This window comes from Collinsella sp. AM16-21, from assembly GCF_003471905.1.
Classification (GTDB): Bacteria; Actinomycetota; Coriobacteriia; order Coriobacteriales; family Coriobacteriaceae; genus Collinsella.
Genome location: NZ_QRKJ01000009.1, coordinates 394 through 57,236, shown reverse-complemented (window position 1 = coordinate 57,236; position 56,843 = coordinate 394). Strand labels below are relative to the sequence as shown.

56 protein-coding genes (1 of these 56 running past the window's edge) are annotated in these 56,843 nt (G+C 59.0%); 35 read left to right on the top strand and 21 right to left on the bottom strand.

Going from position 1 to position 56,843, the window contains the following annotated elements; genetic code table 11:
* Both DW180_RS06355 and DW180_RS06350 read right to left on the bottom strand, forming a co-directional pair.
* A protein-coding gene (locus DW180_RS06355) for a TIGR00730 family Rossman fold protein (protein WP_117758274.1) crosses the window boundary here: on the bottom strand, window positions 1–450 show its 5' portion. Its footprint begins 84 nt before the window's first position; only the first 450 of its 534 coding nucleotides appear in the window; its start codon is at window positions 448–450; the stop codon falls past the left edge of the window.
* A 36-nt stretch (window positions 451–486) separates the two neighbouring features.
* Window positions 487–912 carry a potassium channel family protein gene (locus DW180_RS06350; RefSeq protein WP_055252221.1) on the bottom strand — a complete coding sequence of 142 codons (426 nt, stop codon included), beginning with the start codon at window positions 910–912 and terminating at the stop codon, window positions 487–489.
* A gap of 213 nt (window positions 913–1,125) precedes the next feature.
* On the opposite strand from DW180_RS06350, the gene DW180_RS06345 reads away from it, so the two are divergent.
* Window positions 1,126–3,930, top strand: coding sequence for a transporter substrate-binding domain-containing protein (locus tag DW180_RS06345; RefSeq protein WP_117758275.1), 2,805 nt, complete (start codon window positions 1,126–1,128; stop codon window positions 3,928–3,930).
* A gap of 41 nt (window positions 3,931–3,971) precedes the next feature.
* Window positions 3,972–4,451 (top strand): pyridoxamine 5'-phosphate oxidase family protein, encoded by a 480-nt coding sequence (locus DW180_RS06340; RefSeq protein WP_118238021.1) that lies wholly within the window; start codon window positions 3,972–3,974, stop codon window positions 4,449–4,451.
* A gap of 96 nt (window positions 4,452–4,547) precedes the next feature.
* Here DW180_RS06340 and DW180_RS06335 read toward each other — a convergent pair whose 3' ends face one another.
* Together DW180_RS06335 and DW180_RS06330 are read right to left on the bottom strand one after the other, a co-directional pair.
* Window positions 4,548–5,759 (bottom strand): MalY/PatB family protein, encoded by a 1,212-nt coding sequence (locus tag DW180_RS06335; protein ID WP_118238020.1) that lies wholly within the window; start codon window positions 5,757–5,759, stop codon window positions 4,548–4,550.
* Window positions 5,760–5,871: 112 nt separating this feature from the next.
* Window positions 5,872–6,663: a tRNA (N6-threonylcarbamoyladenosine(37)-N6)-methyltransferase TrmO gene (locus tag DW180_RS06330; RefSeq protein ID WP_233545205.1), complete on the bottom strand. Its 792-nt coding sequence runs from the start codon at window positions 6,661–6,663 to the stop codon at window positions 5,872–5,874.
* An 86-nt stretch (window positions 6,664–6,749) separates the two neighbouring features.
* Here DW180_RS06330 and DW180_RS06325 point away from each other — a divergent pair, with 86 nt between their 5' ends.
* Window positions 6,750–7,577 carry a TipAS antibiotic-recognition domain-containing protein gene (locus DW180_RS06325; protein ID WP_118238016.1) on the top strand — a complete coding sequence of 276 codons (828 nt, stop codon included), beginning with the start codon at window positions 6,750–6,752 and terminating at the stop codon, window positions 7,575–7,577.
* Between the two features lie 51 nt (window positions 7,578–7,628).
* Window positions 7,629–7,874, top strand: coding sequence for a glutaredoxin (locus DW180_RS06320; RefSeq protein ID WP_118238014.1), 246 nt, complete (start codon window positions 7,629–7,631; stop codon window positions 7,872–7,874).
* Window positions 7,875–8,048: 174 nt separating this feature from the next.
* Here the strand turns inward: DW180_RS06320 and DW180_RS06315 are convergent, their stop codons facing one another.
* Entirely contained in the window at window positions 8,049–9,005 is a 957-nt protein-coding gene (locus DW180_RS06315) for a tRNA-dihydrouridine synthase (RefSeq protein ID WP_117773961.1), read from the bottom strand.
* A gap of 541 nt (window positions 9,006–9,546) precedes the next feature.
* Between DW180_RS06315 and DW180_RS06305 the strand changes: the two genes are divergently transcribed.
* Window positions 9,547–10,074, top strand: coding sequence for a DUF3592 domain-containing protein (locus DW180_RS06305; protein WP_118238012.1), 528 nt, complete (start codon window positions 9,547–9,549; stop codon window positions 10,072–10,074).
* A 63-nt stretch (window positions 10,075–10,137) separates the two neighbouring features.
* Complete coding sequence (locus DW180_RS06300) at window positions 10,138–11,271, top strand: hypothetical protein (protein WP_118238010.1); 1,134 nt, start codon at window positions 10,138–10,140, stop codon at window positions 11,269–11,271.
* Between the two features lie 37 nt (window positions 11,272–11,308).
* Here the strand turns inward: DW180_RS06300 and DW180_RS06295 are convergent, their stop codons facing one another.
* The 5 genes from DW180_RS06295 to DW180_RS06275 all read right to left on the bottom strand — a co-directional run bounded on the left by DW180_RS06295 (window position 11,309) and on the right by DW180_RS06275 (window position 18,751).
* Window positions 11,309–14,563, bottom strand: coding sequence for an ABC transporter ATP-binding protein/permease (locus tag DW180_RS06295; RefSeq protein ID WP_118238008.1), 3,255 nt, complete (start codon window positions 14,561–14,563; stop codon window positions 11,309–11,311).
* A 221-nt stretch (window positions 14,564–14,784) separates the two neighbouring features.
* Window positions 14,785–16,476: an FAD-dependent oxidoreductase gene (locus tag DW180_RS06290; RefSeq protein ID WP_117583290.1), complete on the bottom strand. Its 1,692-nt coding sequence runs from the start codon at window positions 16,474–16,476 to the stop codon at window positions 14,785–14,787.
* Between the two features lie 226 nt (window positions 16,477–16,702).
* Window positions 16,703–17,665 (bottom strand): redoxin domain-containing protein, encoded by a 963-nt coding sequence (locus DW180_RS06285; RefSeq protein WP_118238006.1) that lies wholly within the window; start codon window positions 17,663–17,665, stop codon window positions 16,703–16,705.
* A 35-nt stretch (window positions 17,666–17,700) separates the two neighbouring features.
* Window positions 17,701–18,660, bottom strand: coding sequence for a 4Fe-4S binding protein (locus DW180_RS06280; RefSeq protein WP_199407861.1), 960 nt, complete (start codon window positions 18,658–18,660; stop codon window positions 17,701–17,703).
* Entirely contained in the window at window positions 18,605–18,751 is a 147-nt protein-coding gene (locus DW180_RS06275; protein WP_197032826.1) for a CD1871A family CXXC motif-containing protein, read from the bottom strand. Before DW180_RS06275 ends, DW180_RS06280 begins: the two co-directional genes overlap by 56 nt.
* Window positions 18,752–18,840: 89 nt before the next feature.
* On the opposite strand from DW180_RS06275, the gene DW180_RS06270 reads away from it, so the two are divergent.
* The gene (locus DW180_RS06270; protein ID WP_117645853.1) at window positions 18,841–19,515 is read left to right on the top strand and encodes a response regulator transcription factor; all 675 of its coding nucleotides are present in this window, start codon (window positions 18,841–18,843) and stop codon (window positions 19,513–19,515) included.
* Complete coding sequence (locus DW180_RS06265; protein ID WP_117645855.1) at window positions 19,512–20,660, top strand: cell wall metabolism sensor histidine kinase WalK; 1,149 nt, start codon at window positions 19,512–19,514, stop codon at window positions 20,658–20,660. The genes DW180_RS06270 and DW180_RS06265 overlap by 4 nt, the downstream gene beginning before the upstream one ends.
* Before the next feature lie 116 nt (window positions 20,661–20,776).
* Here DW180_RS06265 and guaA read toward each other — a convergent pair whose 3' ends face one another.
* Entirely contained in the window at window positions 20,777–21,757 is a 981-nt protein-coding gene (gene guaA, locus DW180_RS06260) for a glutamine-hydrolyzing GMP synthase (RefSeq protein ID WP_118065690.1), read from the bottom strand.
* Between the two features lie 297 nt (window positions 21,758–22,054).
* Here guaA and DW180_RS10385 point away from each other — a divergent pair, with 297 nt between their 5' ends.
* Window positions 22,055–23,059, top strand: a complete 1,005-nt coding sequence (locus tag DW180_RS10385) for a helix-turn-helix transcriptional regulator (RefSeq protein ID WP_199569914.1) — start codon at window positions 22,055–22,057, stop codon at window positions 23,057–23,059.
* A 155-nt stretch (window positions 23,060–23,214) separates the two neighbouring features.
* A complete protein-coding gene (locus DW180_RS06250) occupies window positions 23,215–27,582 on the top strand; it encodes a hypothetical protein (RefSeq protein WP_118238004.1) in 4,368 nt (1,455 codons plus the stop codon).
* 90 nt (window positions 27,583–27,672) lie between these two features.
* Here the strand turns inward: DW180_RS06250 and DW180_RS06245 are convergent, their stop codons facing one another.
* The 3 genes from DW180_RS06245 to DW180_RS06235 form a co-directional block, all read right to left on the bottom strand.
* Complete coding sequence (locus tag DW180_RS06245; RefSeq protein WP_118238003.1) at window positions 27,673–28,257, bottom strand: hypothetical protein; 585 nt, start codon at window positions 28,255–28,257, stop codon at window positions 27,673–27,675.
* Between the two features lie 9 nt (window positions 28,258–28,266).
* Window positions 28,267–28,497 carry a helix-turn-helix transcriptional regulator gene (locus tag DW180_RS06240; RefSeq protein WP_118238001.1) on the bottom strand — a complete coding sequence of 77 codons (231 nt, stop codon included), beginning with the start codon at window positions 28,495–28,497 and terminating at the stop codon, window positions 28,267–28,269.
* Between the two features lie 237 nt (window positions 28,498–28,734).
* Window positions 28,735–29,751 (bottom strand): hypothetical protein, encoded by a 1,017-nt coding sequence (locus DW180_RS06235; protein ID WP_118237999.1) that lies wholly within the window; start codon window positions 29,749–29,751, stop codon window positions 28,735–28,737.
* Window positions 29,752–30,182: 431 nt separating this feature from the next.
* Between DW180_RS06235 and DW180_RS06230 the strand changes: the two genes are divergently transcribed.
* Both DW180_RS06230 and DW180_RS06225 read left to right on the top strand, forming a co-directional pair.
* Window positions 30,183–32,180 (top strand): type IIA DNA topoisomerase subunit B, encoded by a 1,998-nt coding sequence (locus DW180_RS06230; protein ID WP_118237997.1) that lies wholly within the window; start codon window positions 30,183–30,185, stop codon window positions 32,178–32,180.
* Between the two features lie 45 nt (window positions 32,181–32,225).
* Window positions 32,226–34,466 carry a DNA gyrase subunit A gene (locus tag DW180_RS06225; RefSeq protein ID WP_118237995.1) on the top strand — a complete coding sequence of 747 codons (2,241 nt, stop codon included), beginning with the start codon at window positions 32,226–32,228 and terminating at the stop codon, window positions 34,464–34,466.
* 99 nt (window positions 34,467–34,565) lie between these two features.
* Here DW180_RS06225 and DW180_RS06220 read toward each other — a convergent pair whose 3' ends face one another.
* The 3 genes from DW180_RS06220 to DW180_RS06210 all read right to left on the bottom strand — a co-directional run bounded on the left by DW180_RS06220 (window position 34,566) and on the right by DW180_RS06210 (window position 37,325).
* Window positions 34,566–35,855 (bottom strand): ATP-binding protein, encoded by a 1,290-nt coding sequence (locus tag DW180_RS06220; RefSeq protein ID WP_118237993.1) that lies wholly within the window; start codon window positions 35,853–35,855, stop codon window positions 34,566–34,568.
* A gap of 180 nt (window positions 35,856–36,035) precedes the next feature.
* Entirely contained in the window at window positions 36,036–36,566 is a 531-nt protein-coding gene (locus DW180_RS06215; RefSeq protein WP_118237991.1) for a flavodoxin family protein, read from the bottom strand.
* A 198-nt stretch (window positions 36,567–36,764) separates the two neighbouring features.
* Window positions 36,765–37,325 carry a TetR/AcrR family transcriptional regulator gene (locus DW180_RS06210; RefSeq protein WP_118237989.1) on the bottom strand — a complete coding sequence of 187 codons (561 nt, stop codon included), beginning with the start codon at window positions 37,323–37,325 and terminating at the stop codon, window positions 36,765–36,767.
* A gap of 143 nt (window positions 37,326–37,468) precedes the next feature.
* Here DW180_RS06210 and DW180_RS06205 point away from each other — a divergent pair, with 143 nt between their 5' ends.
* Genes DW180_RS06205 through DW180_RS06195 form a run of 3 tightly spaced genes read left to right on the top strand, consistent with a single transcriptional unit; the run spans window position 37,469 to window position 39,972 of the window.
* A complete protein-coding gene (locus tag DW180_RS06205; protein WP_199569913.1) occupies window positions 37,469–38,434 on the top strand; it encodes a hypothetical protein in 966 nt (321 codons plus the stop codon).
* Window positions 38,435–38,437: 3 nt separating this feature from the next.
* Window positions 38,438–39,136 carry a hypothetical protein gene (locus tag DW180_RS10500; protein ID WP_118237988.1) on the top strand — a complete coding sequence of 233 codons (699 nt, stop codon included), beginning with the start codon at window positions 38,438–38,440 and terminating at the stop codon, window positions 39,134–39,136.
* A complete protein-coding gene (locus DW180_RS06195) occupies window positions 39,124–39,972 on the top strand; it encodes an NAD-dependent protein deacetylase, SIR2 family (protein ID WP_118237986.1) in 849 nt (282 codons plus the stop codon). Before DW180_RS10500 ends, DW180_RS06195 begins: the two co-directional genes overlap by 13 nt.
* A gap of 83 nt (window positions 39,973–40,055) precedes the next feature.
* Here DW180_RS06195 and DW180_RS06190 read toward each other — a convergent pair whose 3' ends face one another.
* A complete protein-coding gene (locus DW180_RS06190) occupies window positions 40,056–40,616 on the bottom strand; it encodes a TetR/AcrR family transcriptional regulator (protein WP_117636933.1) in 561 nt (186 codons plus the stop codon).
* Window positions 40,617–40,759: 143 nt separating this feature from the next.
* Here DW180_RS06190 and DW180_RS06185 point away from each other — a divergent pair, with 143 nt between their 5' ends.
* From DW180_RS06185 to DW180_RS06160, 5 genes are all read left to right on the top strand, one after another.
* On the top strand, window positions 40,760–40,960 hold the full coding sequence (locus tag DW180_RS06185) for a hypothetical protein (protein ID WP_117775997.1): 201 nt from the start codon (window positions 40,760–40,762) through the stop codon (window positions 40,958–40,960).
* Window positions 40,957–41,646, top strand: a complete 690-nt coding sequence (locus DW180_RS06180) for a radical SAM mobile pair protein A (RefSeq protein WP_055252677.1) — start codon at window positions 40,957–40,959, stop codon at window positions 41,644–41,646. Before DW180_RS06185 ends, DW180_RS06180 begins: the two co-directional genes overlap by 4 nt.
* Window positions 41,634–42,542, top strand: a complete 909-nt coding sequence (locus tag DW180_RS06175; RefSeq protein ID WP_118237984.1) for a radical SAM mobile pair protein B — start codon at window positions 41,634–41,636, stop codon at window positions 42,540–42,542. The genes DW180_RS06180 and DW180_RS06175 overlap by 13 nt, the downstream gene beginning before the upstream one ends.
* 245 nt (window positions 42,543–42,787) lie before the next feature.
* A complete protein-coding gene (locus DW180_RS06170) occupies window positions 42,788–43,036 on the top strand; it encodes a hypothetical protein (protein ID WP_147357382.1) in 249 nt (82 codons plus the stop codon).
* A gap of 381 nt (window positions 43,037–43,417) precedes the next feature.
* A complete protein-coding gene (locus tag DW180_RS06160; RefSeq protein WP_118237980.1) occupies window positions 43,418–43,837 on the top strand; it encodes a YjdF family protein in 420 nt (139 codons plus the stop codon).
* Between the two features lie 217 nt (window positions 43,838–44,054).
* On the opposite strand, the gene DW180_RS06155 is transcribed toward DW180_RS06160, so the two are convergent.
* Window positions 44,055–44,504 (bottom strand): hypothetical protein, encoded by a 450-nt coding sequence (locus DW180_RS06155; RefSeq protein WP_118226672.1) that lies wholly within the window; start codon window positions 44,502–44,504, stop codon window positions 44,055–44,057.
* Between the two features lie 564 nt (window positions 44,505–45,068).
* On the opposite strand from DW180_RS06155, the gene DW180_RS06150 reads away from it, so the two are divergent.
* The 5 genes from DW180_RS06150 (at window position 45,069) to DW180_RS06130 (ending at window position 49,723) form a co-directional block, all read left to right on the top strand.
* Window positions 45,069–45,698, top strand: coding sequence for a class I SAM-dependent methyltransferase (locus tag DW180_RS06150; protein ID WP_117635928.1), 630 nt, complete (start codon window positions 45,069–45,071; stop codon window positions 45,696–45,698).
* Window positions 45,685–46,290 carry a class I SAM-dependent methyltransferase gene (locus tag DW180_RS06145; RefSeq protein ID WP_117635924.1) on the top strand — a complete coding sequence of 202 codons (606 nt, stop codon included), beginning with the start codon at window positions 45,685–45,687 and terminating at the stop codon, window positions 46,288–46,290. Before DW180_RS06150 ends, DW180_RS06145 begins: the two co-directional genes overlap by 14 nt.
* Before the next feature lie 114 nt (window positions 46,291–46,404).
* A complete protein-coding gene (locus DW180_RS06140; protein WP_117583316.1) occupies window positions 46,405–47,235 on the top strand; it encodes a class I SAM-dependent methyltransferase in 831 nt (276 codons plus the stop codon).
* Between the two features lie 624 nt (window positions 47,236–47,859).
* Window positions 47,860–48,822, top strand: a complete 963-nt coding sequence (locus tag DW180_RS06135; protein WP_118237978.1) for an Abi family protein — start codon at window positions 47,860–47,862, stop codon at window positions 48,820–48,822.
* A 229-nt stretch (window positions 48,823–49,051) separates the two neighbouring features.
* On the top strand, window positions 49,052–49,723 hold the full coding sequence (locus tag DW180_RS06130; RefSeq protein ID WP_118237976.1) for a DUF3800 domain-containing protein: 672 nt from the start codon (window positions 49,052–49,054) through the stop codon (window positions 49,721–49,723).
* Window positions 49,724–50,039: 316 nt separating this feature from the next.
* Here DW180_RS06130 and DW180_RS10260 read toward each other — a convergent pair whose 3' ends face one another.
* Both DW180_RS10260 and DW180_RS06120 read right to left on the bottom strand, forming a co-directional pair.
* Entirely contained in the window at window positions 50,040–50,579 is a 540-nt protein-coding gene (locus DW180_RS10260; RefSeq protein WP_158570950.1) for a zinc ribbon domain-containing protein, read from the bottom strand.
* Between the two features lie 11 nt (window positions 50,580–50,590).
* Window positions 50,591–51,082, bottom strand: coding sequence for a DUF1294 domain-containing protein (locus tag DW180_RS06120; RefSeq protein WP_199569910.1), 492 nt, complete (start codon window positions 51,080–51,082; stop codon window positions 50,591–50,593).
* 261 nt (window positions 51,083–51,343) lie between these two features.
* On the opposite strand from DW180_RS06120, the gene DW180_RS06115 reads away from it, so the two are divergent.
* From DW180_RS06115 to DW180_RS10255, 10 genes are all read left to right on the top strand, one after another.
* A complete protein-coding gene (locus DW180_RS06115) occupies window positions 51,344–51,934 on the top strand; it encodes a TetR/AcrR family transcriptional regulator (RefSeq protein ID WP_118237972.1) in 591 nt (196 codons plus the stop codon).
* Window positions 51,935–52,007: 73 nt separating this feature from the next.
* Entirely contained in the window at window positions 52,008–52,646 is a 639-nt protein-coding gene (locus DW180_RS06110; RefSeq protein WP_118237970.1) for a class I SAM-dependent methyltransferase, read from the top strand.
* Between the two features lie 6 nt (window positions 52,647–52,652).
* Window positions 52,653–52,919 (top strand): metal-dependent transcriptional regulator, encoded by a 267-nt coding sequence (locus DW180_RS10670; protein ID WP_369831525.1) that lies wholly within the window; start codon window positions 52,653–52,655, stop codon window positions 52,917–52,919.
* Complete coding sequence (locus tag DW180_RS10665; RefSeq protein ID WP_199569907.1) at window positions 52,877–53,155, top strand: iron dependent repressor, metal binding and dimerization domain protein; 279 nt, start codon at window positions 52,877–52,879, stop codon at window positions 53,153–53,155. The genes DW180_RS10670 and DW180_RS10665 overlap by 43 nt, the downstream gene beginning before the upstream one ends.
* Before the next feature lie 826 nt (window positions 53,156–53,981).
* Complete coding sequence (locus DW180_RS06100) at window positions 53,982–54,200, top strand: helix-turn-helix domain-containing protein (protein WP_118237968.1); 219 nt, start codon at window positions 53,982–53,984, stop codon at window positions 54,198–54,200.
* Window positions 54,201–54,278: 78 nt separating this feature from the next.
* Window positions 54,279–54,527 (top strand): AlpA family transcriptional regulator, encoded by a 249-nt coding sequence (locus tag DW180_RS06090; protein WP_118237966.1) that lies wholly within the window; start codon window positions 54,279–54,281, stop codon window positions 54,525–54,527.
* Between the two features lie 5 nt (window positions 54,528–54,532).
* A complete protein-coding gene (locus tag DW180_RS06085) occupies window positions 54,533–55,048 on the top strand; it encodes a hypothetical protein (RefSeq protein ID WP_118237964.1) in 516 nt (171 codons plus the stop codon).
* 14 nt (window positions 55,049–55,062) lie between these two features.
* Complete coding sequence (locus DW180_RS06080; protein WP_158570949.1) at window positions 55,063–55,851, top strand: ATP-binding protein; 789 nt, start codon at window positions 55,063–55,065, stop codon at window positions 55,849–55,851.
* 201 nt (window positions 55,852–56,052) lie between these two features.
* Window positions 56,053–56,586: a peptide ABC transporter substrate-binding protein gene (locus DW180_RS06075; protein ID WP_118237960.1), complete on the top strand. Its 534-nt coding sequence runs from the start codon at window positions 56,053–56,055 to the stop codon at window positions 56,584–56,586.
* Between the two features lie 57 nt (window positions 56,587–56,643).
* The coding region (locus tag DW180_RS10255; protein ID WP_199569905.1) for a hypothetical protein at window positions 56,644–56,843 on the top strand (200 nt) is incomplete at its 3' end.

Here is a 56,843-nt window from a genome sequence, read left to right as displayed (position 1 = left end):
GTCGATCATGCGCCCGAGCAGCGACTTAAGATCGTTGTAGTAGCCCCCGAGGTTGTACAGGATGCACGGTGCATCGAGATGCCCCAACGACACGGCGGACATGACCTCGGCAATCTCCTCGAGCGTGCCCGTACCGCCCGGGAAGGCGATGAACGCGTCGCCGAGCTCGATCATCTTGGCCTTACGCTCGGCCATGTCACTCGTCACGATGAGATCGTCAATACCGTCGTGTTGAAACTCTGCCTCGATAAAAAAGCTCGGCTCAACGCCCGTCACATGCCCGCCAGCATTGAGCACGCTATCGGCAAGCGCGCCCATCAGGCCCGACTTGGAGCCGCCGTATACCAGCGCGTGGCCGTTGGAGCCAATCCACGTGCCGAGCTCTCGCACTGCAGGCAGAAACGCCGGGTCGTTGCCGACGCTCGCGCCCAGGTATACCGTGATATTCATATTCAGTCCCCCTCGTCGTGACGCGCGTCGCCCGTTCTAGCGTTGGCGTCGGCGATATTCGCGCACACGGCGCGACAGGTCGGCGAGCTCGTCACGATCGAGCTCTTCCAAATGCTCGAGATCGTCCATAAAGCGCGCCATGGTGTCCTTTTGACGCATCTTGATGAGCGTGTTGCAGTAGTTCACCGCCACGCCCGTGAGCATGGCGATGTAGAAGATGCTGATGACGCTCAAAACGACGGTGATAGCGCGGGCAACCGGCGTCTCGGCCGGGATATCACCGAAGCCGATCGTCGATACGGTCTCAAAGCTAAACCAGAGGCCGTCGCCAAACGTGAGGGTCGTGGGCTCGGACAGCCAGACGGCCGTCGAGCACAGCAGATAGAAGACGAGAAACAGGCCCGTGATGCGCGCAAAGCCAGCCTGGCGCAACACGTCAGCAAGCGTCCTCAACTTGTTCATCGCGACCTCTTTTCCCAGACGCCCAATCACATTCGCTCGGTATTGTCCCACGCCTCCCCCGCAAACGGAACTAGTCATTGGGGACGTTCTTAAATGACTAGTCAAACAAGAACGTCCCCAATGACTACCTGACCGTTTAGCGGTGCGGTGGCTGAGTGGGCAGGTTGAGCTGGTATCCTTATGTGATACTGTCTCGACTCGATAGGTTTACATGTGAAACCTTCCGCCATCCTTCGTTTGGCTCTATATCGCACCCTAGCCGTCGCGGTTGCCGTACTCACCGTACTGAGCGCCGTCATGCCTGCCCCCGCCTTTGCCGCCGACTCCGACCACCAGGTCAAGACGGTCCGCGTTGGCTGGCTCGTCAACAACAAAGGCTTCCAGGAAGGCACGCCGGGCGAGCGCCTCTCGGGATGGGGCTACGAGTACCTCCAGACCCTCTCGTATTACACAAAGGGCTGGCAATACGAATACGTTAGCGGCACCTTCTCCGAGCTTATGGACATGCTCGAGGCAGGCGAAATCGACCTCATGCCCAACATCTCGTATTCGGCAGAACGCGAGCAGAAGCTGCTCTTTTCCTCAAATCCCGAGGGCACCGAGCGCTACTATATCTACGCCAGGCCCGACCGCGACGATCTAGCCAAGGGTGACCCTCAGGCGCTCCAAGGCCTCACCATCGGCTGCAACTCTGGCGTTATGCAAACTATCGTCGGCCAGCAGTGGCTCGCCAACGAAGACGTTACCTGCACCTATAAAGAAATCGACACCGGCAGCGCCCTCTTTGAGGCGCTTGCAGACGGCGAGGTCGACGCCGTCATCATGAACGACACCATTTCGTCGCCCGATGCGTCACCCATGTTCTACGTAGGCTCGAGCGACTACTATTTTGCCGTTCCCAAAAGCCGCCCTGACCTGATGAACGACATCAACGCCGCCATGACGACCATCGCCCGCGATAACCCGCGCTATAACGAGGAAGTCAAAACGAGTTACTCGACCCAAAACAGTGGCTCGTCATCGCTCACCGGCACCGAGACCACCTGGCTCAAAGAAAACGGCAATACCATCACGCTCGGCTACCTTAAAAACCAACTTCCCTACTGTACGCAAAATGACGACGGCGAGATGGAAGGGTCGCTCGCCTCGCTTGCAACGACGTTGCACGACAAGTTTGACATTACGGTCAAAACAATCGCACTCTCGAACAACAAGCAAATGATCAAAGCCCTTTCCAACGGGACCATCGATGTCGCCCTGCCGTTGTTTCGCGACTACTGGCTCGCCGAACAGACAGGGGTCATCCAGTCAAACTCGATGGGAACGGTTTCGCTGACCGCCATTCACAGTGGCAAAAACCTGAACAGCGACCTTAAGAACATCGCTTGTACAAAGAGCACAATCGTTAACCGTTTTGAGCTCGAAAGTCTCTTTCCGAACGCAACGGTAACCGAGTATTCGAATGACGGCGAGGTGCTCAAAGCCCTCGATGAGGGGAAGGCACGTTGCATCATTGTCCCCAGCACGCGCCTGGAAACTCTCCGCGACATCTACGACATCGAGGATTTCGAAACACAGGAACTCACCAACACGGCACAACTATCGTGTTTAATTTCGCGCGGCAAGCCCGAGCTGCTGGGAATCATCAATAAGGGCATCGTCAATGCAGGTGAATCGCTCTCTGCAAACAGCTATTTCCCCACATCGTACTCGGCGCAAGAATCGGATGCGTTCCGACTTCTCTACCGCAACCGCATCGTCATTGCGGCAGTCGTCATTTGCATTTTGCTCACCGGCATCGTCATCCTTGTCTGGTCGCTTTACCGCGCACAGGAGGAACGGCAGAAAGCCGATGCCGCCAACGCCGCCAAAACCGCTTTCCTCACGCGCATGAGCCACGACATCCGCACGCCGCTCAACGGCATCCTGGGCCTTATCGAAATTGAGGAATTGAGAGAAGGCGACATGCAGGTCGCCCGCGAAAGCCGCGCCAAGGCGCGCGTTGCCGCCAATCACCTGCTGTCACTGATTAACGACATCCTCGAGATGGGCAGGATCGAGGAGCGCAAAGTGACGCTCGAGCACGAATCATTCAACCTTAAAGAGCTGTGCGACAATGCGCTCGTACTGTGCAAGCTCCGTGCATCGGACCGCGGCATAACCATGCTCGACACCAGCGAGCCCTACGCTGTCGACCAATATATGATCGGCAGCCCCACCCATATTCGGCAGATCCTTGTCAACCTGCTCGACAACAGCATCAAGTACAACAAGCACGGAGGCACCGTCACGTTCTCATCGACCATCAAACCGGTCGACGACGAGCACGCCGTGTTTTGCTTTAGCGTCTCGGATACCGGCATTGGTATGACATCCGAGTTTTTGGCACACATTTACGAGCCGTTTGCCCAGGAAGGCGACGATGCGCGCAGCAAGTTCCAAGGAACCGGCATTGGCATGTCTATCGTCAAATCGCTCATCGATATGATGGGCGGCACGATTGAGATTTCGAGTGAGGTTGGCGTGGGGAGTACGTTTGACGTCCGGATTCCGCTCGATATCGACAAGAACCCTCAGATAAAAGAATGTGCAGACACGCAGGTAAGCAGCTGCTCACTCGCCGGCATGAACGTCCTTTTGGCAGAAGATAACGAACTCAATGCCGAGATTGCCCAAGCTCTGCTCGAAAGCGAAGGCATCGTCGTGACTCGCGCCGCCGACGGCAACGAAACGGTCGATCTATATGTTGGTCGTCCCACCGGCAGCTTCGATGCAATCCTGATGGACATCATGATGCCGGGCATGGACGGCTACGAGGCAACCCGGGCGATCCGCCTGAGCGAAAAGGCCGATGCGGCCGACATCCCCATCATCGCGCTCACCGCCAACGCCTTTGCCGAAGACGCCAAGGCGGCACACGACGCCGGCATGAACGCCCATCTGCCCAAACCGCTCGACTTTAGCAAGCTCAAAAACATACTCGCCTGTATCAAGAAAAATGGGGCTGTTTCGCTATAGTTTGTGCTCAACCACCATGCGCAGTAGAAAGGAAGCCAACGATGTTTAGGCCCTTACGTCGAAAGAAACGCGCCATCACCGACGAGAAAGCGCGCGAACTGCTCGCTACCTGCAAGCGCGGCGTCTTTGCCGTCAACGGCGATGATGGCTACCCCTATGCCATTCCCGTCAACTACTTCTTTGACGCCGAGCACGACAAGATTTATTTCCATGGCGCCAAGGCTGGCCACAAGGTCGATTCACTCAAGCATGATGATAAAGTCTGCTTTACCGTTTACGGCAACGAGTGGTACAAGGACGGCGACTGGGCTCCCTACGTTATGAGTACCGTTGTCTTTGGTCGTTGTCGCCTGGTAGATGAAGCGCCCGCGTTTATCGAGGACAAAGTCCGTCAGCTCGCGCTTAAGTACTACCCTTCTGCCGAAGAAGTCGAGGAGGAGATCGCCAAAGACATAAAGGGCGTCCAACTCTACGAGATTTCGATTGAGTATCTTTGCGGCAAGCAGATTCAGGAAAAGTAGCGAATGCGGAAAACGCGCTCGCTACCCTCTGCGCCCCATGCGCCCACGCATTTTGACGGCGTGGGCGCATGGGGCAGCACTCGAATCGAGCGCCCCCTATACCCCAAAAACGTAGCGGTCCAGGCGGTCGCACGCCTCCCTTACGCGCGAAAGCGGCAGCGCCAGATTCACGCGAATGTGGCAGGGCCCGTGGAACGGGCGGCCGTCCTGATACCCCACGCCCACGCGCGCCCCCTCGTCGAGCAGCCACTGAATATCGCGGCCATGCTCGCGGCACCATTCGGTGCAGTCCAGAAACACCATGTACGTGCCTTGCGGACGCGAATAGGACACGCCCGCAAAATGCTCGTCAACGTAATCGCAGAAGCACTCGATATTACCGGCAAGCACCTGGTTGAGCTCGTCCACCCACTCATAGCCCTGAGGCTGATAGGCACCGATAAGCGCATGCATGGAGAGGACGTTCATCTCGTTGTAGTGAGTCTTGTCGGACACGGCGCACACGCGGTCGCGCAGCGTCTCGTTATAGACGATGTGGTAGCTGCCGACCAGGCCCGCCAGGTTAAACGTCTTGCTGGGCGCATAAAGGGCAACCGTGCGCATGCGGGCATCCTCGCTCACCGACTGCGTCGGGATATGCTTGTGACCCGGCAGGATGATATCGGACCAAATCTCATCCGAGATCACCACGCAATCGTGCTGGCGATAGATGTCCATGGCACGTTCGATCTCGTCGCGCTCCCATACGCGGCCGCAGGGATTGTGCGGCGAGCAGAACACCGCGGCGTGGATGTGGTTTTGGACGAGCTTGTGCTCCATGTCCTCAAAGTCCATGCGCCACACGCCCTGGTCGTCGAGCTTAAGCGGGCTGTGGACAATGCGATAGCCCGCGGCTTCGATGGACTTGGTAAAGCCGATGTAGGTAGGGCTGTGGACCAGCACCGCATCGCCCGGCTGGACATACGCCCGCAGGGTCGACACGACACCGCCCAGCACGCCGTTTTCGTAGCCGATATGCTCCGGGAGCAGACCCTCGACGCCATTACGTCGGCTCTGCCATTCGATGATGCGGTCGAAGTACTCGTCGCGCGGATCGAAATAGCCAAACATGGGATGCTGGGCGCGCTGAATGATGTGCTCCTGGACCGTGGGCACCGTGGCAAAGTTCATGTCCGCCACCCACATGGGGATGCGGTCGAAGCCCTCGTCGGGCGCGTTCGGAGCCATGCCAGGGATCTCGCCCCAGGAGTCAACGGCGATGGCGTCCATGCCGTGGCGGTCGATAAGCGAAGTAAAGTCGTATTTCATGCTGAGCTCCCGTGCAAAGCGGATTGTTTTGATAGGCGTTATTGTCCACCAGCGTGGGCGATTTTGGCACGGGGTTTGGCGTTGAATTTGGCGAGCGCCGTCGAATGGCCAGCTAGTCCCGTGCGTCGTTGACGGCGGTTACCGTCAAGCTGGTTCCATCAACCGTAAACGATATGTCGAGCCCGGCGTAAGCCAAGTGGTACACGCGGTTTGGCTCGTGCTTGCTGCCCGCGCGGCGCGGATCTTGGCGAAGGACCTCTATCAAGCCGGAGAGCTTTGCGGGCGGGACCATATCCTGCAGCGCATGCGGAAACTCAACGTCGAGATCTTGCCACGGCGCATCCTCAATCCAGCCGCCTGTCGCATCCGGGTGACAGTCCGCAAACGGAATGTAGGGCTTAATGTCGTAGATGGGCGTGCCGTCGCGCAGATCGGCCCCTAGCACATGGATGATGGGGGCGTCGTCGTTAAGCTCCACGCGGTCGAGCTTGACGCAGGTAAGACCGATGGGATTGGGGCGAAACGGGCTGCGTGTGGCAAATACGCCCACGCGCTCGGCTCCACCCAAGCGCGGCGGTCGCACGGTCTTCGACCACTTGGCGTTGGTGCCAGACCTGTCCTGCGTCTTGGCATCGGCGGCGATGTCTTCCGCCGTGCCGCCGGGCGTTCCGTTTTCAAAGCGCCAGAGCAGCCACAGGTGCGAGAAGGAGTCCAAGCCCTCAACCGCCGCGTTGGAAGCATATTCCGGCTCAAAGACAATGCGCCCCTCAAGATGGGGCGCCAAAAAGCTGTTGCGCGGGATGCCGAACTTCTGCGGCAGGTCGGTATGTATGTGTGCAATAGGTTCCATGCCGGTCATTGTACGGCACAGGCGCGCGGGGCGCAGGCTGCGATTCTCTCTCATCGTCATCTGCATGCAACCAACGGTTGCTTGGAAGGACATCGGCTGCCGCGTATGCTTAAGCCAACAAGCAGCAGAAAGGAGCCATTATGGCCTTTGCAGAAAAGCTCATCGCCATCCGCCGCGACAACAACCTTACCCAAGAGCAGCTCGCCGCCAAGCTCTTCGTCACACGCCAAGCCGTCAGCCGTTGGGAGCGTGGCGAAGTCACCCCGGGCATTGACATGATGAAGCTCATTGCCGCCGTAACCGGAGAGCCGCTGCCCCACCTGCTCGAAATGCCCGAGCACTATTGCCAGAGCTGCGGCATGATACTCACGCCCGACGACTACGGCACCGACGCCACGGGCGCCACGACCGATCATTACTGCAAGTGGTGCTACGACCACGGCAAGTACACCTATGACACCACCATGGAGGCGATGATTGAGGATTGTGCCCCGCGTCTGGCACAAAACACCGGCATGTCGCTCGATGAAGCCGTCTCGCTCATGGGCGCCGTGCTGCCGCAACTGGAGCGCTGGCGCTCCGTGCACGAAAACGAGGAGCGCTACGGTGCCGAGGCGCGAGCGCGCTATGGCGACGAGGCGATCGACGCCGCAAACGAAGCACTGCTGGATATGGATCCCGAGACATGGAACGACATGAAGGAACTTGAACGCGCTATTCTGGGCCAGCTCTCGATTGCCATGGGCGACGGCGATCCAAAGAGTAACGAAGCCCGCAAGCTTGTCGCAATGCACCGCCGATGGATTGGCCTTAACTGGGGACACGAGCCCCAGGACGAAGCATACCTGGGCCTCGCCAATGGTTATCTTGCCGACCAGCGCTTTGTTGACTACTACGACAACCCCTGCGGCACCGGAGCCACAGCGTTTCTGGTACAGGCAATCGAGTCGTCGTTGACGCGTGCATAGACCGCGGCGGCTTTGGGTATTTCAATCGAAACCTCAACCGATTGGAGACCTATGGCTACTGATCACGAGCTCGCGCTCTACGTTATGACCGGCTGCCCGTATTGCATAAAGGTCAAGCGTTTCCTGGCCGATAACGGCGTGACCATCCCCGAGCGCAACATCTCGACCGATACCGAAGCCGAGCAGGCACTCATCGCCATCGGCGGAAAACGCCAGGTTCCCTGCCTGTTCATCGACGGCAAACCACTCTACGAATCGAGCGACATCATCGCGTGGGTGCAGAAGAACCTGCTCTAGCACGCGCACTGCGGCCAGTTCGCGCCAACCGAGCCGAACCCATACGAACCAAACATGTACGCCAGCATCCAAAGTCGACATTTTCCGACATCTTTGGATGCTGACGTACAGCTTTTCAATCTAGTCATTGGGGACGTTCTTGAATGACTAGTCGTTAAAGAACGTCCCCAACGACTAGTAGCCACAAAAGCGGGCAACAGGCGCAAGCGGCTGCTCGCGAAAGACGCGCTCGACAGCAGCGCGGTATTCATCGACCTTTTTGGTCTTGCGAACGAGCTTGTGAACGGTCGCGGGATCGGCGAAGGCGCATTTGGCGTAGAACCACCACTCCTTCATGCGAAAGACCGCGTTGTCCCCAATCTCGTCCGCATAGGCCGCAAACAGCATGTCGTGGAAGCGCTGCAGCTCAGCGGCCGTGGCAGCAGGGCCGCCCTTAACCATGCGAGCCAGCGCGGGGTTCGCGAGCAAGCCGCGCCCCAACATTACGTGGCGTGTTCCGGGATAGGCCCCCACCAGCGCATCCATGTCCTCAAGATCAAAGATGTCGCCGTTATAGGCCACGGGAAACGGCGCCCGCTCCAACGTCTCGCCGTAAAACTCTTTACGCGGCGAGCCCGTATAACGGTCCTTTTGCACGCGCGGATGCACGATCAGCTCTGCCAGCGGCATGCGGCAATAGAGGTCGAGCACGCGTTCGTACTCGTCATCGCTTTCCAACCCCAGCCTGGTCTTGACCGACACCGGCAAGGGTGAGCGTTCGCACACGTCGCTCAAGAACACCTCGAGCTCATCCAGGTTGCGCAGAAAGCCCGAACCCTTGCCTTTGGCAACAACCGTACCCGAGGGGCAGCCAAGGTTGAGATTGACCTCGCGGTACCCCATCTCGGCGAGCACCTGCGCCGCCCACACAAACTCGTCCGCATTCTTGGACATCAGCTGAGGTACTACGTTAAGCCCCTGGTTATTGGCAGGATCGACCTCTTTAAACGCCTTGCCACCAAAGCGGTTGCCCACCCGCGGCGGCGGCAAAAACGGCGTGTAATAACAATCGAGTGCGCCAAAGCACTCCGCATGCACGCGACGGAACACATGCCCGGTAATCCCCTCCATAGGGGCCAGCGATAAATTCATCAACATCCACTCTCAAATCAATGTGACAAAGGGACTGTCCCTTTGTCACATCCCATTCAAGCGGTTCAGGAACTCTTCGCAGGCGCGAGAACGCAGGCGATATTTTTTCCACACCAGATACGATGCAATGGTGAAGGGGCAAAAGGGCAGTCCCTTTGCCCCAAGTGCCGGCTACCGGACGCAAGCTAGTTGCCGTTCGCGAACGCCGCCCATATTTCGAGGTCTAATACTTTTCCCGAGAAGTGAACGGCTGTATTTGGACCCCCGAAGCATTGACATTTTTAGGCGTCAAAACCGCAGGATTTGACTGGCAAAACCGCAGGAAATTGCACGCCAAAAGTGTCGATGCTTCGGGAGTCCGTTTTCACTCGTTCACTTCTCGGGAAAAGTATTAGACCTCGATTCCGCAGTCCCCGATGTGACAAAGGAGCAGTCCATTTGTCACATTCAGAATTGACCCCCCCCCCCCGCAATAGCTCATCGAGGGCGGGGTACTCTATACTGAGTCACATATGACGGTATCGCGCCAAAGGAGAACGCCATGACCACGTCGCAGATATCCCTGCTCGCGCTCATCTTGGTTGGGGGCATCGGTATCCTGCTTATCGGAGTGAGCGCGCTCATGAAAGCCGCCGCTCGCAGGAAAGCCAAGGCCTGCACCGCTGCAACCATGGGGACGGTCATCGACCATCGCTTTATGGGTGAAGGCAGAATGTATCCCGTTTTGGAATACACCGTTGACGGCACGCAATACCGCGCGACAAAACAATTCCGCGGCATAAAGACCAAAAGCTTGTCGGGACTCCCCATCCGCACACAAGCCGCCGCCTACGAAGACCCCAAGGGCTGGCTGCACGTACAGACGGGGCCCATCGCCCGCCTAGACACCCTTGCAGAGCAGCTTTGGCCCCTCGGCAGTCAAATGACCGTACACTACAACCCCAGCAACCCAGACAAAAGCTATGTCGAACGCCCCATCGTGGGCAACTTTGCCACACTGATGTTTAACATCGCAGGCTTCTTGCTCATCGCGATGAGCATCTTGCTCTATGTTCTTATCCAGCGCTAGCTCAAACTGATGCACCCCGCGCCCCATGCGCCGCAACGACCGTTACGACACCAAGGATCAGCCATGGCAACACTTTCCGAACAAGAACGTAAGCGCATCCAGCGATACTGCATCTATCCCAAGGTTGCCGGTGCGGCGCTTGCCATGGCATTCGTGCTGCCATTTTTGATCATTCCCTTCGAAATGATTGACGACATCGTCTTCCATCACGAAGGCTTCCAAGAAACGGGCATGATAGCCGCCCTGGTGCTCACCGCCGTCGAGCTCGTCATCTTCTGCTATTGCGCGCTCGCGCCGCGCTTTGGCATGCGCGGCAAGCAGTGGAAAGAAATGCAGCGCCGACTCGCCGTCGAGCAGTCCGAGAAAGACCGCTCGGCACAAATCGCGGGCGTTATTGGCACGCAGGCCGCCGCGCACCTGCTCAAGAACAGCGACAACGAGACCGCGCGCAACCTGGGTGGCGCGGCAGAAGTCGCCGCTGCCGTAGGCGCCGTCGCCACCGCAGCGGATGTGCTTACCGAGAGCTTCGCTAACGCAAAGGCCATGGCGGAGGCCTGTGGTGTGCCCATCCCCCGTACAAAAAAGTGGATCGTCGCACTTGTGGCGCTGCCCATCGCAATCGTGTGCGGTGCCTATATCCCGCAGCTGGCGCAGGGAAACATCGAGATGCAGGAGAACGCCGCGGCCGCGGCCGAGCAAATTGCCATCGCCCGCAAGACGCTAGGACCCGCATGCGAGTACGTGTCCGCCGATGACCCTTACGAGCGATATCAAGATTACGGCTATCACGTCCGCGGCTACCTTCACGACGGCGACTCCGATACCCAGAAGACCTATACGTACCTGGATTTCGACAACAAGGGAACGCTCAAGGAAGTGAGTTACATAGCAGAGATCGACCCCGACGCGAGCCTTGAGGACAACCTCGCCCGCATCGAGCTCGACTTGGACGAACTTTCCTCTGTCGTCCAAACCGTAGACGTCAAGACCGTGAGTCCCGAGCTCCTAGCACCGCAAAAGCTCCCCGAAGAGTTTAGGCAGGCTTTTTTGAACGGTTCGCTCTACGAGAGAATCTCCATCAGGACGAGTGACAACCCCATCAAAACGTACTATTCGTTTGACACGGATCCCGAGGATGAATTTGACGAGTACACCCATCCAAGCATCCGTATCACATTGATGGGCAAAACGAGCTAGCCACCCAATGTGACAAAGGGACTGTCCCTTTGTCACATTATTCGGAGCGTAGGGCTTCCACAGGGTCTTTCTTGGATGCGCTGCGAGCCGGCAGCAGGCCGGCAACGACCGTCAGCAGCACCGAAATTACAATGAGCATCAGCGCGTCTTGAACGGGCAGGCTCATCAGGTTGGGCACCTGCTTGGCCGCAAGCGCCCAGGCATTAACCGGAAAGCTCACGGCCACCACGACGACAATGGCAAAGACGCCGGCAATGAGGCCTTCGATAAAGGTCTCGGCATTAAATACGTTGGCCACGTTGCGCTTTGACGCGCCGATCGCGCGCAGGATGCCAATCTCCTTTTTGCGCTCCAGCACGCTGATGTAGGTGATGATGCCGATCATGATGGAGCTCACCACCAAACTGATACTCACGAATGCGATGAGCACCAAGCTGATAGTATTCACGATGTCGGTCACCGAGCCCATGATGATGCCCATGTAGTCGGTATACGAGATTGCCTGCTCATCGTGGCCAGCAGCTTTGACCTGCTTGTTGTACGCATCGATGTAATCGAGCACGCGCTCCTTGGCCTCAAAGTCGCGCGGGAAAATCTTGACCGAAATGGGGTCCGCCTCGTCCGCATAGCCCAACGTGGTCAGATTGTTGTCGTAGGTGAGCTTCGACGCCTTGGCATAGCTCATCATGAGCGAGCTCAGGTCCTCGGCGTCCATGTTGAAGTGGATGGCACGAGCAAAGGCGCCCGCATCCACGCGCATGGCGCTCGCCAGGTTGGCAAAACTCGAAGACATCTGCGTCGCCATTTGGTCCATGAACCCTGCCGCACCCGCCTTGAGCTGGGTTGATACCGTCGTCGCAATCTGCTCGCTGACCGCCTTCATCACCTGATCCATAGACTGCTGCAAATACGGAGCCAGCTGCTTTTGCACATAGTCGCCCATCACCTGCTGCAGACGCTCGGCCAAGGCATCGCCGCCCAACGCCTTGAGCTGAGCCAGGCATTGCTGGGCTGCGGCATCATTCTCAAGATACGCCGAGAATGCGGCAGCAAGCTTTGACGCGTCCTTAAGATCTTCGGGCGACAGCGCCTTAAACTGATCAGACTGCAGAAAGCCCTCAAACAGCTGGTTGGCAAGCGTTCCTACCTGCTGCATCTGCTCGGGCGTGAGTTCCAGACCGTCAAAGATGCCCGAGAAATCTGGGGCCGGCGCTTTGGCCATGATGTCGCTGAAGTCGATGTCCTTCCCAACGCCCGAAAGGTCAAGGTCCAGCCCGGACAAGTCGATACCAGAAAGGTCTATACCGCCGGCCGCACCCGAGAGCGCCGACGTATCGAACGAGAACGCACTCTTCAGCGCCGCTTCGTCCACACCGAATATGCTGCCCAAATCCACGCCCTGTTTGGCCTCGCCTTGCAGTTCATCGAAAGACTTGCCCGTAAAGACATCCGTCTCGGGGTGGGCAAGCTGCTCCTGCACGATTTGCGAATCGGCAGCACGCTCCATAAGCTGGCGAGTCAGCGCATGCGTATAGGCAATGCCCGGGGACAATGCGCTCGCGTTTGCCGCCTCGTTGGGTCGCACCACGCCCACAATGCGCACGTCAATACCGTCGGCAACCTTGGCTTTCATAAAGTCGGCGTCGCCAGACATGTCAGTCCACATGCCGGTCTCTTCGTTTTTGCGATAGGCATCGGCCGGCGACAACACCTTAAACGTCGTGGACAGTGCATCGTCGTAGGTAAAGTCGCTGCCGGTCTTGGGCGTCTTGACCTTGCCGTCGGCCGTCATGGCACTGTTAACCAGGTCGTTGAGCTCATCGATATCCAGCGCGCCGATGCTGTAGAGCGTGTAGTCGCCCACCGTTCCGCGGCTCGAAAGCACCATCACGGCCTCGTTGGCGGACGTAGGCCAATGGCCGGCAACGACATCGTACTGGCTGTCGAGCAGGCTCTGGTCGTCAATCATCTCGTTAAAGACCGACGTTCCCATGGAATCCATGCTCACCGTTGCCGCCGAGCTCGCGCCTCCGCTCATGGCCTCGGTCATAGCGTTGGGAACAAGGCGAACGGGCTTCTCGTCGCCCTTACTCGAACGATAGACAACCGGCGTCACGCCGTAACCATACTGAATAGCGTTGACCTCTTTGTCGATACCGTTGCCGCCGTCGTCAAGCCATGCCTTAAAGCTCGTCATATCGTTAGATTTAACACTTGCGAACATGTCCTTTACGGCCGTGACCACAGGGATCTTATCGGTCCCCTGAGCCTTGCCGCCGGTAGCGCCATCGGACGAGTCCTCGCCCTTGGACGCCTCCTCATCCGTGCCCCCCTGTCCGCCCATCATAGACGACAGGTCGTAATCTTGTTTGGAAATCGTAAGCGGGTAGCTTGAGAGCGTGTCCTCCTCGACCTTTTTGATGTAGCCGTTTACGCCGTTGGAGAGCGCCAGAATCGCCGCGATGCCAATAATGCCAATCGAACCTGCAAAGGCAGTCATGGCCGTACGGCCCTTCTTGGTCATGAGGTTTCGGGCAGAAAGCCCCAGCGCCGTCATAAAGCTCATCGAGGTTTTGCGCGTGGGTTTTGCCTCGCGATGTGCGACCGTGGCCACATCAAAGGGGTCGGAATCGTCGGTGACCTTGCCGTCCGCCAGGCTGACGATGCGCGTGGCGTACTGGTACGCCAGCTCGGGATTGTGCGTGACCATGATGACCAGACGATCGCGCGCAACGTCCTTGAGCAAATCCATAACCTGCACGGACGTCGTTGAATCCAAGGCGCCGGTCGGCTCGTCAGCCAGCACAATCTCGGGGTCGTTGATCAAGGCGCGGGCAATGGCCACGCGCTGCATCTGCCCGCCCGAAAGCTGGTTCGGGCGTTTGTCAACGTGCTCGCCCAGACCAACCGTCTCGAGCGCCTTACGCGCACGCTGGCGGCGCTCGGCATGTCCCACGCCCGTGAGCGTAAGCGCCAGCTCCACGTTTTCCAAAATGCTCTGGTGCGGAATGAGGTTGTAGCTCTGAAACACAAAGCCAATGCGATTGTTTCTGTAGGCATCCCAATCGCGGTCGCTGAAATCCTTGGTCGAGATGCCATCGATCAGCAGGTCGCCGGAATCGAAATGGTCGAGTCCACCAATGACGTTGAGCATCGTAGTTTTACCCGAACCCGAGGGACCCAGGATGGCTACAAACTCGTTATCGCGAAAAGACAGGCTTACGCTGTCGAGCGCTACCTGCGTAAACGACTGCGTAACGTACCTTTTGCAAATAACTCTGAGATCCAGCATGGACGGCAACCTCTCTCGCGCGGGCGCGCTCGCCCGCTCCCCCGCCGTTCACGTTCGGCGCGTTTGTCCTACTCTATCCTCATTTTTGGCCGATACCAGTGAGGAATGTAACGAACCGCGCCAAAAAACGAACGGGACAGCACGCCGCATGGCGCACCATCCCGCATATAACATCCCCGATGCGACAAAGAGGCTGTCACTTTGTCACATTCCAATGCGCGCTACTTTTCGAGCCCGCACGGCATAACGTTAGCGCTGCCGCGGCGAGCCTCAGTCACGGCTGCAAAGAAGCGATAGCCGCCCGAGAAGTTAAAGCATTCAAAGCCATGCTGCGCCAAAATGCGGCAAGCAATGTAGCTGCGAATGCCGCTCTGGCAAATCACGTAGACCGGCTTGGCCCGGTCGAGCTCGCTCAGGCGATTGCGCAGATCATCGACGGGAATGTTTACGAAACCATCGATATGCCCGCGCTCATACTCCCCTTCCGTACGAACATCGAGCAGCTGCACGCTGCCATCGCGTGGCAAGTTGGGCTCATCCTCCCAATGCCACTGCGCCAGTATGCCGCGATTGAGGTTCTCGATCATAAAGCCCGCCATATTGACGGGATCCTTCGCCGATGAATACGGCGGCGCGTATGCTAGGTCCAAATCCTTAAGCCTATCGCCGCGCATGCCTGCCTGGATGGCAGTCGCCAGAACGTCGATACGCTTGTCCACACCATCGATGCCCACGATTTGCGCACCCAGCAGGCGCAATCCCTGCTTCTCGAAGACAACCTTCATGGTCATGGGCGTTGCACCCGGATAATAACCCGCATGCGAACCGGGCGACAGGACCACGCTGTCGCAGTCAATTCCCGCCGCGTGTGCCGCCTTTTCGGATAGTCCCGTGCTTGCCGCCGTCAAGTCGAATACCTTGATAACCGATGAGCCCAACGATCCGAGGTAGCAGCTGTCCATGCCGGCTATGACATCGGCGACGACACGCCCCTGCTTGTTGGCGGGGCCGGCGAGCGAAATGACCGCGTCCTCGCCGGTCACCTGATGCGTGACCTGCACGGCATCGCCCACGGCATACACGTCGGCAGCAGAGGTCTCCATGCGGTCGTTGACCACAATAGCCCCCTTGATGCCCAGTTCGAGCCCCGCCTCTTGCGCCAGATGGCTCTCAGGTGCCACGCCAATGGCAAGCAGCACCATATCGGCTCCGATAGGGTCATCGCCCGCAACATGGGTGACAACGCGGCCATCAACTTCCTCAAAACCTGTCACATCGGCCTTGAGGCGCAGATCGATACCGTGCTCACGCACCTCGGTATGCAAAAGGGTCGCCATGTCGTAATCCAGGTTGTTCATAAGCTGGACGGGACGCTGCAGAAGGGTCACCTGGAGCCCCAGCTCACACAGATTCTCCGCCGTCTCGACGCCAATGAAGCCGCCGCCGATCACGACGGCACTGCTCGGTCGCCGCTCTCGAACATAGCTGTGAATACGCAGCGTGTCCTCAACGGTGCGTAGGCTAAAGATTTTATCCGAGTCGATGCCCGGCAACGCAGGGCGAATCGGCTTTGCACCCGGCGACAGGATGAGCTTGTCATACGTCTCGACAAATTCCTCGCCCGTCAGCATATTGCGAACCTCGACCGTATGCGAATCGGGATGGATGGCAAACACCTCGTGACTCGTCTTGACCGCAATGCGAAAGCGATCCCAAAAGCCCTTGGGAGACTGCAGCGTCAATGCGCTCTCTTCTTCTATCACGCCGCCAATGTAGTACGGAAGCCCACAGTTGGCATACGATACAAAACCCGTGCGCTCAAAGATGACAATTTGGGCCTGTTCGTCGAGTCTGCGCAAACGTGCCGCCGCCGATGCGCCGCCCGCGACGCCTCCAACGATAACCACCTTCATAGCTAACGCACCACCTTTCCCGTGTAGCCGCTTATGCCGCCGATATTCTTGACACTGCCATACCCAGAACGCTTAAGAAAACTCACAGCTTGGTTGCTTCGCGCACCGCTCAGGCAATGCACGAAAAGCTGCGTGCCCTTTCGACGTATACCCATGATGCTACCCCGAAGCAGAAAAAAGAGTCGCTGTTTCCAGCGACTCCCCTTCAGTTGTCTGTCCCACGGACTTACTGTTCGCTCTTCGCGAGTGCCTGATCGATCAGTTTGTTGAGCGCCTCGCGCTGCTCAGCGGAGTTGATGCCGCCCATGATCGGCTCTCCCACAATGTTACCGTTCTGGTCGATCACGTAGGTGGTCGGGAACGAGTACAGGTTGGAGGTGAACTTTCCGGCCTCGCTGTCCGACTTAAACCAGATGTTCTTATACGTCACGCCCTTCTTGGAAAGCACGTCCTTGGCATCGGCCACCTCGTCTTTGTTGCCATCGAGCGTAAAGGAATTAACGCCCACGACCTGGCCGCCCTTCTCGGCAAGCTCCTTGTTGAGCTTCTCCAGATCGCCCAGCTCTCCCACGCACGGCTTGCAGGTGGTAAACCAGAAGTTCATGACGGTGACCTTGTTCTTGGAGAACAGCTCGTCGCTGTTTACATCGTTGCCGTCCAAGTCCTTGCCCTTAAAGCTGGGGAACTTCGTCTCCCCGCTCTCGCCGTTGGTCACGCCCGCGGTCGAGGCATCAACACTCTCCCCCTCGCCGGGCGTGCTGCCACATCCGGGGAACTCCTTCTCCAGCGCCATGAGCTTGTCCTCGATCTCCTTGACCTGCTGCGCGCCGGCCTTAAGCGTCTTAAGCTCGTCAGCCGCAAACTGATCCTTGGCGCCCTCGATGGTATCGAGCAAGAAGTCACCGTAGTTCTTGCCGTCCTCAATCATGGGAGTGTCTTTGTTGGCCGCAAGGAACACCTTTTCCCATAGGGCGTTATCGCTCGCAAAGATCTCGTTTTCCTTTTGCAGCAGCTGCTGGTACAGCTTGGCCGCCTCCTCGGCGCTCGACGGCTTTTGCGCTATGAGCTCGGCAATCTGCGCATCGCCGCTCGTAGCATCCTTCGCGTCGCCCTTGGGGGCAGAGCACGCCGCGAGAGTCAGCGCCAGCACGGGCAGCATCAACAGAGCCGCAATTTTTGACAGTTTCATGGTTCCTCCGTTTATATCGAAACTTATATAGGTACCTATTTGTTTTCGCAGGCTTGCGTGGACTGCGCGGGTTTGTCGCCCGTCACACCCAGCCCATAGCGAAAGCTAATAGCATCGACGGGGCACGCGCCCACGCATTTGCCGCAACGAATGCATTCGGCATGGTTGGGCGTACGCGTAACGTCCACGTCCATTTGACACACCTTGGCGCACTTGCCGCACGAGACGCATTTGCACTGGTCAACCTGGATCCCCAGTAAAGACACCTTGTTCATGAGCGCATAAAACGCACCGAGGGGGCAAATCCATTTGCAGAAGGGGCGGTAGAACAGCACGCTCAGCACCGCAACCGCAATGAGGATCGCGAGCTTCCAGGTAAAGAGCTTTCCCAGCGCGGAGCGGATTCCCACGTTCATGATGGACAGCGGAATCGCGCCCTCGAGCACACCCTGCGGGCAGATGTACTTGCAAAAGAACGGGTCGCCCATACCCACATCGTTAACCACCAAGACGGGCAGCAGCACCACGGCAAACAGTAGCACGGCATACTTGATGTACGTGAGCGGCTTGAGCTTTTTCGTGGAGAGCTTTTTGCTGGGAATCTTATGCAGAAGCTCTTGCAGCCATCCAAACGGACACAAAAAGCCGCATACAAAACGTCCCAGTAGCACGCCGATCAGAATGAGCGTTCCGGTGACGTAATACGAAAAGCTGAACTTAGACGATCCCACCACCGACTGAAACGACCCGATGGGGCACGCACCCGAGGCCGCTGGACACGAGTAGCAGTTAAGCCCCGGCACGCAGACGGCTTTGCCGGCTCCCTGGTAGATACCGCCCTTGGCAAAGTTAGGCAGGTGAATATTGGTCGCAAGCGTCGCCGCCGCCTGAATCAATCCACGAAATCGCGCTAAAAGATGCGATGCAGTGTTTTTTCTTTTATCCAATTCCGATACACTCCAAGCACAGCCTGATTGCCTTGGCCAGCACGGCATCTGCCTCGCCGCGCATAATTCCAAAGCCAACCATGGCTACCCCAACGATCAGCAAAGCCACCTGCGCCACAGGCTTAATCGCTTTGAACAATCTGACCACTCCTTTCGTTTCGCGACCCATTGGACCATACCGACTATAAAATCCGTGTTAAGCGTGAATGACTATGCAAGGAGAACGTTATGCGCATCTTGGTCGTCGAGGACGAGCGGGCGCTGTGCGATGCGATCGCACGCAGCCTGCGCAACTTGGCCTATAGCGTCGACTGCTGCTACGACGGGCAGCAGGCCCTCGATCTACTCGATGTCGAGACCTTTGATCTTGTCGTGCTCGACCTCAATCTCCCCCATGTCGACGGCATGACCGTGCTCAGGCAACTCAGGACAACTGATTGTGAGACCAAGGTGCTTGTGCTCTCGGCACGTGGCGAGGTCTCCGACAAGGTAGCGGGGCTCGATGCGGGCGCCAACGACTACCTCACCAAGCCGTTCCATCTTGACGAGCTGGCGGCACGCATACGCAGTCTCACGCTCAGGCGCTTTACGCAAAACGACGTTGTTCTAACCTGTGGATTGTTGAGCTTTGACACCAAGGCGCGCCTCGCCTCCGTGGGCGGCGAGACCCTATCCCTCACGCGCAAGGAGACCGGCATCTTGGAATACCTGATGCTTAACCAGGGGCGGCCGGTGAGCCAGGAAGAGCTTATCGAGCATGTATGGGACAGCAGCGTCAACAGCTTTAGCAACGCGACCCGCGTGCATATCTCGTCGCTGCGAAAAAAGCTGCGCGGTGCGTTGGGGCACGACCCCATCCGCAACCGAATCGGCGAAGGCTACGTTATGGAGGACGGCAAATGAAGCGGCTGTCGCTGCAGTGGCGCATCACGTTGATGACGGCACTGCTGATATGTTCAACCTGCGTACTTATGAATTGCCTGGTTGGCTACTCCGGCATGCGCTACATGGACTCGATCGGCAATGAACTATCGGCGCACAGCAAGGTGGAGGCGGCCTCGCCCAGCTCATTTGACCCGACAAACAAAGAGCTCGACGACGCGCTGACCATCGTCGTGAACGACGCCCAAGAATCGTTTGGCGCGACGAGCTGGTATATAACTGCGGCGGTGACGCTGCTCGGCGGCGTGCTGGCCTACTTTGTAAGCGGGCGCGCACTGCGACCGCTGCGCTTCTTTGCGACGCAAGTCGAGAGCGTGCGGCCCGACAACCTCGCTGACACAAAAATCAGCGAGGACGTGCCCTCTGAACTCAGGCGCTGCAGCGCGTCGTTTAACGACATGATTGCCCGCCTTGACGAGGGATTTTCCGCACAAAGACAGTTTACGGGCAATGCGGCGCACGAGCTGCGCACGCCACTTGCGCTCATGCAGGCCCAGGTTGAGCTTTTTTGCGCCGAGCACCCCGACGCCGACGCCGATACAGCGAGCCTGCTCGGGCTGCTGCAGGAGCAGACCGAGCGGATGACGCACATGACAAAGACCCTGCTCGAGATGAGCGAGCTGCGCAGTGTCCCTTGCAACGATGCGATTGACCTGGCGCCGATGATCGAAGAAGTACTCACGGACCTGGCGCCCCTTGCCGAGCAAAAGGGCATCGCGCTCGCAAGTGAGGGCGACGCGCAAACGATCGGCAGCGATACGCTAATCTATCGGCTGCTGTTCAACTTGGCCGAAAACGCCATACGTTACAGCGCGCCCAACTCGACCGTGCAAATCAACGCCTGCGCCGAAGGCGACCGTGTGCTGCTACGCGTGCGCGACCAGGGGCCGGGCATTCCCGAGCAATACCAGACGAGCATCTTTCAGCCCTTCTTTCGCGTCGACAAATCGCGCAGCAGGGCATACGGCGGCGTGGGGCTGGGACTTGCGCTGGTCTGGGAGATTGCCGCGCTCCACGGCGGCTCCATCGAGGTCGAAGAGAGCTCGGAGCGCGGAACGACCATGCTCGTGACTCTTCCCACTCGCGCACTCGGCTCATTAAAATAACGAACGGGATGGCACGCCGCGTGGCGTACCATCCCGCACATAATATCGAGGATGTGACAAAGGGACTGTCCCTTTGTCACATCTGCTAGTTCTCATCGCCTACCAGCTGAGTTAGCTTACTCCCACTCGACCGTGCCAACGGGCTTCGGCGTGAGGTCGTAGCAAACGCGGCAAATACCGGGGACCTCGGCGGTCACGCGAGCGGTAATGCGCTTGAGCAGCGCCCAGTCGAGCTCAGGCACCTCGGCGGTCATGACGTCGACGGTGTTGATGCAGCGAATAATGCAGGGCCAGTCGTAGGCGCGCTTGCCCTCGCGCACACCGGTAGCGCGGAAATCGGGCACTACGGCAAAGTACTGCCAGATGGTCAGGCCGGCCTTGTCGATCTCTTCGCGCACGATGGCATCGGCCTCGCGCAGCGCCTCGAGACGGTCACGGGTGATGGCGCCAAGGCAGCGGACGCCCAGGCCAGGACCGGGGAACGGCTGACGCTCAACCATGTTCTCGGGCAGGCCGAGCTCGCGGCCCACGACGCGCACCTCGTCCTTGTACAGCAGCTTAACGGGCTCGCAGAGCTCAAATTGCAGATCCTCGGGCAGGCCGCCCACGTTGTGGTGAGCCTTCACGCCATCCTGGGACTCCAGGATGTCGGGATAGATGGTGCCCTGGGCGAGGAAGCTGACCTCGTCGCCCACCTTTCGGGCCTCTTCCTCGAACACGCGGATAAACTCGGCGCCGATAATCTTGCGCTTGGTCTCGGGCTCGTCGACGTCGACGAGCTTATCCAGGAAGCGATCAGTAGCGTCGACATAGACCAGGTTCGCATCCATCTGGTTCTTGAAGACGTCGACGACCTGTTCGCTCTCGCCCTTGCGCATCAGGCCGTGGTTCACGTGCACGCAGATGAGCTGCTTGCCGATAGCTTTGATGAGCAGGGCCGCAACTACAGAACTGTCGACGCCGCCGGAAAGAGCCAGCAGGACCTTCTTGTCGCCAATCTGCTCGCGGATTGCAGCAACCTGCTCATCGATGAACACCTGGGCAAGTTCGGGAGTGGTGATACGCACCATGTCGTCGGGGCGCTTGTTGGGATCCATGCAAAGCTCCTTTTCGGTTCGATGGGAATGCGCTACACGTATGCAAACGCACCGTCATATGACCTCATTATATGCAGAGCGAGGTTCGTTTCCCATCGCTGCGACGGAGCTTTTTGTAGGGGTGGCAATTTTTCCTAATGTCGAGGTCAGCTAGGCTTCGGTAGTCACCTTGGGAGCATCGCCAATAGACTCTTCCTTTATACGTTCGGCATAATCGTAGGCGATAACCACAAATTCCAGTCCCGATCAACAGGGGTAAAATGGCTGCTAATGTTGCCAGCTGTTGGGAGATGGAAGATGGACTGCGATGGCTACCCGCGCATTCCCATGCCGTTGATGTGCACTGCCTTTGTGCCGGGGCAGATTGACGCTGCGGTTGCAGGCATTTCCGACCCCGATTCACGCACCATCGCCACGGCAGAAGCGCTGTACTTTCGCGGACAGGCCACACTCGCCGCCGAGACAGCACGCCCCTATCTTGACGTCACCGATCCCGCGCTGCGCTATTCCGCATGCTTTATCTGCGGATACGCCAGTCTGTCGCTCAACCGTATCGCCGACGCCCGCCGGTGCCTTGCGGGCATCCTCGATACGCCGGCCGACGAGGAATCGCCCGCCGTCCACGCCACGCATATCCTGTTCGCCTCGGCCGCGAGCGTCCTGCTGCACTTGCCTTCCCCGTATTCTGCCGAAGAGTTTTATCCACTTGCGGCGCACCTACCCGAAGGCCTGCGACTGTTCGCCAGCTACGTGATGGCGCACGCCTTGTATCTGCGCGGCGAATACGGCCGCAGCCTGGGCATGGCGGAAAACGCCCTAATTATGAAACAGGGAAGCTATCCCATCTCGGAACTGTTCCTGCACCTGGCAGCTTCCATGGCATGCATGAGCCTCAAGGACATCGACGCCGCAAAAGCGCATTTTGGAGCCGCTTGGGACATTGCGCGCCCCGACGGCCTTATCGAGCTCATTGGCGAGCACCACGGCCTTTTGCAGGGGCTCATCGAGGCATGCCTAAAAACGCAATACCCTGACGACTTCGCACGCATCATCGAGATCACGTACCGCTTCAGCTACGGCTGGCGGCGCATCCACAACCCCGATTCGGGCGAGGACGTTGCCGACGATTTAACGACCACGGAGTTCACCATGGCCATGCTCGCCTGCCGCGGATGGACCAACGCTGAAATCGCACGCCATATGGGAGTATCGCCGGGCACCGTCAAAAACCGCCTATCCGGCGTATACGCAAAGCTTGGCATCGGCACACGCGCCGAGCTGGTCGCGCACATGTTGCGTTAGCGACCGGGCTGCCAAGCGCATCGAACGCGTTCCGGAACCCGGCGCTTCGCTCGATCAATTTGGACATTTTGACCCTTGAACGGCACTACCGCCACGAAGCGTCTTCTCGCAAAATTGGATTATTTCCACCGATATTTGCGGGATGGGAGCCCAAAATGCTTGATCGCCGTTCGTTACTTGTTGCTGGAGCGTCCTCGCTGGCGAGCATTATGTTGCCTCGCGTGCCGGGATGCGAAAATGCCTTCCTGCTGCCGTTCGCGCCCACCGCGGCCTATGCCGACGAAGAAAACCCCTTCAAGGTCCTGGTGCTCTCGCGCACCATGTTCGGCGTGGTGGTGGTCGACGTCGCCAACAAGAATACGCCTATCGCAGGCGCCAAGGTCACGCTCACGTCGCGCTACGCCGCAGGCAAGCAGCTCACCGTCACGACCGATGACGAAGGCACGGCCATCTTTGAGGTCGCGCCGCTTTCGGAAGACTACGTGGACGAGGCAACGCTTCTCGACGCATACGACTTTAACGGCGGCATCTCCATTAGCATGGCGGGCTTCCGCGATGTCGAGATTCCCCTTGCGCGTATCCAGGGCGGCACCGCCATAACCGCACCCACACGTCCGCTCTCCGATGGCGAGCCGTACTTTCGACAGCTCACGTTCGACGAATGGGACATCCAGTACGCCGACGCCACGTTTATGGCAATGCCAGCGGACGAAGCAGCAAACGACCAGCCCGACACGCACGCTTTTACCGTGCAGGCTCATCTGCCGCAGGGCGGGCAGGCAACATTGCATATCAATAAAGTGATGCCCGCTGCGGGCAGCTCAACCGAAACCGTCACGCAGATCGGCCAGATCAAGGCCAGCGCATCAGGCGCGGATAATCTGGCGACGTTCACGCTCGAAGACAAGTTCCTCGATGCAGCGTCGAGCCTTCTGGAAGAAGGATGCAAGTTGCGCTTTGTCCTCGACTACCAGGGCAAGACCTATACACTCTCCTCCCCCATGGCCGTTGTCACTGCGCCGGCCGCAAAGGCGGAATCGGGCTCGACCACTATCGTCCCCACTACCATGGACCAAGAGATCACTCCGTTTGATTTCCCCGCGGCGTTTCCCGGCATCGGTGGTAATAAGTTCACGTGTTGGATGCCCGCATTTCCGATCCTCTTCGATTTCTCGTTTGCTGGATACGTGCTGTTTGGCGGAGGATACAAACCAGCCAGCTATATGAACGATTCGGGCAATCCGGATCCGGAGTACTGGAAGAAATCGCCGCGCGAGTCGGGCGCCAAGCAGGCAAACCGCTATCTCGACGAGATGGAGGGGAAGTGGAATCAGCACAAGAGCATGAGCGCCGGTTCGGGCACCGATCCAAGGAACACCAAGCTCCTTCGCCACCATTGCACGCTGCTGTTCACGATGGATATCGCCACGCAGCTGTACGGCTCGCTCGCCTACGATTGGGTGGGCAAAACCTGGGGCAACAACAACGACCCCGCATACGGCAATATTAAGGCCCTCTTCCAGGTAAGAACCGACCTCAATTGGACCGAGCAGTTTACCCTGGGACCGGTGCCGTTTTTCCTAAACGTCAACCCCTGGGTGCTAGCAAAACTGGCGCTCGCTGTGGGCGCCCACACGCACGGTAGCGGCGCGGCGTTTTTCAAAAACATTTCGCTCGACTATTCCAACACGTCGGGCTCGTTCACCATCCAGATCGGGCTTGCCGTTACCTTTGGCGCCGGCGTTGCGGGCGTCGCCTCGTCTGCCGTGCGCGGCGCCGCATCCCTCACGCTGTTCATCGGGTACGAGAAGGCAGATGGACACCAGCTTCCGCGACTGCGCGTAGGTGCAGACGTCGATGTCGACGTGATACTCCAGTTCGTAATGTTCAAGTGGACCACCAAGGCTTGGTCGGGATCGTGGCCCACACTCGCCGATTCGTGGGATATGTCAGTGAACAATGGCGATCAGTATGTGCTCCAGCGCTCTGAGCTGGCCTTGAGTGGAGATACGCCCTACACGCTGGATGCCCGCTTCGACTCAGCCGGCAACGCCGAGGCAGGTGGTGTGCCGCAATTTATCGCATCGGCCACCATCGTCACTAACGCCGAGCTGCTCGCACGCGCCGAGGTTGCAGCCACCGCGATAAACGTCGCGCCTGTCGTGCGCGATTGGGATCAAGCGGTCACGCGTATTGAGCTCGAGGCGGATGCAGAAAGCGACGACACGGGACAGATCGAGCATTTCGTCCATACGCTGATAGAGAACGACGAAAATGCCGCGCCGATGTATGGGTACGCCTATATCGGCCAAGCGAGGAACGCCGTTGCGGACCCCAACGCCAATTCTGCCGGTGTATCGGAGGACGAGCGTGGCGGCATCAAGCCCTCGAGTGACAACGTGCTGTTTACTGGCGTGCTCAGCGAAGCTCACATGAAGCCGGCAATGATTGCCGGCGCAGAATGCCTATTCCGTATCGCCTCGGTGCGCTACGGCGAGAATGGCCGCTCGCGCCTAGTGGTGCACACAAAGGCAAACGGCACGTGGTCCGCTCCCACGCCCGTGGACTTTCCCCTTGGGTTTGGCGAGGGCGACGTGGAGCGCGACGGCATATACGATTACGACTTCGACGTAGTGGAATATACGGACGGAAGAGGAAACCAAGACGCCTACGTGTTGCTGGTCTCGGGCGAGCGCCGCGACGGCGACAACACCCTTTTCGATGCGGCGAGCACATCCGGCATACTGTCCGTTGTGCGCCTGCGCATAAGCAACGGCGGAATTCGCGTGGTGTCGCATACGTCATGGCGCAGCATCTCGCGCGGCCGCCTGCAAGAGGATGGCTACCATTGCCTGCAGTGCCCGCGTATCACGGTGGGCAAGACGCTGGTCGACGGACGCCTGTCGGGTGCCTACCTCCACCGCCGCGGAACCACCGCAGAAAAGGCGCTCGGCAGCGAGGCTGAGGTTGCGCTGGAGTGCTTCACCCTGTGGTCGGACGTTTCGGGCGACAGCCTGACGTTCCGCCAAGTTCTCCGCTTTCCGCAAGCACCGTCAAGCATCGAGCTGGGCGTACCCGAAAATATCAACGGCAAAATGGTGGTGCCCGTTGCGTACGAGACCGCAGACGGTTGCGGCTGCGCATCGTACGCCGTGATCGGCCAGTCCATTGCGGGCTGGGGCGTTATGCCACCAGACGCCACGGTACCCCATGCGGCGCCGTGGCCACAACATTCGGGCTTTTTGGCCACCATCAACGGGCAGCTGCAGCATATTACTTGGACGCGAGGCGCATCGGCATTTGCAACGCAGCCCGTGGGTGCCGCAGGCTGTGGCCCGGCGTCGTTTAGCGTAAGCAACAACGGCAGGTGCGCGCTCTATGTAGAGAACACCGATGGCAAGGTGGGACAAACCTACGACGAAGAAGGCAACCCGGTAGCAGTGATGGGCAAGCACTTCCGCATCTTCGCCAGCACCTTGGCAGGCGATCTGTTCACGGAGCCGTTCGTGATGTGCGAGCTGAACCATCCCGTCGATCAGATAACGACATTTTTGACGTCGGGAGGCATGCTCTCCGCGCTCGCCACGCACATTGTGAGCGCGGAGAAGAGCGAGGCAGAGCTGCACGGCATCGAAGTGCCCTTGGTGGCGTGTGCCACTCCGACGGGCGCGGTCGCTACCTCGGGCGCGGTGGTGCCCGGAGCAGCAGGCGAATCCTTCATGGTCACGGTGCGAAACGACGGCAACACTTTGCTGACCGCCGGTACGATCGATCTGTACCGAGAGGGCTCCGGCCAGCCGTTCTCCAGCGCATCCATCGGGTTCGGAGCGAACGCACGCATGGCTTCGATCTACGATCCAGAGCTTGCCGAGGATGCTTCGGCCAACGATATGGCACGCGTGAAATACGCGCTCGAGACGCTGGGCGCGCGTTTTGCAACGCACCCGCTGGTAGCCGACAACGGCAACGCCGTGCTGGCACCGGGTTGCACGGCACAGTTCCGCATGAGCTTCGCCATCCCCGAGAGTTGGAGCGACGAAGTGGGCAAACGCGTAACGCTCTACGCAAAGGCGCGCGACCTGGTGGCGCTCGACCCCGTGACGCTCGAGGAAATCCGACCGGGTGCAAACTCGGCGCTGGGTGCCGTGCTGCACGAGCTTCACGTGTCCGATGCAGCATGCGAACGCTCGGAAGTGCAGGTCGGCGTATGCGACAGCGCGGATACGACAGGACTTCACGACGCCCCGATGACGGCGGACGGCGATGGTGGCTCGAGTGGCGGCGGTACTGACAAGGGCGGCGGCTCCGGCGGAAGCAGCTCCGGTGGCGGCAAGGACCACGGCAATAACAAGCGCTCCGGAAAAGCGGGCGCGCTTGCGGGCACGGGCGACAGCAACGTCCCCCTAACCGCAGCCGCAGCAGCACTCGCCGCAGCTGGTGCCGGCCTCGTCGCCTACAGCGCCCGCCGCACGGCGCTCGAAACCGACACCGCCAATGAGGTCAATTCGGATAAGCCTCGCTAGCTCCTAGTTACTTTTGTGAGAGACGCCGACTCGGCTCATCGAACGTCAAAATGGGCTGGTTCTGGATACCCAGAGCCAGCCCATTACGCATTAGATGTCGTCAGAGGAGTCGAGTTCTGCCTCGAGCTTGGCACGGCGTCTTTTCGCCGTGAAAAACGTTGCGCACAGGGCAGCAAACGTGGCCGCGAAAATCGTCGCACCGCAGAACACACCCGTGGCCAGGTTCGCCAACCAAAAGACGCTTTCGAGCGGTACGATCTGCGCCTCAGCGATACAGCGCATTGCGGCAATAACAAGCGCGAACGCGGCGCCGCTAAGACCGCTGACAAGCATGAAATACCCAACAGGAAGATGCTCGGTTTGCCCAAAACGATTGGTATCGACATAGCCCTTCCGCGTTTGCAGTCCTGCGCAAATCAACATCACGATAACGAGCCACAAATACATGGCTGCCTCGAACGGCGTTGCAAAGCCATGCGGCATTTCACTAGCGTCGCTGTGAACCCACGCAACCTGTCGAGCTATAAACTGGTAGAAAAAAATCATCAACATGCCAAACGAAAGCAGCACGAAACCAATCTTGTAGATCTTCGCGTTCTCAGCCTCCAGGCGTTCATCCTTTGGGCCGGCATATTCACGCCACTTTTGCACGATTTTCAGATCTTCAAATTTCATAGCGAACTCCTAAAGAGCGTCAGGGTCGACGTCGCTCTCGTCTTCCCAAAACAAGTCGTTCAACGTGACGCGTAGCGCTTTACAGATTGCCACGCACAAATTGAGCGTGGGGTTGTAGCCGCCCGCCTCGATCAGGCCGATGGTCTGGCGCGTAACGCCCACGGCTTGGGCTAAGTCGGCTTGCGAAAGGCCAACCGCCGCGCGCGCCGCCTTCATGCGTAGGTTCTTTTTGCCCGGCATGGAGTTCCTTTCGTAGTAATGGACAGATATCCGTTGCAACATGACAGAAATATATTGCATCCATCAGAAGATGTCAACTATATCTGTCATTATGGAAACCATGCTCGTCATTGCGCGCGCGATGCCCCGCTGTACCCGAAACCGCGCGAGGCACTGGCCCTGTTCATCGAGCACCAAAAGGGCTGGCCCCGATAACTCGGAGCCAGCCCTGAGTCGTCTGACGTGAGAATCGCGGCGTTATTTGAGCTTCAGTGCCTCCATCATGGGCACGGCGGCATCCCAGTCGATCTTCCAGCCGATCGACACGCGGACGGTTTCACCCGTTGCGGGAGCCGTCGCAAACAGCGTATGGCCGTTATCGGGACCGGTAAAGCGCAGCCACGTTATGCCATTGTACTCGACCTGATCGGTTGTTGTCTCCTTGCCTTCGTAGACCTGCTCTAGGCTTGCAACCTCTTCCTCCGGCGAGCGCGGGAAGATGCTGATGTTCAGGCGTCCTCCAGTCTCGTCATGGAAGAAGTTTGCCTTTTCGCGCTCTTCGTCGGACGAATCCAGCGTGTACCCATCGGCGGCCTCGATGCTGTACGATGCGCAGTCGATGCCCGTTAAATCTGCCTTCTCGCCAGAATCGGCCGCGCCGCCGGCCGCCTTGAACTCCTTGGTCTCGCAGTCCGTGGTGTCGAAGTACATGGCCTCATGATTCTTGGCGGGGGCGTAAGCGTCTACGAACTCGACAGTGATGGGCCCGTAGTACGCCGTCTTGGGCGCCCAGAAATACACGTACTCAACGGTCTCGCCCGGACCGATATCTGGCCTCTCGGAAAGGTCAATTCCCTTGTGCAGATCATCGGGAGCCTCGCTTGCAACGTAGTCGAGCACGGCCGCCTTGCCGGAAGTAAACAACGGGTCGCCTGCCTCAAGATCGCCCTGGGCAGCATGCACGTTAAAGGAACTGAACGTCCTGTTCTTTGTGTTGTTGTTGGTAATCTTGATGTGCAGGTAAAAGCCGTCCTGCTTCTTGGCATCACCGCGATAGAACGTACCGTGGTCTACCGACTCATAGGTTATGCCAGCCACCTCGACCGTCTGCGACTCATAGGCCTTGGCCTTCTTGGACTTCTCCTGCACAGGTGCGCTCCCGCCCGAGCCACTCGGCGCATTACCGCCGCAGCCGGCAAGCGTACACGCCAACACAGCCGAAAGCGTCACGGTGGGAATTCCTAACAGCAGCTTCTTCGTCATGGGCTTCATCATCCTCACCGCTCCTTTCGGCTTGTAGCTCATCCGTTGCCCGAGTCGCAAGTCGACTCCGTGGCATCGGCTTCCACTATGAGCGTATGACGAAACGCGGCGCCGGCGAAGTGACCCACGGCCCAAATAACGACCCGTCAGCGTTCCTTATGGGCCAAAGGGACTCACACACGCACGCCCGTGGCCCATAAAACGAGACGCTTGTCCCAATGTTCGATTCGATCCATCCGCAAACAAAGTAGGGCGCCTCCAGCCGCCTTCAAACTTACTCGGGCAGAATCAACTCGGTCTTGTCCGAGTAAACGCCGTTCCATCAAATTCCGAACGATTGTTCGATGGATTTCGTGTTGGTTGGAATCGTCTGTGGGCTGGGCTATGCTACCTTGACTATCTATATGACTAAAACGCAGCAAAGGAGCACCGAGAGAGCGAGCATGGCAAAAAACACCGCAAACTATGGTAACGACAGTATTCGTCAGCTCAAGGACGAGGAGCGCGTACGCCTGCGCCCCGCCGTCATCTTTGGCTCGGACGGACTCGATGGCTGCGCGCATGCTGCCTTCGAGATCCTGTCCAACGCCGTTGACGAGGCACGCCAGGGCTACGGCAAACTTATCACCCTTACCGCCTTTCGCGATGGCTCCATTCAGGTAGAGGATAACGGCCGTGGCTGCCCGCTCGACTGGAACCCTTCCGAGAAGCGCTTTAACTGGGAGCTCGTCTTCTGCGAGCTCTACGCCGGCGGCAAGTACAACAACAACCAGGGCGGCGACTACGACTTCTCGCTCGGCACCAACGGCCTGGGCTCCTGCGCGACCCAGTACGCTTCCGAGTACATGGACGTCACGGTTTGGCGTGACGGTAACAAGTACTCCCTGCACTTTAAGAAGGGCAAGGTCGTCGGCGCCAAAAAGAAGGCACTCGAGATTGAGCCCAGCGACGAGGACCGCACCGGCACCGCCATCAAGTGGCGCCCCGATCTTGAGGTCTTTACCTCCATCAGCATCCCCCACGATTGGTATCGCGAGACCATGCGCCGCCAAGCCGTGGTCAACGCCAGCGTGACCTTCCGCCTGCGCATCGAGGGCGACGATGGTGAGTTTTCCGAAGAGGATTTTTGCTATCCCAAGGGCATCGAGGACTACGTGCTCGAGAAGGTCGGTACCGACTACCTTACCGAGCCCTTCTTTATCGAGGCCGACCGTCGCGGTCGCGATCGCGAGGACCTGCCCGATTACAATGTAAAAATCACTGCTTGCATGTGCTTCTCGCGCACTTTCATGATGCAGGAGTACTACCACAACTCATCGTGGCTCGAGAACGGCGGCTCACCCGAGAAGGCCGCCCGTAGCGCTCTGACCAGCGCCATCGATGCCTACATTAAGCAACAGGGCAAATACAACAAAAACGAGAGCGGCATTAAGTGGCAAGACGTCCAGGACTGTCTGGTGCTGGTAACCAACTGCTTCTCCACCCAGACGTCCTACGAAAACCAGACTAAGAAGGCCATCAATAACCGCTTTATCCAGCAGGCCATGACTGCCTTCTTTAAGGAGCGCCTCTCGACCTACTTGATCGAGAACAAGGACGCCGCCAACAAGATCATGGAGCAGGTGCTCATCAACAAGCGTTCGCGCGAGAACGCCGAGAAGACACGCCAGAGCATCAAAACCAACCTGCAGCAAAAGACCGACATGGCCAACCGCGTGCAGAAGTTCATCGACTGCCGCTCCAAGGACAAGAGCCGCCGCGAGATCTACATCGTAGAGGGCGACTCGGCAGCAGGCGCCATTCGCACCTCGCGCGATGCCGAGTTCCAGGGCGTTATGCCCGTCCGCGGCAAGATCCTCAACTGCCTAAAGGAAGATTATCCGCGCATCTTTAAGTCCGACATCATCATGGACCTTATGCGCGTGTTGGGCTGCGGCGTGGAGATCAAGGACAAGCGCATCAAGAACCTTGGCGCCTTCGACCTGGACAACCTCAACTGGAACAAGGTCATCATCTGTACGGACGCCGACGTCGATGGGTACCACATCCGCACGCTCGTGCTCACCATGCTCTATCGACTGGTGCCCACGCTTATCGACGAGGGCTACGTCTATATCGCCGAGTCGCCGCTCTACGAGATCAACTGCAAAGAGAAGACCTACTTTGCCTACACCGAGCTCGAGAAGAACGGCATCCTCAAAGAGATCGGCGACCAGAAGTGCTCGATCAACCGCTCCAAGGGTCTTGGTGAAAACGATCCGGACATGATGTGGCTCACCACCATGAACCCCGAGACGCGCCGCCTGATCAAGGTGGAGCCCGAGGACGTCACCAAGATGGAGACCATGTTCAACCTGTTGCTGGGCAACGACGAGGCGGGCCGTAAGCGCCATATCTCCGAGCACGGCAAGGAATACCTGGACCAGCTGGACCTGCAATAGCAGCAAATCGATAACGACGGCCCATAAGAAGTTCAAGAGGATATCGTGGCAAAGAAGAAGACGAAGAACCAGCCAAAGAAAAAGCAGGTCAACGCCGAGAACGTCATCGGCCTGCACTCCGAGGTCACCGATCAGCCGATCACGCAGACGCTCGAGGTCAACTACATGCCCTACGCCATGAGCGTCAACGTCTCGCGTGCATTCCCCGAGATCGACGGCTTTAAGCCCTCGCACCGCAAGCTGCTCTACACCATGTACAAGATGGGTCTGCTCAAGGGTGAGCGCCAGAAGAGCGCCAACATCGTGGGCCAGACCATGAAGCTCAACCCGCACGGCGATGCCGCAATCTACGAGACGATGGTGCGCCTGGCAACCGGCAACGAGGCACTGCTCGCCCCCTTCGTGGAGTCGAAGGGCAACTTTGGCAAGTATTATTCGGGCGACCTGAGCTACGCCGCCTCGCGTTACACCGAGGCCAAGCTCTCCCCCATCAGCGCCGAGATCTTCAAGGACATCGATAAGGACCCGGTCGACTTCGTCGACAGCTACGACGGCGCCATGAAGGAGCCGCGCCTGTTGCCCACTACGTTCCCCAACATCCTCGTCTCGGCCAATAAGGGCATCGGCGTCGCCATGGCGTCCGACATCTGCGGTTTCAACCTCAACGAGGTCTGTACCGCCACGATGCACTACCTCAAGGACCCCGACTGCGATCTGCTCGAGTACATGCCCATGCCCGACTTCTCGACCGGCGGCGAGATCATCTACCGCCGCGAGGAGATTGAGAAGATCGTCGAGACCGGCCTGGGCAGCTTCCAGATTCGCTCCCGCTGGCGCTGGATTCCCGAAGAGCGCATCATCGAGGTCTACGAGATCCCCTACACCACCAAGACCGATGTCATCATCGAGCGCATCGTCAAGCTCTCCAAGGAGGGCAAGGTCAAGGAGATCGCAGACATCCGCGATGAAACCGACCTTTCGGGTCTGCGTATCGCCATCGACCTTAAGCGCGGTGTCGACCCCGACAAGCTCATGGCCAAGCTCTATCGCTCGACCACGCTGCAGGATTCGTTCTCGTGCAACTTCAACGTGCTCGTCGACGGCTATCCCCGTGTTATGGGCGTGCGCCAGATTCTGCACGAGTGGGTCAAGTGGCGTATTGAGTCCACGCGTCGCCGCATTAACTTTGACCTGGGCAAAAAGTCCGAGCGCCTGCACCTGCTGCACGGCCTTGAGGCAATTCTGCTCGACATCGACAAGGCCATCGCCATCATCCGCGGCACCAAGCTCGAAGCCGAGGTCGTGCCCAACCTTATGCGCGGCTTCGATATCGACGAGACCCAGGCCGAGTTTGTTGCCGAGCTTAAGCTCCGCAACATCAACGAGGAGTACATCCTCAACCGCACCAAGGACATCGCCAAGCTCGAGGGTGAGATCGCCGAACTCGAGGAGATCCTCTCGAGCGAGGACAACATCAAGAAGGTCATCAGCGACGAGCTGGCCGCGGTCAACAAGAAGTACGTGATGCCGCGCCGCACGGGCAGGATCGAGCCCCATGAGGTTATCGAGGTAAGCTTGGAGCCCGAAGTCGAGGAGTACCCGGTCACCATCATGCTCTCGCACGATGGCTACCTTAAGAAGATGACGGACCGCGTGCTCAAGAAGGCGACCACGCTCAAGTACAAGGACGGCGACAAACCCTTTATCGAGTTCCCGTCCGCCAATACGCACGAACTGCTGGTCTTTACCAGCAAGAGCCAGGTATACAAGTGCAAGGTCGCGGCGTTTGAGGATACCAAGTCGGCCCAGCTGGGCTCGTACCTGCCGACCGATCTTGAGATGGAACCCGATGAGAGCGTGATCTGGGTTATCGACCCTGAGGACTACAAGGCCGACGTTCTCTTTGTCTTTGAGAACGGCCGCGTGGTGCGCGTCGCGCTTGCCGGATACGTCACCAAGACCAACCGCAAGCGCCTTAAGAACGCCATCTACGGCGGCAGCAAGCTGCTGTATGCGCAGGTGCTCAAGGAGGACCGTGACCTCGCGCTGGTCTCGAGCGACTACCGTCTGATGAACTTCAACACGTCGTTGCTCAAGACCAAGACGACCACCAACACGCAGGGCGTCCAGGCCTTTACGGCCAAGAAGGGCCGCTCGGTCACCACCGTCGGCACGACCGAGGAGATTCTTGGCGCCGGCGTCTCGGCCGAGAAGTTCACCGCGCAGAGCCTGCCCTCCGCCGGCGCCCTCATGAAGGAAAATGACATGCCGAGTTTGTTTGACTAAAACAACGGCGACTAAACCGTCATGGTTGTACAAAGCAGCGGGGCCCGGAGCGCAGTAAACGCTGCGCCCTGGGCTCCATGCATTACACCAGCATCATCCCTATAGACAAAATGCCGCATAAAGTGGAACAGACATAAGCCCATCATTCATTCCAAAGGGCTTAGTCGATAGCCTGATAAGGCGTACGCCCGGATGGGTCTTTTTAAGTGAGGACAGGCTTCGAGATCTTGTGTTCTCTACCGCCTTGACTTCAATCGCAGACAAGCATCCCTGCTTCTCTACTACAAAGTCGATTTCCGCACGATTATCTCGCGCCCAATAATGCAGCGGATAGCCCATGGCTGAAAGCTGTTGGGCGACGTAGTTTTCGGTAAGTGCACCCATGAATGTGCCGCCGATGCCGGCAAGAATATCGGCGCGTTGAGCACCGGCCTTGGAGACGAGCAGCCCTGTATCCGCCTGATAGATTTTAAAAGCAGAAGGGTTAACGAAGGCCTCTAAAGGGCTTTCGATCTGCCCGACTAGGGTGCAGCGCGCCACCGTACCCGACAATACAAGCCAGTCGAGAGCATCTCCAAAGAGAGACGCATTGCCCCCCGCTCGCACTACCTTGTATTGAAATTTGCGATTCTCTTTGGCAAGCTGCTGTGGAATGGAATCGAAGCACGCACGCGTCTTTGCGCTCAAGCGTTCATCAGCATATTTATTGGTGTCGGCGGAATATCCGTCGAGAATAATCCGATGCTTTTCGGCCACATCAATGATTGACTGATCATCGATATACGTTTGGACCGCCTCGGGCATTCCGCCAACAACAAGATACTGTCGATAGAGCCTAAGCGCCTTTTCATGAAGGCTTGGCGCAAGAGGACCCATTAACTCGAATGACGAGCGTATCTCGTCGACCAGCTGATCGTGCCCCATTGCCCAGAGAAACTCCTCGAAATCGAGTGGAGTCATTTCGATCAAGTCGGTCTTTCCGACGGGGAACGAATACGACTGATGGTTAATGGCAACCCCAAGAAGCGACCCAGCAGCCGCAACGTAATACTCGGGAGCATCTTCGCAAAAGTATTTAAGGGAAGTGAGCGCTTCCTCGCATGCCTGGATCTCGTCAATGAACAGTAAGGTTTTGCCAGGCACGATACGCTGTCCCGTACGAGCCTCGATCGCGCGCACAATCGAATGAGGGTCAAGACCGCCCGAAAAATCCGCTCGCGCCGACCGGTCGTTCTCAAGATTAACGTAGACAACCGATTCGAAAAGATCCTGGGCGTACGTTCTGAGCAAATAGGTCTTGCCACACTGGCGCACGCCTTTGACCAGCAAAGGTTTTCTATCAGCTCTGTCTCGCCATTCCCTAAGGAGCTCGTCTGCCTTGCGACGCATACGCAACCTTCCCTCATGAACTTCTGTTTGACAATATTTTAACGCTGATTAATTTGTTTTCAGTTATTTTTCTGCGTTTAAAAATTGTTCTATACGGCGCTTGAGGGAATGCGCCCCTATCTCTTGGTAAGGATAGCAAGCATTTCCACCAACGCTGATTGCCATGCGTTCTTCTTGTCCTTAGGCCAGCTTGCGAGCGAGCTCTCGCACCTCTTCCAGCTTGGACGAAGAGGCCATGCTGTCGCGCTCGGTCATACCGCTGATGGTGACAATGCCCTGGTCCTCCCACTTGCAGTACGCGCAGGTTGACTTGTACATAGCGATCGCCGCATCATAGACACCCTCGCTGTGGCTATCGAGCAAAAGGGCCGTCTTGGTGAACGGGAAACCCGTGGCACCGAAGGCGTACAGGCGGTCGATGGCGGCTTTCTCCTGCGCGGTGATATCGAACCAGTAGATGGGCGAAGCGAAGACAACCATGTCGGCGTCTATCAGTGACTCGATCACGTCGGCCATGTCGTCCTTCTGCACACAGGTGCCCTCATGGGCAAAGCAGTACTGGCATCCCAAGCAGCCGGCGATCTTCTTGCTGGCAACGCGGACGACCTCAACCGCATTACCGCCCTCACGCGCGGTCTCGGCAAACACCTCGACCATGGTATCGGTATTGGCGCCCTTACGCGGGCTGCCGCTCAATACAACGATATTCATAGGATTCCCTCTCCCTCATGCTGCAGGCGCGCAGCATGCTTTCTTGTAACCAAAACGAATGGTGTTAATCAATCGCCAGCAGGCCATATCTCTTGTTCAAGTTCCCTAAAGAAGCTCAAGACGATTGCGATTGCCTTATACAACGTCGAAAATCAAAGAGGGCCCATAGCAACGCCACCTACCTGAAATGACATGCGGTCAAGACGAGCTACGAGGATCGTGACGAGCCGATACCGCCCGCATGCCCCCTTCGGAATAGGCGCTGAGCAGCTCCTGAGCGTGGGCAAACTCGGGCCCTCGCCTCCAACCGAGCAGGCGGTTGACCGCGAGATTTCCCTGGACGTTGTGGACAAAGAGCAGATAGGCGTCCTCGCGCGAAAGCCCAGTCTCCTCCATGATCGAGGGAACCATCTGCTCGGCGCCGCGCTCGACGACGCGCTGTGCCACCCGGGCGTACGCGTCGTCATCCGAGTAGAGCAGATAATAGTCATCGTTTGCCGGCGGACGCTGGCAGAGGGCGCCCGCCTCCGTTCCCTCGAGCGGCGGCACCGCCGCCAATGCCTCATCGATAAGCGCGTCGAGCAGCGCGTACTTGTCCTCGTAACGCAGATAGAACGTTCCCCGGTTGATCTCGGCGCGGCGGCAGATGTCCGCCACCGTCATCTTCGCGAAGCCGACCTCGGCCAGCAGCGCGAAGAACGCCTCCCGTATGACCGAGAGTGTATAGCGTCGGCGACGATCGATCTTCCCCGCTTCCATTACCCCTCCAATTGCAACGCTCGACAATGCCCGGCAAACGCTCGTTTATCGACAACAGGCCGAAGCTGTTCATTGCTCTTAAGCAAATCGACATGGATACTTTTTATAGACACCTGTTTATAATAGCTGAAAGAAGGTATCCAGTGACCCTGTACGAGCAGCTCGTTATCGAGCTCACCAACCGATCGTTTTCCCTTCATGCCGCCTACCGCAGCGGCGGCACGCCCTATGAGCTGAGTGACCGCGAGCCCGAGCCCTACGACCAGCAAATCAGGGACTTCGCCCGCATGATCGAGGAAGCCGATTGCGTGCTGGTGGGCGGGGCCTCTGGGCTCTCCGCGGCGGGCGGCGGCGACTTCTATTACGAGGACAACGCAACCTATCGCAAGCATTTCGGCAAATTCGCCGAGCGTTACGGTTTCAAGGGCGCTTTCGAGGGGTCGTTCTACCGCTGGCCCACCGCCGAGGCGCGCTGGGGATACCTCGCCACCTTCCTCGACACCACGCTCAACGCCCCGCTGCGCAAGCCCTACAAGGACCTCGACGCCATTCTCGCCGAGAAGGATTTCTTCGTGCTCACCACCAACCAGGACACGCAGTTTGTGAAGCTCTATCCCTGGGAGAAAGTGGCAGAGATCCAAGGCGACCACCGCTTCTTTCAGTGCTCCCGCTGTTGCACCGACGCGGTGTGGGATGCGGTCGAGCCGGTCTCCAACATGGTAGAGGCCATGGGAGACGGCCTTGAGGTTCCGACAGAGCTCGTGCCGCGCTGCCCGCACTGCGGGGCAGAGGCGTTCCCCTGGGTTCGCGGCTACGGCAACTTCCTGCAGGGCGAACTCTACGAGGAGCAGTACCGCAAGGTGTCCGAATGGCTCGACGCGCACGCACGGCAGAGGATCCTCTTCCTCGAGCTGGGTGTGGGCCGCATGACGCCCGCGTTTATCCAGGAGCCGTTCTGGGCCCTCACGGCGCAGTTACCGCAGGCCAGCTACATCGCCGTAAACAACAAGACGCAGTTTCTCCCCCGCGCGATCGAGGATCGGGGGCTCGCCGTTCGCGCCGACATCGCCGACGTGCTTGCCGACGTGCGCAAGACGCTGAGGAGGTAGCGCATGGAGACGGCGAAAGCAGTTCGCATAGGCAGGGCGCTAGCCGAAGCGGATCTTGTCATCATCGGCGCTAGCAACGGACTGGACATAGCAGAGGGGCTCAACCTTTTCTGCGCCGATGCTCATTTCCAAGAGGCGTACGGGGGCCTCGCCCAGGCAGACGGCATCGGCTGCATACTGCAGGGGCTCGCTTCCCCGGATGCCAGCGTGCGACGCCGATGGGCCGAGCGGTTCCATCAAAAGGAGTATCTCGAATATGAGCCCGGCTCGCTCATGAACGGGCTGCGGCGTCTTACGGAGCACGCCGACACCTTCGTGGTCACATGCAACATCGACGGGCACTTCGCGCGCGCCGGGTTCGACGAGGAGCGCGTGCTCGAGACTGAGGGGAGCACGCGCACGTCGGTTGACGAGCGGCGCCTCGCCCATCCAGACACCCTCGCCATGACCCAGCTCGACGAGCTCGCGCGTCTTGTGCAAGCCCATCGCAACGGCAGGGTCGCCATCCTCGAACTTGGCGTGGGACTGCACAACGGCGTCATAAAGCGCATGCTCGCCCAGATCGCGAACGCCTGCGAGCACGCCACCTACATCGTGTTCAACTACGGCCAGGCCATGGCGCCCGACGCTTCGTGCGAGACGATTCTCGTTGACGGCGATATGGCCCCGGCTTTCGAGGAGATCGCCCGATGCCACCCCTAGAAAGAGAAGCGCGTAGGCTTCGAAGCCTTATCGACGATGCCGACGCCATCATCGTCGGCATCGGCTCGGGCATGTCGAGCGCCGCCGGGTTCAACCATTACAACCGCGCGGGCATGGCGCGCGCAGGAATGGCGGACTGGCAGCAAGCCTTTGGCTTCAAGAGCCTTTTCGACGGCTTCTACCACCTCTACCCCAGCCTCGAGCAGCAATGGGCATACTATGCGCGATACATCGACTTCATGCTGCGCGAGCCGACCTCGCAGCCCTATCTCGACCTACGGTCCCTCATCGGCCATAAGGACTACTTCATCCTGAGCACCAATGTGGACACCCAAGTCGAGAAGACGTTTCCCACCGAGAGGATCTGCAACTATCAGGGAAGCTTCGCGCACCTTCAATGCAAGCAGCCATGCTGCGACGAGCTCTTCGAGGCGAGCCCCTACGTCGAGCGCATGCTCGCGGGCATGGCGGGGTTCGAGATCCGCAGCGAGGATGTCCCCCGATGCCCGCACTGCGGCTGGCAGCTTGTGCCGTGGGTGCGCGACGACACGTTTCTGCAGGGTGCGGCATGGCGCGAGAGCCTCGGACGATACGAGCGCTTCGTGCGCGAGCGCAGCGATCGCCGCGTGCTGTTGCTGGAGCTCGGCGTGGGCGAGATGACCCCCGGCATCATCACGCTCCCGTTCTGGAGCATGACCGCGAAGCTGCCGGATGCGCACCTGCTGAGCGTAAACATCTCGGGCGGCTCGGCTCCGCTGCAGCTTGGAAGCAAGGCAGGGGCGATCCAGGCCGATTTGGGCGCCCTGCTCTCGGTGGCGCGGGCAGGTGGCGAGTAACGCGGAGCGGTAGACGCGCAATGAGGTTTTAGCCGCAGCCTCCGAACGAGAGGGCTCGGAGGCTGGTATTCCTGAATCGCAGGTCACGATGGGTTATCGGAATCGCGAAGAGCGGATACCGCCAGTAAGCCCCCTTCGGAATAGGCGTTGAGCAGCTCCTGGGCATGGGCGAACTCGGGGCCTCGTCTCCAGCCGAGCAGGCGGTTGACGGCCAGATTGCCCTGGACGTTGTGGACGAAGAGCAGGAAAGCGTCTTCGCGTGAAAGCCCTGTTTTCTCCATGACCCAGGGAACCATCTGCTCCGCTCCGCGTTCTATGACGCGCTGGGCTACGCGAGCGTATGCGTCGCTGTCCGAATAAAGCAGGCGATAATCGTCGTCTGCCGGCGGACGCTGGCAAAGCGTTGCCGATTCAACCCCCTCAAGCGGGGGAGCCGCTGCCAATGCCTCGTCGATAAGCGCATCGAGCAGCGCGTACTTATCCTCGTAATGCAGATAGAACGTTCCCCGGTTGATCTCGGCGCGGCGGCAGATGTCCGCCACCGTCATCTTCGCGAAGCCGACCTCGGCCAGCAGCGCGAAGAACGCCTCCTGTATGACCGAGAGGGTGTAGCGCCGCCGGCGGTCGATCTTGGTTTCTCCCATCGCCTCTCCAATCTGAGTCGTTTGACAATGTCCAGTAGCTGTTCGTTTATCGACAGGTGCACGCGTTTGTTCATTGCCCCTGCGAAAATCAACAAGGATACTGTTTATAGACACCTGTTTTTTATAGCTGAAAGGGAGCACGGATGACCCTGTGCGAGAAGCTCGGCATCGGGCTTGTCAGCCGATCGTTTTCCCATCGGGCCGTCTATCGAAACGGCGGCACGTCATACGATTTGAGCGATTGCGAGCCTGCTGCTTGCAAGCAAGATATCGAGGTTTTTGCCCGCAAGGTGGGGGAGGCTGATTGCGTGTTTACGGGAGAGGCAGGTAGGCAGGCGTTATGAGCATCTGCATCAAAAATCAGATTCAGAATATGAATATCGTCATCGGCTGCACGGTGGGGTGTCCATATTGCTATGCCCGTAACAATGTGAAACGTTGGCATATGATTGACGACTTCGCTGATCCTGCGTTCTTCCCGAGCAAGCTCAAGATGATGGAAAAGAAACGCCCGCAGAACTTTCTCCTTACCGGCATGAGCGATCTCTCCGGGTGGAAGCTGGAATGGCGAGACGAGGTATTTGCAAAGATCCATGAGAATCCACAGCATCAGTTCTTGTTCCTGACCAAGAGACCCGATTTGCTGGATTTAGATACCGACCTGGAAAACGCATGGTTCGGCGTTACGGTGACGAGGAAAGCGGAGCTGTGGCGTATCGACGCCCTTCGGAAAAACGTCAAAGCAAATCACTTCTTCGTTACTTTTGAGCCGCTATTCGACGATCCCGGTACGGTCGACCTTTCCGGAATCAACTGGATCGTCGTCGGTACCATGACCGGGGCGCAGAGCAGGAAGGTTCATACGGAACCGGAGTGGGCATGGTCTTTGACGGACCAGGCTCACGCGCTTGGCATTCCAATGTTTATGAAGGAAGACCTCGTCTCTGTCATAGGGGACGAAAACATGATTCAGGAATTGCCGGAAGAATTCGAAAGAGTGCTGGAGGTGCAGAGAACATGGCGGAAGTGATTGATGGAATCCTCATCAATGAGGTGGAAGCAAAGAACATCATGACCAAGTCCAGCCTGCCGGTAGGCGGCTACTCGGTCAATCCCTATGTGGGCTGCACGCATGCCTGCAAGTATTGCTATGCCTCCTTTATGAAGCGCTTTACCGGACACAAGGAGGAATGGGGCACCTTTCTTGATGTGAAGCATTGGCCGGAAATCAAGAATCCGAAGAAATACGCTGGACAGCGGGTGGTTATCGGTTCTGTGACGGATGGCTACAATCCACAGGAGGAGCGATTCGGGAATACCAGGAAACTCCTGGAGCAGCTGATTGGCAGCGATGCAGATATTCTGATCTGCACAAAGTCCGATCTTGTGGTACGGGATATCGATCTGCTGAAGAGGCTTGGACGAGTGACCGTTTCATGGTCGATCAACACGCTGGATGAGAACTTCAAGAACGATATGGACTCCGCGTCGAGCATCGAGCGTCGTATCGCTGCTATGAAGCAGGTGTATGACGAAGGTATCCGTACGGTCTGCTTCGTGTCCCCGGTATTTCCCGGCATCACGGATTTTGAGATGATTTTTGAGCAAGTAAAAGATCGGTGCGATTTGTTTTGGCTCGAAAATCTCAATCTTCGGGGTGGTTTCAAAAAAGCGATCCTGGATTATATCGCCGAGAAACATCCCAATCTCGTACCGCTTTACGATGAGATCTATAACAAGCGCAACCGTAGCTATTTTGAAGCGCTTGAAGTAAAAGCCGAAGAAATGGCCAAGAAGTACGATTGCCCCTTTGTGGACAACGAAATGCCTTATGGCAGAGTCCCCCAGGGGCATCCGGTGATCGTGGACTACTTCTATCACGAGGAAGTCCGAGGGTCAGATAATAGCGGAAAAAGAAATCGTTAAACGGAAACCGACGACGATTCGCTCGAGCGATTAGCGTCCACGCGTGGCTTCTGCCGATTGGCGCAACGGGCGACGGATTAAGGGATCGCTCGGGCGGATGATCCCGCTGCAGTACAGGCGGTCGCTCAATTTAGCGGCATGAGCGTTTTCGCACGGAAAACCAGTATCTTGTACCGTGGGTGCGCGACGACACGTTTCTGCAGGGTGCGGCATGGCGCGAGGGCCTCGGACGATACGAGCGCTTCGTGCACGAGCGTGGAGCTGGCCGCGTGCTGCTGCTGGAGCTCGGCGTGGGCGAGATGACCCCCGGCATCATCACGCCCCCGTTCTGGAGCATGACCGCGAAGCTGCCGGATGCGCACCTGCTGAGCGTAAACATCTCGGGCGACTCGGCCCCGCTGCAGCTTGGAAGCAAGGCGGAGGCGATCCAGGCCGATTTGGGCGCACTGCTCTCGGCGGCGCGGACGGCGAAGGTATTTAAGCCTCCTTGTTAGTCGCTTTGAGATATTCCTCGTCGTTCACAGGCTCCAACCACTCGCTGGAGGTCTCCTCGCCCGGAACCTCCAGCGCGAGATGGGAGAACCAGCCGTCGGGCACGGCCCCGTGCCAATGCTTCACCCCCGGGGCGATGTTGACCACATCGCCCCGGGCGTAGCTCCTGTGCCGGCTTTCCCCATTCCTGGTAAAACCCTCGACCACTCACAACATGCCGGCAGCGAGGTCAATGCGAATTCACGCGTGCTACAATGCGGGCACCAGAGATGAAAACACAGTCCCCGTCGGGTAGTCGTGGGCGTGCGGGAGTCCGCATCAGTAACCTGCCTCCTTGGTTGTCCCTTCTCTGCATGGTCATCTACATAAAGGAGGAACCAACCATGCAGATCAGCGTGTCATCCACCCTGACCGTATATCATGACGGCCAATTCTGGGTCGGGCTGGCGGAGCATGTCGAGGACGGCAGATACGGCGCCGCCCGCATCGTCTTCGGCGCGGAACCGTCCGATGAGGAAATCCTGCAATTCGTTACAAGCAAATGGGCGAAGCTCGCGTTCTTCGGTGACGAGGCCACGGAAACAAGCAAGCCCGCGAAGAATCCCAAGCGACGCGCTCGCGAGGCAGCGAAAGCCCTTAAGCGGCCCGCGGTGAGCACCAAGGCACAACAGGCGCTCGCAGCACAGCGGGAAGCGATGAAGCGGGAGTCGGCTCAAGCAAGAAGCCAGCGTCGCGCGGATGAGGCGGAGGCGCGCTTCGAGCAGCGAAAGCTGAAGCGCAAGCAGAAGCATCGCGGGCATTGATCGCCATGTGCAGCAAGGCAAACCATATACAGCAGTGGGGCCAGTTCCACTTGAAGCCGACGCCGCGTAGACGCTAATGGTGACGGCTATGCACGGGCACGGGCGAGCCACTGCACTTCACAGCTTGTTTCTCAAGTTTCTCAAGTATTTGGGACGCACACGCGGCGTTCAAAAATGCGGAGCGACTCCACATGGCTCGAGACTGAGCCGAAGTGCCCTACTTCTCGCCCTCCAGCAGGCCCACGATGCGGTCGATGTCGACGGCGAAGCGGGGCCTTCCCTCGCGCTCGTAGCGGTCGAGGTACGCCTGACACTCGGAGACAATGCGCTTGATGTTGCCGTCGATGATGCGCTGGAGCGTCTCGTAGTAGGCCGAGCCCTCGGTCCTGAAGCGGCGCTGGTAGGACTTGGTTATGGGGAACATCTTGATGTAGTGGATGCCGTGGCGACAGCCGGGGCTCGTCGTGGGGCGGGGTGGCAACGCAAAGTACTGGTCTTTGGGCACGTTGGGGGCGATGTTGGAATGCAGCGGCACGGCGAAGTCCCTGCGCTTCCCGCGGAAACGCAGCCTCACCACCACGATGCAGGGGAGATTGTGCTTAAGCATGAGCTCGCGGTCGCCCTCGACGAGGTCAAAGAAGTCCTGGGAGATGGATACGACCTTCACCGGTTGCGCCTCTTCATACGAAGTGGGGCCCGCATCGCTGCGGGCCCCTACAGGTGGGCGATATTCTACGCCTTGCGGCACCCCGTCGCCCACGGAGGTTAAACGTACACGTAAGCCGTACTCTGAAAGCCGCGGCTTCCGGCAAGTAGTTTATGCCACGAAAGGTCGCTTTCAACGCGCATAGCTCGCAAAATAACACTCGCTGGGCCGTCACCCCTGGCAGTTGCCCTCCAATCTTCATTGGAGTCAGCAGGTCAATTCATATAGTTATGGGGGGGGTATCCTAAAGGAAATCAAATTTATACCCCCATAACTAAGGAATTTTCTATTCCCACTCAATGACTAGGGCCCTGGTGTAATTGGCTGGATCACCGTTCCGGGAACCGGTATCGACCTACCTGTCCGCCGAGCTCTTTCTTCAGCTCCAGCCTAGTATCTGATTCGCGCCGTTATAAGCGAAAACCGAAGAGATGCGTCTTAGCCAAGAAAAGAAGGTTAGCCTCATCTTACTGCATGATTCGTGTGTTATAGTTAGATGGCTCTAACTGTTTGGGGGCGATGGCCATGCACGAACGCAAGGACTTCTGGGACAGGAATGCTGGTCGGTACGACCGTTTCATGCGAAACGACCGGGCGGCGTATGAGAAGATGTATGGGCTGATCCGGCCGGTGGTGAAAGCAAAGACCGTGCTGGAGGTTGCCACCGGCACGGGGCTCATCGCAAAGAGCGTCGTGGATGCGGCGGCGCGCATCGAGGCTACGGACGCCTCTGCAAAGATGATCCTTGAAGCAAAGCGGGACAATCAATCCGCAAAGCTGCACTTTTCCGTACAAGATATGTTCCGCCTGCCCTATGCACAGAAGTCCTTCGAAGTGGTGATCGTGTCCAACGCACTTCACATAGTGCCGCATCCGGAAAAGGCCCTGCAAGAAATCAGGCGGGTGCTGAAGGACGACGGCGTGCTCATCGCGCCAACCTTCACCCACGCGGGGAACTCGGTTTCCGGCAAGGCAAAAGCCTTTTTCATGAGTATGGCGGGATTCCCCCTCCACAGCGGGTGGACAAGCGAGGAATACCTGCGTTTCCTGCGTCAAAACGGCTGGGCGGTGCGGAAAAGCGCGGTGCTGAAGGCCTCGTTCCCGTTGACCTATGCGGAATGCACGAAATCGGAGGGGCCAGATGTCGTTCTTTGAAAACACCCGCAAGCCCGTGGGCCTCGGCGGAAAACTTATGGTTGCCATGATGAACCTGGGCCACAGCCCTGTGGCGCGGTGGGGACTTCGATTTCTACGACTTGCGCCAAATGCCAAGGTGCTGGATTGCGGCTGCGGCGGCGGGGCGAATATAAAACGGCTGCTGAAAAAATGCCCGCATGGCGTCGTCAAGGGCGTCGACTATTCGCCCGTCAGCGTGGAGAAGACTAGAAAGCTCAACCGAATTGCAATTCAGGAGGGGCGTTGCGCCGTTCTGCAAGGCAGTGTGGCGGATATGGTGTTTGAGGATAGCTACTTCGATGCCGCCACGGCCTTTGAGACCGTCTATTTTTGGCCTGATTTGCCCCGATGCCTCCGTGAGGTCTGGCGGACGCTGAAGCCAGGCGGGACAATTCTCATCTGCAACGAGAGCAATGGCGATACGGACAAGGACGAGAGGTGGACGCAGATCATCGGCGGCATGACCATCTACAAGGACATTGAATTAAAGGCGTATCTGGAGCAGGCGGGTTTTCACGAGGTGCAGATACGCAAAAAGAAAAAGTGGCTCTGCATCACGGCGCGGAAGTAAGGGCATCAAGCACGGGCATTTTTGCATCCATCCTGCACATGAGTTAGGCATGCCGGTCATAGCGGCTGTGCTGGCGGCAATTATGACAGTTTTTATTCACTGAGGAAGAAACCTATGAAATGTAAAATTGAGAAAAACACCGTGCAGGAGACGCTGATCCTCCCGCTGTATTCCCGGAAGCTGTGTACGGAGTTGTACCCGAACCTTTACAAGGATGAAACAGCGGTTCGTCTGCTCGGCCAGATCGACTACGACTTTTCAGAGGCAGAGAAAAACTCCCGCAGCCTGATGCAGCGCTTTGGTGCGCTGGAGGTGGCCATGCGGCAGGGTGATCTTGCTTTCGAGGTGCGGGATTACCTGAAAGACCACCCCAATGCGGCGGTGGTCAATCTGGGCTGCGGGCTGGACAACACCGGCAGAACCTGCGACAACGGTAGATGCAAGATCTACAATCTGGACTTCCCGGATGTGATTGCCTTGCGGCAGCAGCTGCTGCCCGCCGGGGATCGAGAACAAAATATCCCCTGCGACCTGAAAGACACCGCATGGTTTGGCAAAATCGATGCCTCCGGCGGGGCGGTGTTCTTTGCCTCCGGAGTGTTCTATTACTTTCTGACCCAGCAGGTCCGGGAACTGGTGCGGGGGATGGCGGACGCTTTCCCCGGCGGTGTGCTGGTCTTTGATGCTGCCAATCGGACGGCAGTAAAGATGATCGCAAAAACATGGCTTAAGACTGCAAAAATCAAGGATGTGGGGGCATATTTTGCGGTTTCGGATGCCGCCAAGGAAATCGGCACGTGGAACAGCCGTCTGCAGGTCACAAGTCGCGGCTATATGCTGGGTTACAACGATTTGAGAGACCCTTCTGTCAGCGGCTTTTTCCGGTTTCTCGCAAGGGTCGGTGACAACGGGATGAAAATGCAAATCGTGAAAATTAGATTTTAAAAGGCAAAAATGAAGCCCATTCACTTTGACGTTGAAGAAGACGGCTTTTACGGCACATATTGGGCGTGCAAGGACACACATACAGCAGCGGACACGAATTCGATTGAAACCGTGCCCGCTATCTTATAGTATATTTTTTTATCGAACGTCTGTTCTATTCCCACTCGATGGCAGCAGTTCTGATGTCCCGTCATTCCAGTTGCATCCAGTTTTCGGTGCCGTCTCGAATCGAGTGCCGCCAGGTAACGCCATGTCGCGCTTCGTCGGCTTCGGGGACAAAAGTCGGGACAACTTCAAATACTTTTTTCGAACTCAGGGCTTTGAGTTTTTATTTTTGTCCCAAAGTGCGCGGCGGGTCGCCTTTGGAGGCTCGATGGCGCCGAAAACGCCCGTTTTGAAACTCAACCGCCCTTTTGCCTGCAAGCCGCCAGCTGCAATCGCAAGTGAATTAACGCGGGTGGCTTGCGCGCCATTTGCAAAACCCCAGGTCGCAGGTCTTCGCCATTCGTGAACAAAGTGAGTAGTCTCAGGTGGCTTGCTTATGAGTTGGCGAACGGGCCTTCAGGATTCAGGGCAAACATGCTGGTAGAATAGGATTCTCAAATCAATGACAGGAGACCGAGCATGGCCGAACCCCACGATAGGAAGCCGATCCTCACGATCGAGCAGCAGATAGAGCACCTCAAGCAGAAGGGCGTAGCCTTCGAGCTGTGTTCCGAGGAAGAGGCCGCGGACTACCTGCGTGACAAGTGCAACTTCTTCAAGCTCGCATCCTACCGCAAACTCTTCTCGAAATACGAGGGAGGCCCGCGCGACGGCCGCTACGTAGACCTCGACTTCGGCCAGCTGCGCCTGCTCGCGGCGCTCGACCAGGAGCTGCGCCACGCCCTGCTCGGCATGACGCTCGACATCGAGCATTTCCAGAAGGTGACACTGCTTCGCGAGATGGAGGGCCGCGGAGAGGACGGCTACGCCATCGTGGCCGACTACATGGCATCGCTTACCACTGCAAACAGGGAGTACCGCCTGCGCGAGCTCAAGATGAGCGGCCGCAGCCCCTACAGCTCGAGCCTCTACGCGAAGTACTCCGGCGACATGCCCGCCTGGGCCTTCCTTGAGCTCACCTCGTTCGGCACCCTCATCGACTTCGTGCGCTTCTGCGCCAGGCGATGGGGCGACAGGCGCCTCGAGGCCTCCCACTACGACCTCAAGCGCGTGAAGTCCGTCCGCAACTGCGCCGCGCACGGCTCGTGCCTGATCAACTGCTTCGCCGAGAGGGGCGCCGCCCGGGGCTCGGCGTCCAGCGGCGTCTCCCGAAGGGTCGCCGCCGTGGGAATTCCCAAGGCGACCAGGAGGAAGTGGATGGGGAACACGGCCATGCAGGAGGTCGCGACCGTGCTCGTGGCGCACTCCGGCTTGGTACCCGAGGGCTCCTCGCGCTCGCGCGCCGCATCCGAGCTCGCCGAGATGTTCGCCAGGGCCGACGGCGAAACCGAGGCGCTGCCCGACAAGGGGCCCGACGCCGCAGCTCGCTCCGCGCTCGAGTTCCTTCGCAGGTTGACAGAATCGCTCGGGTTGGTAGAATAGCCTGCAGATAGCAAAACCTTCACGGTTTTAGGGGCGGACTTGCGCAAGCGACTCTGCCCTATTTTTATATTCACTCGCTATAGGAGACGGGTGATACCGGGGTCAATTAACGCTTCGAGCTCCCTTGAATTTTCAGGCAGTACATGATATAAGGTAATTGGTTTTCCGTTAGGAAGGCTTCCAAGTGCCGGGGACGTTTTCCCCGGCTTTTTTCTTATCCAGGAGAACAATGCGAGAACTCAGCATCTTCGTCGACGAGTCGGGAAGCGACGGCCTCTCCGACCGCCACTACCTGCTTACCGTCGTCATGCACGACCAATCCGAGAGCATCGCGGATTCGATCGCGGCATATGAGGGCGCCCTTCGCGCCAAGGGGCTCCCGGACATACCCTTCCATGCGTCGCCGCTCATGAACGGCAAGGACCAGTACTCCGGACTCGATCTGAGAACGCGCAAGATGCTGCTCGGCTCGTTCCGAGTCTTCTTCCGCCACATGCCCGTGAAGTACCATACCTTCGCATACGCGACCAAACAGTTCGCCTCGCTCGACAAGCTCGCGGGGACGATGCGGAGAGACCTCGTGAACTTCCTGTTCGACAACCTCGCGGAGCTGCAATCCTTCGATATGGTCAAGGTCTACTACGACAACGGCCAGCACTCCATCGCCGAGTCCCTCCATCGCGCGGTCGAGTACGCGCTGTCGAAGGACGCCGTCGTCTACCGCTCGGCGCAGCCCTCCGAGTACCGGCTTTCGCAGGCGGCGGACTACATCTGCACCATGGAGCTCGCGGCGATCAAATACGCGGAGCATGCGGCCACCGCGACGGACGAGAAATTCTTCGGCAAATGGTCCGATTTCAAGAAGGGCATACTGAAGGAGACGCGCAAGAAGCTCGTCTAGAGAGGCGATCGGCCCTTGGCGGAGCGTTTACCGACAATGGAGTCTGTCACGCGCGGAGGGTTGCTAAGTGTCACTTAGCTGCAAAATAGGCTCCAGTTGGAAACCCTCGGGTTTGCGGGGCGGAATAGCGAAAGCGATTCTGCCCTGTTTTAGCTCGAGGAGATAACCGCCGAAGATGCCGCAGCGATCGTCGGAAGCGCGAAAAGGAAATGGCCCCAAAGGAAGAAACCCAAGAACCTGAGAAGCGCCCCCAATGGGAGCGCTTCTTAGGAGACGCCTAGCTCGCCCCGCCGTCAGATACCCCGGGCAAACCCAGCTACGGCCTCTTCGGCACGTGCGGCAGCTTGGCTCCGCAGGAAGAGCAGAACGCTGCGCCACCGGTCGCCTTGGCACCGCAATAGGGGCAGAAAGCCGCGCGCACTATGCGGTCCGTCGGCGTCCAGGTCCTAATCCCCTTGGCGATCAGGCCTGCCACGCGTTCGGCTATGCCCGAGTCGTCGCTAGAGCTCGCCACGGTGTAGTCGCTCGTAAGGTGGCCCTCGTAGTCGAAGTCGATCACGAACTTCCACGAACTGATGCCGCTGAGCGAGGCGACGGTCCCGTAAGCCTTGCGCCCGTCCACGGAAAGGACCTCGAGCCTTTTCACGGATCGACCCACAGCCTCGACGATCCCCTCGAACCCCTCCTGGGTCACATCGTCCCTGAAACACTCGCTCGCGCGGTCCCACTCGGCTTTTGCCTTGACCTTCTCGAGCTCGATCTTCCGCTTATCCTGCCTATCGCATGCGAACAATACGATGCCGAGAAAAGCGAAAGCGGGAAATAGGGTCATCAGCATGTTGGCCAGAGCTTCCATTCAGGGTCCCCCTAAACAAGCCCGGCGCCGTGGGCAAGAAGAAACAGCGCGATGTGCAGGATGACGAAGGCGGGCAGCCCCGCCGCGAAATACCACTTGGAGGTCTCATGGTGGGCGACGCGCATCCCAACGATACCGCCAAGGGCCCCTCCCGCGAGCGAGAGACCAAGCAATGTGGCTTCGGGGAACCTGCTTCCGCGGTCAATCGCCCTCTTCTTGTCCAGGCAGAAAACGGCGAACGTGATGACGTTGACGGCGAGAAGGTATGCACCGAAAGCGACGACGACGGACGCGTTGAACGAAGCGCCCGGCTCCAGATCGACGACGATGACGCCGGCCCAAACGAGCACGGCAAGCACCCACACAATCAAGAATACTATGGCACTGAACCACCAGGCGATGTTGCGCTTGTTCATGTGGTTCCCGGTGAAGAGCATAAGGGCAAGGAGCATCCCCAGGGCGCCGCCTGCTACGGCGAACAGGGTCAAGATCCTGCCGTCCATGAGGCCGGTATCCTCGTCCTGGTTGTAACGGGCTATCGCGTAGTCGATCGAGAAGAGAATGAACGTGAGGGCGTTAATGCCCGCAAGGTAGATGAATCTGAATCTGAATCTGAATCTGAATCTGAATCAGATTCATGCTGTCACATAGACTCTGCACGGGTGAGGGCCTGCGCATCGTTGTCCAATCGTGCCCAGCTTTCAAAACCAATTATTGACCAATGTTCAATTATAGTCTAGTATGACGCCTGGGAGGTGGAAGGTATGCCCAGGACGGTCAAAAGCCCGGAAGAACGCAAGCGGGAGCTGCTCGTCACGGCGATGCGTCTGTTCGCCGACGAGGGCTACGACAACGTCTCGGTAAGGGCTGTGGCGCGGGCGGCGGGCGTGGCACCGGGACTTGCTTACCACTACTTCGACTCGAAGCAGAACATGTTCGACGCCGCCATCGAGGAGTATTCGCGGCGTTGCTCCGAGGGCATCATCGCGATTCTGGACGACCGGAGCCTCTCGCTCGACGAGAAGCTCGACCGCGCAATCGAGGTGGGATCCGACCCCGACGCATTCGACTATGCCGATTACTTCCATGCCGAGGGAAATGGCGCGCTCCACGACAGGCTCTCGCTCGGCATGTGCGAGGCGGTGAAGCCTCATCTGCGGTCGGCGCTCGAGCTCGACGCGCTGCACCGGGGCATGCCGCCAAGGGACGCGGACGGACTTGCCTCCCTTATGACATACGGGTGCATCGGGCTTGTGTCAGGCCCTGATATGCCTGACGAGAATGCTGTAGAAGTCATCAAGCGCTACTTCACCGCCCTCGTCGCCGAGTTCAGGTCGGGCGAGAAAACGGATTAGAGAACCGCCCCAATTCCGGTTGGGGCTTTTCTTGACGATTAGTATTGAACATTGCTCAACGAAAGAGAGAGACATGGATAAGGAAAAGGCAGATGAGATGAAGGCGCGGTCGAGGGCGGCATTCGACGTCCAAGCTGGGACCTATGACACCGGAATGCAGGGAAACCATGCGCGGGCGCTCTACCGTATCGTGGCGGACGAAGTCGCCAGGGCGTGCCAAAATATCCCCTCGCCTCGCGTGCTCGACCTAGGATGCGGTACCGGCGCGCTTGCCGGAATCGTCCTCGACGAGATCCCAAGCTGCACCCTCGTGGGCGTCGACCTGTCCGCGAACATGGTCGAGCTGGCTACCGAGCGCTTCGGCCGGCGCGCGGAGGCAGTCGTCGGCGATGCGGAGCACCTGCCATTCCATGACAACTCTTTCGATGTAGCGTATTGCAACGACTCGTTCCACCATTATCCCGACCCGGTGCTGGCAACATTCCAAGTGTGGCGTGCGCTGCGCCCGGGCGGCACCTTCGTCGTTGGTGATGTCTGGCAGCCGTCTCCTGCGCGCGCTGTCATGAACGCGTGGATGCCGCTCTCCTCCGAAGGGGATGTGCGCATCTACTCCGAAGGCGAGATGCGGGAGATCCTCGGAAAGTGGTTCGGCAGCGTAAGCTGGCGGCGAATCGGCCTCACGTCCTGCGTGGCTATAACGCGAAAAGACTAGCCCCTTATGCCCAAGATGGAAGAGAAGGAGACCCCCTGCTCTTGGAGCAAACGGTCCCAGTCGTGCGAATCCACCGAGAACTACCTCAAGGCGATTCTGGAAATCCGCTCATCGCATAGTCGATGTCGTAATGTCGACATATCGAGACACTTGAACTTCTCGAGGGCGAGCGTGTCCAAGGCGCTCGTGAAGCTATCGAAGGCGGGCCTTGTCAAGATAGCGGAACACGTGTGCGCCTCACCGCTGAAGGGCGGAGGATTGCTGAGGAGCTGACCGAAAGGTATCAGTTTTTCGAGAAGCTGCTGCGTGAGGCTGGGGTAGACGTCGACGAAGCGTCCAGGGAGGCCTGCCGCCTTGAGCACTGCGTCTCAGCCGACTCATTCGAGAAACTCTCCTCTCACTTTAGACGGAATCGTTCTCTTGGAAAGACGGTCGAGAACGACGAAACGCCTGCAAACCCCCCGTCGCTACTCGGGAGGAGTGGTTGCGAAACCAATCCGTTTTCGTGAGTTTGCGAGAATGACGCTTCCAGGCTCTCCACCAGGGGCAACCGTCATTCTTGAGTTTCGTTTTTCCGGGTGAGTTTCGTTTGAGTTTCGTCGATTTTCGACGGCACCTGCAAGTCTCCCGCCATCATTGACTCTCGTCGGCTTGCAGGTTTTTCGGTTCGCGTCGGTTCCGTTCGGTTCCGTTCGAGTCGTTTCAGGCTTGTTCGACCCATGCCCGTTTGCCATGGGGTATCAGTCAATGATTAAGCTGCCTGCCTCTAGCATCCGGAATGAGAGCGCATCACCGACAGGACCATATTCCTTGCTACTACGTGCTAAAACCTGGAAGGCCTAACAAGGAGTAGACAATGAGCGTTACCGCTCGTCTATCCCCTTGTCGCGCAATCGGCTCTTTCAGTAGGCCATGTCCCAACGGATGGGTACCATTTACCCGGGTGCACCTGGGGCAACGGGCTGAAAAACCTGTGCAAGGTCGCTCGCAGAACACGCAACATCAAACACGACAGAAGAGGCGAACGACAGATGCCGGACCCCGGACGACAGCACCGCGGAAGACGAGCATTCCGACCACAACCGAACAATCTTCGATCCTAGGCAGGCGCCCGCATGGGCGCCTTTTTACTTTTCAGGGACTTAGCTGAGAGCCAAGAAGCGCGGCTCATGGCCGTTTCGTGAAGGCACGACCAGCTCGATCCACCTCGACCCATCTCCGCTCGCGCCGTGCCCATCAATCGACATCAGGCGGTTCAATCGTCGCGCAGACGAAAAGGCACACGGTGTCGTGCGGTGTCCCCGCGCGGTGCCGCACGGGAAGATTGGAGGAACCATGGCACGCACAGCCGAATGCGCCGCGCCCGAGGGCAACCAAGATCGCGGCGAATGGATGACGGTAATCGAGATGCAGGAGTACATGAGGGCGAGCCGAAACAAGGCGTACGACCTCATCTGGTCGGGGGAGATCGACTCGTACAGGCTCGGAAGGAAGCTCCTGGTGTCGAGGGCGTCAGTGGACGCCTACATCGAGTCGAGGAGCGGCAGGAAATGACGGCGGCGACCGCCCCGGGAGCCGCCCGCGGCCGGGCATGCGAGAAAGCCTCGAGACGAAAGGAGCTCGAGGACGACCATGACCAAGAGCATTAGCAGGAGCCAGGTGAGGCTCATCGCATCGACCAACGCGATATTCGGCGCCGACGAGGCGTGCGCGATGCTGCGCATCAGCCGCGACGCCATGTACCGGCTCGCCAAGGACCCCGACGACCCGTTCCCGATCCGCTACATCGGCGGCAAGACGCGCGACGGCATCGTGCTGCACGACGAGCTCGTCGCATGGGTCGAGCGAAACAGCGTCGTCGGCTCGCCCAGAAGGGCCTAGCGCCGATGGCGACCGCAGGCCCGAGGGGGCGCGACGGCCCCTCCCCGCGCGAGTTCACGGCGGTACGGCACTTCATGATGGCGGACCTGGGCCTCTCGGGGCTCCCCCTGCTCGTCTACGCGCGCATCTTCGGCTTCTGCGACGCCGGGTGCGACTACTTCGAGAGCAAGGGCGGCCTGGCCCGCTTCCTCAACGTGCAGGAGCGCAGCGCCCACCGCGCCATCCGCGACCTGCTCGACCGGGGCCTCATCGAGGAATGCGGCGTGCACGCCCCGGCGCGCGGGCACGCCACCAAGCGGTACCGCATCGTGCGCGAGAGGCTGCCGCCCGGAGCGCTGGCAACCCCTGACGGTTCGTCAGGGTTCCCGGCGCGAAAGGGTGACGAAATGACAGGGTTCGCCGCGAACAAGGGTGACGAACCGTCAGGGTCCGCAGCCCGAACCCCTGACGAGATGTCAGGCAAACCCCTGACGATATGCCACCCAATATCAAAAAGGGACAACAAGGACTTCAGAAGATAAGGAAGGGGCGCCCGATGGACCGAGCGGGACTCATCACCCTGGAGCAGGCCCGGGCGGCCGGGCTCTCCTTCGACGAGCCGGAGCCGAGGACGTGCCCGCACTGCGGCGCCGCCCTCGATCCGCTCGGCGCGGCGCTGGCGGGAAAGGTCGCCTGGGTCTCCGCCGCCCCCTGTCCGTGCGAGGGCGCGGCCAGCGAGCGGGAGGCCGAGGAGCGAAGGCGCGCGGCCCTCGCCGCCAAGGAGGAGGCCGCCCGCCGGGAGAAGGCGCTCTCGCGCGCGGGCATCCCCAGGCGCTACTGGGCCGCCGAGGCCGACCGCCCCGAGTTCGCCGAGTACATCGCCTCGTTCGCGGGCAACGGGGGCGCCGGGCTCTACATACACGGGGGCGTCGGCGCCGGCAAGACGCACGCCGCCTCCGCCATGGCCAGGCTGTTCGCCGAGGCCGGCTACGACGTCGCCTTCACGACGGCCAAGGGCATGCTCGAGCGCGTGAAGGCCACGTTCGACGAGGGCGGCACCGAGGCCGCCGTCGCGCGGTACGCCAAGTGCGACGTCCTCGTGCTCGACGACCTCGGCAAGGAGGACGCGACGGAATGGTCCGTCGGCACCGTGTTCAGCGTGCTCGACGCGCGCTACGAGGACATGCGCCCGACCATCGTCACGTCGAACTACGCGCCGGGCGCGCTGGCGGACAGGCTCGCAAGGCGCGGCGAGCGCGTAACGGCAGAGGCGATCGCGAGCAGGATCTCCCAGACCTGCAGGCCCGTCTACCTCGGCGGAAGGGACAGGCGCCGGCGCGGCTAGCTTGTGCGCTTCCCGTGGAGGCGCGGACGGCTCGACCCAGCTCGACCCATCGCGGGCGGCCCCAGTCGCCGCCGCAATCGAAATCGCTATACACGTCTTGGGCGGCGCCGGCGCGCCAGCACGCACGCCTGCTCCGACTCGCACCGTGCCCCCATCGCGAGGACGCCGCCCGCCAAGCAACAAACGAAAGGCGGAGGGCCCATGGACGGCTTCGAGAGGATAACCGGCCGCGAGCACGAAGAGCTCGTGGAAAAGTGCCAGGAGAACGGCTGGCTCAAGGTCGGCGGCTTCGACTGGCAGGACGACCCGTTCCTCGAGGAGTACCCCTACGAGTTCTCCCGCACGGACAGCGTCGACAGGCTCCGCGAGGCGCTCGGCTCGGGCAACTGGGCCATACGCCAGGGGTTCTGCTACCGCGACCTCGCGTTCATCCAGCAGGTGAACGGCGGCGACGAGTGGTGGACGCTCAAGCGCGACGGCGACGCGTGGACCGGCTTCGAGAGCTGGAGCTTCGGCGCCATCGCCCAGGAGCCCGAGCGGTTCGAGCGCGCCATGCGCGACATGTGCGAGGCGACGCCGGAGCAGTGCCGCAGCGGCGAGTGGGCCCATCTGCACGAGAAGGCGCCCGAGCCGCTGGCGCAGCGCGCCGCGTCCGCCCGCGAGGCGAGCCGCGCGCACGCCGGGCAGGAAGCCCGCGCCCCAATGGCGCGCGAGAGGGCCGTCGGGGCCGAATAGGGACGACCGGGGCGCGAAGGCGCCCCTTTTTCATCTCGACTGGAAGGGAGGCGCGGGATGGCGAGCGACTACGGGGACGAGGCGGGCGGCAAGCTGCTCGACTGGATGCTGAGGATCGGCCAGGAGGCCGGCGCCGAGGCCATGGCGCGCAGCGCGAGGGAGCTCTCGGAGCGCCTCGCGGGAATCCGCGGGACCATCGCCGGCGGGCGCGCCGAGGCCATCGCGGCCGAGGGCGTGCCGACCTACGCGAAGCTCAG

Excerpts from the sequence above, each read along its gene's own strand:
- DW180_RS10260 (WP_158570950.1), bottom strand. The coding sequence starts at position 50,579 with ATGGAAGCTCTGGCCAACATGCTGATGACCCTATTTCCCGCTTTCGCT.
- DW180_RS06075 (WP_118237960.1), top strand. The coding sequence starts at position 56,053 with ATGGACGGCTTCGAGAGGATAACCGGCCGCGAGCACGAAGAGCTCGTG.
- DW180_RS06080 (WP_158570949.1), top strand. The coding sequence starts at position 55,063 with ATGGACCGAGCGGGACTCATCACCCTGGAGCAGGCCCGGGCGGCCGGG.
- DW180_RS06290 (WP_117583290.1), bottom strand. The coding sequence starts at position 16,476 with ATGAAGGTGGTTATCGTTGGAGGCGTCGCGGGCGGCGCATCGGCGGCG.
- DW180_RS06305 (WP_118238012.1), top strand. The coding sequence starts at position 9,547 with ATGACCACGTCGCAGATATCCCTGCTCGCGCTCATCTTGGTTGGGGGC.
- DW180_RS06160 (WP_118237980.1), top strand. The coding sequence starts at position 43,418 with ATGCAGATCAGCGTGTCATCCACCCTGACCGTATATCATGACGGCCAA.
- DW180_RS06330 (WP_233545205.1), bottom strand. The coding sequence starts at position 6,663 with ATGAGAGAGAATCGCAGCCTGCGCCCCGCGCGCCTGTGCCGTACAATG.
- DW180_RS06245 (WP_118238003.1), bottom strand. The coding sequence starts at position 28,257 with ATGAAATTTGAAGATCTGAAAATCGTGCAAAAGTGGCGTGAATATGCC.
- DW180_RS06195 (WP_118237986.1), top strand. The coding sequence starts at position 39,124 with ATGCCACCCCTAGAAAGAGAAGCGCGTAGGCTTCGAAGCCTTATCGAC.
- DW180_RS06315 (WP_117773961.1), bottom strand. The coding sequence starts at position 9,005 with ATGAATTTATCGCTGGCCCCTATGGAGGGGATTACCGGGCATGTGTTC.
- DW180_RS10670 (WP_369831525.1), top strand. The coding sequence starts at position 52,653 with ATGCCCAAGATGGAAGAGAAGGAGACCCCCTGCTCTTGGAGCAAACGG.
- DW180_RS06335 (WP_118238020.1), bottom strand. The coding sequence starts at position 5,759 with ATGAAATACGACTTTACTTCGCTTATCGACCGCCACGGCATGGACGCC.
- DW180_RS06340 (WP_118238021.1), top strand. The coding sequence starts at position 3,972 with ATGTTTAGGCCCTTACGTCGAAAGAAACGCGCCATCACCGACGAGAAA.
- DW180_RS06270 (WP_117645853.1), top strand. The coding sequence starts at position 18,841 with ATGCGCATCTTGGTCGTCGAGGACGAGCGGGCGCTGTGCGATGCGATC.
- DW180_RS06185 (WP_117775997.1), top strand. The coding sequence starts at position 40,760 with ATGACCCTGTGCGAGAAGCTCGGCATCGGGCTTGTCAGCCGATCGTTT.
- DW180_RS06235 (WP_118237999.1), bottom strand. The coding sequence starts at position 29,751 with ATGATGAAGCCCATGACGAAGAAGCTGCTGTTAGGAATTCCCACCGTG.
- DW180_RS06220 (WP_118237993.1), bottom strand. The coding sequence starts at position 35,855 with ATGCGTCGCAAGGCAGACGAGCTCCTTAGGGAATGGCGAGACAGAGCT.
- DW180_RS06145 (WP_117635924.1), top strand. The coding sequence starts at position 45,685 with ATGTCGTTCTTTGAAAACACCCGCAAGCCCGTGGGCCTCGGCGGAAAA.
- DW180_RS06190 (WP_117636933.1), bottom strand. The coding sequence starts at position 40,616 with ATGGGAGAAACCAAGATCGACCGCCGGCGGCGCTACACCCTCTCGGTC.
- DW180_RS06085 (WP_118237964.1), top strand. The coding sequence starts at position 54,533 with ATGGCGACCGCAGGCCCGAGGGGGCGCGACGGCCCCTCCCCGCGCGAG.
- DW180_RS06120 (WP_199569910.1), bottom strand. The coding sequence starts at position 51,082 with ATGGACGGCAGGATCTTGACCCTGTTCGCCGTAGCAGGCGGCGCCCTG.
- DW180_RS06230 (WP_118237997.1), top strand. The coding sequence starts at position 30,183 with ATGGCAAAAAACACCGCAAACTATGGTAACGACAGTATTCGTCAGCTC.
- DW180_RS10500 (WP_118237988.1), top strand. The coding sequence starts at position 38,438 with ATGGAGACGGCGAAAGCAGTTCGCATAGGCAGGGCGCTAGCCGAAGCG.
- DW180_RS06325 (WP_118238016.1), top strand. The coding sequence starts at position 6,750 with ATGGCCTTTGCAGAAAAGCTCATCGCCATCCGCCGCGACAACAACCTT.
- DW180_RS06280 (WP_199407861.1), bottom strand. The coding sequence starts at position 18,660 with ATGCCGTGCTGGCCAAGGCAATCAGGCTGTGCTTGGAGTGTATCGGAA.
- DW180_RS06250 (WP_118238004.1), top strand. The coding sequence starts at position 23,215 with ATGCTTGATCGCCGTTCGTTACTTGTTGCTGGAGCGTCCTCGCTGGCG.
- DW180_RS06175 (WP_118237984.1), top strand. The coding sequence starts at position 41,634 with ATGGCGGAAGTGATTGATGGAATCCTCATCAATGAGGTGGAAGCAAAG.
- DW180_RS06140 (WP_117583316.1), top strand. The coding sequence starts at position 46,405 with ATGAAATGTAAAATTGAGAAAAACACCGTGCAGGAGACGCTGATCCTC.
- DW180_RS10385 (WP_199569914.1), top strand. The coding sequence starts at position 22,055 with ATGGACTGCGATGGCTACCCGCGCATTCCCATGCCGTTGATGTGCACT.
- DW180_RS06130 (WP_118237976.1), top strand. The coding sequence starts at position 49,052 with ATGCGAGAACTCAGCATCTTCGTCGACGAGTCGGGAAGCGACGGCCTC.
- DW180_RS06215 (WP_118237991.1), bottom strand. The coding sequence starts at position 36,566 with ATGAATATCGTTGTATTGAGCGGCAGCCCGCGTAAGGGCGCCAATACC.
- DW180_RS06090 (WP_118237966.1), top strand. The coding sequence starts at position 54,279 with ATGACCAAGAGCATTAGCAGGAGCCAGGTGAGGCTCATCGCATCGACC.
- DW180_RS06210 (WP_118237989.1), bottom strand. The coding sequence starts at position 37,325 with ATGGAAGCGGGGAAGATCGATCGTCGCCGACGCTATACACTCTCGGTC.
- DW180_RS06265 (WP_117645855.1), top strand. The coding sequence starts at position 19,512 with ATGAAGCGGCTGTCGCTGCAGTGGCGCATCACGTTGATGACGGCACTG.
- DW180_RS06320 (WP_118238014.1), top strand. The coding sequence starts at position 7,629 with ATGGCTACTGATCACGAGCTCGCGCTCTACGTTATGACCGGCTGCCCG.
- DW180_RS06240 (WP_118238001.1), bottom strand. The coding sequence starts at position 28,497 with ATGCCGGGCAAAAAGAACCTACGCATGAAGGCGGCGCGCGCGGCGGTT.
- DW180_RS06295 (WP_118238008.1), bottom strand. The coding sequence starts at position 14,563 with ATGCTGGATCTCAGAGTTATTTGCAAAAGGTACGTTACGCAGTCGTTT.
- DW180_RS06115 (WP_118237972.1), top strand. The coding sequence starts at position 51,344 with ATGCCCAGGACGGTCAAAAGCCCGGAAGAACGCAAGCGGGAGCTGCTC.
- DW180_RS06110 (WP_118237970.1), top strand. The coding sequence starts at position 52,008 with ATGGATAAGGAAAAGGCAGATGAGATGAAGGCGCGGTCGAGGGCGGCA.
- guaA (WP_118065690.1), bottom strand. The coding sequence starts at position 21,757 with ATGGATCCCAACAAGCGCCCCGACGACATGGTGCGTATCACCACTCCC.
- DW180_RS06300 (WP_118238010.1), top strand. The coding sequence starts at position 10,138 with ATGGCAACACTTTCCGAACAAGAACGTAAGCGCATCCAGCGATACTGC.
- DW180_RS06180 (WP_055252677.1), top strand. The coding sequence starts at position 40,957 with ATGAGCATCTGCATCAAAAATCAGATTCAGAATATGAATATCGTCATC.
- DW180_RS06100 (WP_118237968.1), top strand. The coding sequence starts at position 53,982 with ATGGCACGCACAGCCGAATGCGCCGCGCCCGAGGGCAACCAAGATCGC.
- DW180_RS06135 (WP_118237978.1), top strand. The coding sequence starts at position 47,860 with ATGGCCGAACCCCACGATAGGAAGCCGATCCTCACGATCGAGCAGCAG.
- DW180_RS06150 (WP_117635928.1), top strand. The coding sequence starts at position 45,069 with ATGCACGAACGCAAGGACTTCTGGGACAGGAATGCTGGTCGGTACGAC.
- DW180_RS06350 (WP_055252221.1), bottom strand. The coding sequence starts at position 912 with ATGAACAAGTTGAGGACGCTTGCTGACGTGTTGCGCCAGGCTGGCTTT.
- DW180_RS06285 (WP_118238006.1), bottom strand. The coding sequence starts at position 17,665 with ATGAAACTGTCAAAAATTGCGGCTCTGTTGATGCTGCCCGTGCTGGCG.